General features: G+C 70.8%; 57 protein-coding genes (1 of these 57 running past the window's edge). 29 read left to right on the forward strand and 28 right to left on the reverse strand.

Annotated elements, in window-relative coordinates; genetic code table 11:
• The 3 genes from GTY58_RS05835 to GTY58_RS05845 all read left to right on the forward strand — a co-directional run.
• On the forward strand, positions 1–372 hold the 3' portion of the coding sequence (locus GTY58_RS05835; protein WP_010982523.1) for a HAMP domain-containing protein. It extends 3,903 nt beyond the left edge of the window; 372 of the gene's 4,275 nt are visible here — the last part of the coding sequence; the start codon falls outside the window, past its left edge; it ends in the stop codon at positions 370–372.
• A gap of 229 nt (positions 373–601) precedes the next feature.
• Positions 602–2,965 (forward strand): SpoIIE family protein phosphatase, encoded by a 2,364-nt coding sequence (locus tag GTY58_RS05840; RefSeq protein ID WP_042492768.1) that lies wholly within the window; start codon positions 602–604, stop codon positions 2,963–2,965.
• 136 nt (positions 2,966–3,101) lie between these two features.
• Positions 3,102–3,989, forward strand: a complete 888-nt coding sequence (locus tag GTY58_RS05845) for an RNA polymerase sigma factor SigF (RefSeq protein ID WP_010982525.1) — start codon at positions 3,102–3,104, stop codon at positions 3,987–3,989.
• A gap of 63 nt (positions 3,990–4,052) precedes the next feature.
• Here the strand turns inward: GTY58_RS05845 and GTY58_RS05850 are convergent, their stop codons facing one another.
• Both GTY58_RS05850 and GTY58_RS05855 read right to left on the reverse strand, forming a co-directional pair.
• On the reverse strand, positions 4,053–4,226 hold the full coding sequence (locus tag GTY58_RS05850) for a CsbD family protein (RefSeq protein ID WP_010982526.1): 174 nt from the start codon (positions 4,224–4,226) through the stop codon (positions 4,053–4,055).
• A 105-nt stretch (positions 4,227–4,331) separates the two neighbouring features.
• Positions 4,332–4,664, reverse strand: coding sequence for a hypothetical protein (locus tag GTY58_RS05855; RefSeq protein ID WP_010982527.1), 333 nt, complete (start codon positions 4,662–4,664; stop codon positions 4,332–4,334).
• Positions 4,665–4,777: 113 nt separating this feature from the next.
• On the opposite strand from GTY58_RS05855, the gene GTY58_RS39530 reads away from it, so the two are divergent.
• Positions 4,778–4,924 (forward strand): hypothetical protein, encoded by a 147-nt coding sequence (locus tag GTY58_RS39530; protein ID WP_167544191.1) that lies wholly within the window; start codon positions 4,778–4,780, stop codon positions 4,922–4,924.
• A 24-nt stretch (positions 4,925–4,948) separates the two neighbouring features.
• Here GTY58_RS39530 and GTY58_RS39535 read toward each other — a convergent pair whose 3' ends face one another.
• Entirely contained in the window at positions 4,949–5,125 is a 177-nt protein-coding gene (locus GTY58_RS39535) for a hypothetical protein (RefSeq protein ID WP_107083072.1), read from the reverse strand.
• Between the two features lie 237 nt (positions 5,126–5,362).
• On the opposite strand from GTY58_RS39535, the gene GTY58_RS05860 reads away from it, so the two are divergent.
• Entirely contained in the window at positions 5,363–5,752 is a 390-nt protein-coding gene (locus tag GTY58_RS05860; protein WP_037650237.1) for an STAS domain-containing protein, read from the forward strand.
• A gap of 245 nt (positions 5,753–5,997) precedes the next feature.
• Here GTY58_RS05860 and GTY58_RS05865 read toward each other — a convergent pair whose 3' ends face one another.
• The gene (locus GTY58_RS05865) at positions 5,998–6,429 is read right to left on the reverse strand and encodes a MarR family transcriptional regulator (RefSeq protein WP_037650235.1); all 432 of its coding nucleotides are present in this window, start codon (positions 6,427–6,429) and stop codon (positions 5,998–6,000) included.
• Positions 6,430–6,639: 210 nt separating this feature from the next.
• Here GTY58_RS05865 and GTY58_RS05870 point away from each other — a divergent pair, with 210 nt between their 5' ends.
• From GTY58_RS05870 to GTY58_RS05895, 6 genes are all read left to right on the forward strand, one after another.
• Positions 6,640–7,815, forward strand: a complete 1,176-nt coding sequence (locus GTY58_RS05870) for a PP2C family protein-serine/threonine phosphatase (RefSeq protein WP_107083073.1) — start codon at positions 6,640–6,642, stop codon at positions 7,813–7,815.
• Between the two features lie 207 nt (positions 7,816–8,022).
• Complete coding sequence (locus tag GTY58_RS05875; protein ID WP_037650330.1) at positions 8,023–8,904, forward strand: STAS domain-containing protein; 882 nt, start codon at positions 8,023–8,025, stop codon at positions 8,902–8,904.
• Entirely contained in the window at positions 8,901–9,320 is a 420-nt protein-coding gene (locus GTY58_RS05880; protein ID WP_010982533.1) for an STAS domain-containing protein, read from the forward strand. Before GTY58_RS05875 ends, GTY58_RS05880 begins: the two co-directional genes overlap by 4 nt.
• 47 nt (positions 9,321–9,367) lie before the next feature.
• Positions 9,368–9,763, forward strand: a complete 396-nt coding sequence (locus GTY58_RS05885; RefSeq protein WP_010982534.1) for an anti-sigma regulatory factor — start codon at positions 9,368–9,370, stop codon at positions 9,761–9,763.
• Entirely contained in the window at positions 9,760–10,833 is a 1,074-nt protein-coding gene (locus tag GTY58_RS05890; protein WP_010982535.1) for an ATP-binding SpoIIE family protein phosphatase, read from the forward strand. Before GTY58_RS05885 ends, GTY58_RS05890 begins: the two co-directional genes overlap by 4 nt.
• Positions 10,830–12,572, forward strand: coding sequence for a SpoIIE family protein phosphatase (locus tag GTY58_RS05895; protein WP_010982536.1), 1,743 nt, complete (start codon positions 10,830–10,832; stop codon positions 12,570–12,572). The genes GTY58_RS05890 and GTY58_RS05895 overlap by 4 nt, the downstream gene beginning before the upstream one ends.
• Here the strand turns inward: GTY58_RS05895 and GTY58_RS05900 are convergent.
• Positions 12,563–13,069, reverse strand: a complete 507-nt coding sequence (locus tag GTY58_RS05900) for a MarR family transcriptional regulator (RefSeq protein WP_010982537.1) — start codon at positions 13,067–13,069, stop codon at positions 12,563–12,565. The two genes, GTY58_RS05895 and GTY58_RS05900, sit on opposite strands and share 10 nt — an antisense overlap.
• A 451-nt stretch (positions 13,070–13,520) precedes the next feature.
• Between GTY58_RS05900 and GTY58_RS05905 the strand changes: the two genes are divergently transcribed.
• A complete protein-coding gene (locus tag GTY58_RS05905; protein ID WP_010982538.1) occupies positions 13,521–13,955 on the forward strand; it encodes an ATP-binding protein in 435 nt (144 codons plus the stop codon).
• 138 nt (positions 13,956–14,093) lie between these two features.
• On the opposite strand, the gene GTY58_RS05910 is transcribed toward GTY58_RS05905, so the two are convergent.
• The 4 genes from GTY58_RS05910 to GTY58_RS05925 all read right to left on the reverse strand — a co-directional run bounded on the left by GTY58_RS05910 (position 14,094) and on the right by GTY58_RS05925 (position 15,852).
• The gene (locus GTY58_RS05910; protein ID WP_037650226.1) at positions 14,094–14,459 is read right to left on the reverse strand and encodes a hypothetical protein; all 366 of its coding nucleotides are present in this window, start codon (positions 14,457–14,459) and stop codon (positions 14,094–14,096) included.
• Between the two features lie 191 nt (positions 14,460–14,650).
• On the reverse strand, positions 14,651–15,046 hold the full coding sequence (locus GTY58_RS05915; protein ID WP_010982540.1) for an STAS domain-containing protein: 396 nt from the start codon (positions 15,044–15,046) through the stop codon (positions 14,651–14,653).
• A 250-nt stretch (positions 15,047–15,296) separates the two neighbouring features.
• The gene (locus GTY58_RS05920) at positions 15,297–15,467 is read right to left on the reverse strand and encodes a hypothetical protein (protein WP_154696720.1); all 171 of its coding nucleotides are present in this window, start codon (positions 15,465–15,467) and stop codon (positions 15,297–15,299) included.
• A gap of 64 nt (positions 15,468–15,531) precedes the next feature.
• The gene (locus GTY58_RS05925) at positions 15,532–15,852 is read right to left on the reverse strand and encodes an ATP-binding protein (RefSeq protein WP_237528720.1); all 321 of its coding nucleotides are present in this window, start codon (positions 15,850–15,852) and stop codon (positions 15,532–15,534) included.
• 467 nt (positions 15,853–16,319) lie between these two features.
• Between GTY58_RS05925 and GTY58_RS05930 the strand changes: the two genes are divergently transcribed.
• Positions 16,320–18,245: an AMP-dependent synthetase/ligase gene (locus GTY58_RS05930; protein ID WP_010982542.1), complete on the forward strand. Its 1,926-nt coding sequence runs from the start codon at positions 16,320–16,322 to the stop codon at positions 18,243–18,245.
• 74 nt (positions 18,246–18,319) lie between these two features.
• Here GTY58_RS05930 and GTY58_RS05935 read toward each other — a convergent pair whose 3' ends face one another.
• From GTY58_RS05935 to GTY58_RS05950, 4 genes are all read right to left on the reverse strand, one after another.
• The gene (locus GTY58_RS05935) at positions 18,320–18,994 is read right to left on the reverse strand and encodes a hypothetical protein (RefSeq protein ID WP_037650222.1); all 675 of its coding nucleotides are present in this window, start codon (positions 18,992–18,994) and stop codon (positions 18,320–18,322) included.
• Between the two features lie 310 nt (positions 18,995–19,304).
• Positions 19,305–21,065, reverse strand: a complete 1,761-nt coding sequence (locus GTY58_RS05940) for a membrane protein (RefSeq protein WP_010982544.1) — start codon at positions 21,063–21,065, stop codon at positions 19,305–19,307.
• A gap of 81 nt (positions 21,066–21,146) precedes the next feature.
• Complete coding sequence (locus GTY58_RS05945) at positions 21,147–21,365, reverse strand: hypothetical protein (RefSeq protein WP_037650216.1); 219 nt, start codon at positions 21,363–21,365, stop codon at positions 21,147–21,149.
• A gap of 242 nt (positions 21,366–21,607) precedes the next feature.
• On the reverse strand, positions 21,608–21,823 hold the full coding sequence (locus GTY58_RS05950) for a hypothetical protein (RefSeq protein ID WP_171033253.1): 216 nt from the start codon (positions 21,821–21,823) through the stop codon (positions 21,608–21,610).
• A 231-nt stretch (positions 21,824–22,054) separates the two neighbouring features.
• Between GTY58_RS05950 and GTY58_RS05955 the strand changes: the two genes are divergently transcribed.
• Both GTY58_RS05955 and GTY58_RS05960 read left to right on the forward strand, forming a co-directional pair.
• Positions 22,055–22,450, forward strand: coding sequence for a hypothetical protein (locus GTY58_RS05955; protein WP_010982547.1), 396 nt, complete (start codon positions 22,055–22,057; stop codon positions 22,448–22,450).
• A gap of 205 nt (positions 22,451–22,655) precedes the next feature.
• Positions 22,656–22,952 carry a hypothetical protein gene (locus GTY58_RS05960; RefSeq protein WP_010982548.1) on the forward strand — a complete coding sequence of 99 codons (297 nt, stop codon included), beginning with the start codon at positions 22,656–22,658 and terminating at the stop codon, positions 22,950–22,952.
• Between the two features lie 323 nt (positions 22,953–23,275).
• On the opposite strand, the gene GTY58_RS05965 is transcribed toward GTY58_RS05960, so the two are convergent.
• A complete protein-coding gene (locus tag GTY58_RS05965) occupies positions 23,276–24,106 on the reverse strand; it encodes a M55 family metallopeptidase (RefSeq protein WP_010982549.1) in 831 nt (276 codons plus the stop codon).
• Between the two features lie 160 nt (positions 24,107–24,266).
• Here GTY58_RS05965 and GTY58_RS05970 point away from each other — a divergent pair, with 160 nt between their 5' ends.
• Positions 24,267–25,217, forward strand: a complete 951-nt coding sequence (locus GTY58_RS05970) for a TauD/TfdA family dioxygenase (RefSeq protein ID WP_037650214.1) — start codon at positions 24,267–24,269, stop codon at positions 25,215–25,217.
• A 3-nt stretch (positions 25,218–25,220) separates the two neighbouring features.
• Here GTY58_RS05970 and GTY58_RS05975 read toward each other — a convergent pair whose 3' ends face one another.
• Positions 25,221–25,751 carry a hypothetical protein gene (locus GTY58_RS05975; protein ID WP_010982551.1) on the reverse strand — a complete coding sequence of 177 codons (531 nt, stop codon included), beginning with the start codon at positions 25,749–25,751 and terminating at the stop codon, positions 25,221–25,223.
• Between the two features lie 256 nt (positions 25,752–26,007).
• Between GTY58_RS05975 and GTY58_RS05980 the strand changes: the two genes are divergently transcribed.
• The 3 genes from GTY58_RS05980 (at position 26,008) to GTY58_RS05990 (ending at position 30,106) form a co-directional block, all read left to right on the forward strand.
• Positions 26,008–26,508: a hypothetical protein gene (locus GTY58_RS05980; RefSeq protein ID WP_037650212.1), complete on the forward strand. Its 501-nt coding sequence runs from the start codon at positions 26,008–26,010 to the stop codon at positions 26,506–26,508.
• Positions 26,509–26,852: 344 nt separating this feature from the next.
• Positions 26,853–28,241 carry a glycoside hydrolase family 43 protein gene (locus GTY58_RS05985; RefSeq protein ID WP_037650317.1) on the forward strand — a complete coding sequence of 463 codons (1,389 nt, stop codon included), beginning with the start codon at positions 26,853–26,855 and terminating at the stop codon, positions 28,239–28,241.
• Positions 28,242–28,540: 299 nt separating this feature from the next.
• Positions 28,541–30,106 (forward strand): phospholipid carrier-dependent glycosyltransferase, encoded by a 1,566-nt coding sequence (locus tag GTY58_RS05990; RefSeq protein WP_237529156.1) that lies wholly within the window; start codon positions 28,541–28,543, stop codon positions 30,104–30,106.
• 20 nt (positions 30,107–30,126) lie between these two features.
• Here GTY58_RS05990 and GTY58_RS05995 read toward each other — a convergent pair whose 3' ends face one another.
• The 4 genes from GTY58_RS05995 to GTY58_RS06010 form a co-directional block, all read right to left on the reverse strand.
• Positions 30,127–31,551, reverse strand: coding sequence for a M1 family metallopeptidase (locus GTY58_RS05995; protein WP_037650312.1), 1,425 nt, complete (start codon positions 31,549–31,551; stop codon positions 30,127–30,129).
• Between the two features lie 135 nt (positions 31,552–31,686).
• Entirely contained in the window at positions 31,687–32,058 is a 372-nt protein-coding gene (locus tag GTY58_RS06000) for a DUF6479 family protein (protein ID WP_037650210.1), read from the reverse strand.
• 379 nt (positions 32,059–32,437) lie between these two features.
• Positions 32,438–33,784, reverse strand: a complete 1,347-nt coding sequence (locus tag GTY58_RS06005; RefSeq protein ID WP_010982557.1) for an MFS transporter — start codon at positions 33,782–33,784, stop codon at positions 32,438–32,440.
• 67 nt (positions 33,785–33,851) lie between these two features.
• Positions 33,852–34,463: a LysE/ArgO family amino acid transporter gene (locus GTY58_RS06010; protein WP_010982558.1), complete on the reverse strand. Its 612-nt coding sequence runs from the start codon at positions 34,461–34,463 to the stop codon at positions 33,852–33,854.
• Positions 34,464–34,529: 66 nt separating this feature from the next.
• On the opposite strand from GTY58_RS06010, the gene GTY58_RS06015 reads away from it, so the two are divergent.
• The 3 genes from GTY58_RS06015 to GTY58_RS06025 all read left to right on the forward strand — a co-directional run bounded on the left by GTY58_RS06015 (position 34,530) and on the right by GTY58_RS06025 (position 38,645).
• Positions 34,530–35,486 (forward strand): LysR family transcriptional regulator ArgP, encoded by a 957-nt coding sequence (locus tag GTY58_RS06015; RefSeq protein WP_010982559.1) that lies wholly within the window; start codon positions 34,530–34,532, stop codon positions 35,484–35,486.
• 301 nt (positions 35,487–35,787) lie between these two features.
• A complete protein-coding gene (locus GTY58_RS06020) occupies positions 35,788–38,031 on the forward strand; it encodes a hypothetical protein (protein WP_010982560.1) in 2,244 nt (747 codons plus the stop codon).
• A 101-nt stretch (positions 38,032–38,132) separates the two neighbouring features.
• Positions 38,133–38,645, forward strand: coding sequence for a hypothetical protein (locus GTY58_RS06025; RefSeq protein WP_037650205.1), 513 nt, complete (start codon positions 38,133–38,135; stop codon positions 38,643–38,645).
• Positions 38,646–38,666: 21 nt separating this feature from the next.
• Here the strand turns inward: GTY58_RS06025 and GTY58_RS06030 are convergent, their stop codons facing one another.
• Positions 38,667–39,503, reverse strand: a complete 837-nt coding sequence (locus GTY58_RS06030) for a cache domain-containing protein (protein WP_010982562.1) — start codon at positions 39,501–39,503, stop codon at positions 38,667–38,669.
• Between the two features lie 313 nt (positions 39,504–39,816).
• Between GTY58_RS06030 and GTY58_RS06035 the strand changes: the two genes are divergently transcribed.
• Positions 39,817–41,019: an ABC transporter substrate-binding protein gene (locus GTY58_RS06035; RefSeq protein ID WP_037646140.1), complete on the forward strand. Its 1,203-nt coding sequence runs from the start codon at positions 39,817–39,819 to the stop codon at positions 41,017–41,019.
• A 23-nt stretch (positions 41,020–41,042) separates the two neighbouring features.
• Here GTY58_RS06035 and GTY58_RS06040 read toward each other — a convergent pair whose 3' ends face one another.
• Positions 41,043–42,539 (reverse strand): FGGY-family carbohydrate kinase, encoded by a 1,497-nt coding sequence (locus GTY58_RS06040; RefSeq protein ID WP_010982564.1) that lies wholly within the window; start codon positions 42,537–42,539, stop codon positions 41,043–41,045.
• Positions 42,540–42,708: 169 nt separating this feature from the next.
• Here GTY58_RS06040 and GTY58_RS06045 point away from each other — a divergent pair, with 169 nt between their 5' ends.
• Entirely contained in the window at positions 42,709–43,386 is a 678-nt protein-coding gene (locus GTY58_RS06045; RefSeq protein ID WP_010982565.1) for an AIM24 family protein, read from the forward strand.
• Between the two features lie 65 nt (positions 43,387–43,451).
• On the opposite strand, the gene GTY58_RS06050 is transcribed toward GTY58_RS06045, so the two are convergent.
• The 3 genes from GTY58_RS06050 to GTY58_RS06060 form a co-directional block, all read right to left on the reverse strand.
• Complete coding sequence (locus GTY58_RS06050) at positions 43,452–45,236, reverse strand: M4 family metallopeptidase (protein WP_010982566.1); 1,785 nt, start codon at positions 45,234–45,236, stop codon at positions 43,452–43,454.
• Between the two features lie 328 nt (positions 45,237–45,564).
• Positions 45,565–46,599: a polyprenyl synthetase family protein gene (locus GTY58_RS06055; RefSeq protein WP_010982567.1), complete on the reverse strand. Its 1,035-nt coding sequence runs from the start codon at positions 46,597–46,599 to the stop codon at positions 45,565–45,567.
• Positions 46,596–47,654, reverse strand: coding sequence for a tetratricopeptide repeat protein (locus tag GTY58_RS06060; protein WP_010982568.1), 1,059 nt, complete (start codon positions 47,652–47,654; stop codon positions 46,596–46,598). The genes GTY58_RS06055 and GTY58_RS06060 overlap by 4 nt, the downstream gene beginning before the upstream one ends.
• Positions 47,655–47,982: 328 nt before the next feature.
• Between GTY58_RS06060 and GTY58_RS06065 the strand changes: the two genes are divergently transcribed.
• Positions 47,983–48,609: an alpha-ketoglutarate-dependent dioxygenase AlkB gene (locus GTY58_RS06065; protein WP_010982569.1), complete on the forward strand. Its 627-nt coding sequence runs from the start codon at positions 47,983–47,985 to the stop codon at positions 48,607–48,609.
• A gap of 12 nt (positions 48,610–48,621) precedes the next feature.
• Here the strand turns inward: GTY58_RS06065 and GTY58_RS06070 are convergent, their stop codons facing one another.
• The 3 genes from GTY58_RS06070 to GTY58_RS06080 form a co-directional block, all read right to left on the reverse strand.
• A complete protein-coding gene (locus tag GTY58_RS06070; RefSeq protein ID WP_037646136.1) occupies positions 48,622–49,218 on the reverse strand; it encodes a TetR family transcriptional regulator in 597 nt (198 codons plus the stop codon).
• Entirely contained in the window at positions 49,215–50,717 is a 1,503-nt protein-coding gene (locus GTY58_RS06075; protein WP_037646133.1) for an MFS transporter, read from the reverse strand. Before GTY58_RS06075 ends, GTY58_RS06070 begins: the two co-directional genes overlap by 4 nt.
• Before the next feature lie 117 nt (positions 50,718–50,834).
• A complete protein-coding gene (locus tag GTY58_RS06080) occupies positions 50,835–52,040 on the reverse strand; it encodes an FAD-dependent monooxygenase (RefSeq protein ID WP_010982572.1) in 1,206 nt (401 codons plus the stop codon).
• 153 nt (positions 52,041–52,193) lie between these two features.
• Here GTY58_RS06080 and GTY58_RS06085 point away from each other — a divergent pair, with 153 nt between their 5' ends.
• The 3 genes from GTY58_RS06085 to GTY58_RS06095 all read left to right on the forward strand — a co-directional run bounded on the left by GTY58_RS06085 (position 52,194) and on the right by GTY58_RS06095 (position 54,159).
• The gene (locus GTY58_RS06085; protein ID WP_010982573.1) at positions 52,194–52,661 is read left to right on the forward strand and encodes a hypothetical protein; all 468 of its coding nucleotides are present in this window, start codon (positions 52,194–52,196) and stop codon (positions 52,659–52,661) included.
• A 281-nt stretch (positions 52,662–52,942) separates the two neighbouring features.
• A complete protein-coding gene (locus tag GTY58_RS06090; RefSeq protein ID WP_010982574.1) occupies positions 52,943–53,299 on the forward strand; it encodes a tyrosinase cofactor in 357 nt (118 codons plus the stop codon).
• A gap of 35 nt (positions 53,300–53,334) precedes the next feature.
• Positions 53,335–54,159 (forward strand): tyrosinase family protein, encoded by an 825-nt coding sequence (locus GTY58_RS06095; RefSeq protein ID WP_010982575.1) that lies wholly within the window; start codon positions 53,335–53,337, stop codon positions 54,157–54,159.
• A gap of 141 nt (positions 54,160–54,300) precedes the next feature.
• Here GTY58_RS06095 and GTY58_RS06100 read toward each other — a convergent pair whose 3' ends face one another.
• Positions 54,301–55,011: a ribonuclease H gene (locus tag GTY58_RS06100; RefSeq protein WP_010982576.1), complete on the reverse strand. Its 711-nt coding sequence runs from the start codon at positions 55,009–55,011 to the stop codon at positions 54,301–54,303.
• Positions 55,012–55,219: 208 nt separating this feature from the next.
• Here GTY58_RS06100 and GTY58_RS06105 point away from each other — a divergent pair, with 208 nt between their 5' ends.
• A complete protein-coding gene (locus tag GTY58_RS06105) occupies positions 55,220–55,711 on the forward strand; it encodes a MarR family winged helix-turn-helix transcriptional regulator (protein ID WP_010982577.1) in 492 nt (163 codons plus the stop codon).
• Positions 55,712–55,714: the final 3 nt, after the last annotated feature.

Here is a 55,714-nt window from a genome sequence, read left to right on the forward strand (position 1 = left end):
ACCGGCCGGACCGTCCTCGTCGTCGACGACGACGCCCGCAACCTCTTCGCGCTCAGCGGGATCCTGGAACTCCACGGATTCAAGGTGCTGCACGCGGAGAACGGCAGGAAGGGCGTCGACACCCTGCTCGCTCATCCCGAGATCTGCCTGGTGCTGATGGACGTGATGATGCCCGAGATGGACGGCTACGCGGCGACCACGGAAATCCGGAGCATGTCCCAGTACACCGACCTTCCGGTCGTCGCCGTCACCGCGAAGGCGATGCCCGGCGACCGGGAGAAGGCCCTGCAGTCCGGAGCCAGTGACTACGTCACCAAGCCGGTCGACGCGAACGACCTCATCGCCTGCGTCCGACGCTGGCTGTCCGCCTGAAGCAGCACGGCCTCCGGACCACCCGCACCTCCGGAGGCCGTGCGTCTTCCCCAGCCCGGCGTGTTCTGCCTGCCAGCCGAGGAGCACCAGCACAGTGACCACTCCCCACCAGCCCGGTGAACCCGCCCGGGGCGAGGAGCCGTTCGGCTCCCCCACTCGCCCGCCGGCCTTTGTCGAGTTGCCCCACCAGAGCACGTCACCTTCCGAGCCGAGCGCAACGGCGGACGGGGTGGCGAGTGCCGAGGCGCAGTCCGTCGCCGGCCGGCTCGCGACGACCGTCGAGCGGCTGCGGCGCGAGGTCTGGGCGGCCCAGGCCGCCGCGGACGGACGCGCTCTCCTCGAACTCGCGAAGGGAATCCTGATCGAGCGCCTCGGCTTCGGTCCGACGGAGGCCGCCCGGCATCTGACGGCCCTGGCCGAGCGGGCCGGCGTGCCACCGCTCGAACTCGCGGTCGACGTCATCAATCAGGCGGCCCGCGACCGGCTCTCGGAGATCGCCACGGAGCTCGTCGCCGACTCGGCCGCTCTTCCCGAGCGTGCCGACGCCCGGGACCGTTCGTCCACGGCCGTCCGGTTGCGTGCGGCAGAGAGCGGCGCCCTGGCGGCGGACGACGCGCAGTCCGTCGCCGACTCCCTGCTCCAGCACGCGCTGGCTCCGCTCGGCGCGAGCGCCGTGGCCGTATGGGCGGCACGGGCCGACGGCTCCCTCACGCTCGCGGGCAGCGCGGGATTCTCCAGGGCCGAGTCCGCCCGCTGGTGCTACATCCCGCCGGGCGTGGCGACCGTCGCCAGGCAGGCGCTCACCGAGCGCGGTACGCAGTGGTTCCCCTCGCTGACCGAGGCGGATGTTCCGTCCATCGGCCGCAGTGAATTCCCGGACGGCGGCAGGGTCGCCGTCCCCGCCGGCACCGGCGGTCGTATCCACGGTGTGCTGGAGATCAGCTGGCCCGCTCCCCTGGCACCGCAGCCCCCGCAGATCGTGCGGCAGGTCGAAGCCCTGGCCGAGCTGTGCGCCCACACCCTCGAGACGCAGACCCCGTTGGCCGGTCCCTCCCCGGTCGGAGAGCCGCGCGCCCTGGCGGCCTCCTCGGAACTGGTGCACCTGGCCGAAGGACTGCACGATCCGGCTCTGGTCCTCGTACCGCACGCCGATGACAACGGGTACCTGGTCGACTTCCGCATCGACTACGTCAACGGGCGTTTCCTCGACCCGGCGGGACGCCCGCGCAGCGCCGTGAACGGTGCGCTGTTCCTGGAGGCCTATCCCATGGCCGCCGGGGACAGCGAACTCTTCGAGCAGATCGAGCGGGTGTACGCCACCGGGGAGCCGTTCCGCGCCCAGCGGATGACGCTCACGGCGCTGGTGGAGCAGGTACCGCTGTCCGCCGTCGCCGACATTCACGTCAGTCGGCACGGCAGCAGCCTCATCCTCATCTGGCGCCTCGAGAACGAGGCCGCACGCCTTGCCAGCCTCCTGCAGAACGCCCAGCGGCTGGGACGTATCGGCGGCTTCGAGGAGAACCTGCTCACCGACGAGATCACCTGGAACAGCCAGTTGTACGCGCTCTTCGGGCGGCCCACGTACAGCTCTCCGGTGCCTGTGCAGGAGCTGGCGGCCCATGCCCATCCGGACGACACCGTGGCCATCGGCCGATTCCTGCGGACCATAGTGCACCACCGCCGCCCCGCCTCGGCGGCCTTCCGGCTCCAGCGCCCGGACGGCGTGACCCGGCACATGCGGGTGGTGGCGGAGCCTGTCCTGGACGCGGACAAGCGGCTGCTCGCCGTCCGCGGCGCCTACCAGGACATCTCCGCACAGCACTGGACCGAGGTGGCCCTCGCCGTCACCCGCGACCAGCTCGCGCACACCGAGCAGCAGGCCGCCGAGCGCAATCGGCTGGCTCTCCAGCTGCAGCACGCCATCATGCCCCCGACCCAGGCGCCGCTGGAGATCCCACAGCTCCAGCTCGCGGTCCGGTACCGGCCCGCCGAGACCGATCAACTGGTCGGAGGCGACTGGTACGACGCCGTCGTCCTGCCCTCCAAGCTGGTGCTCCTGTGCGTCGGCGACGTCGCCGGCCACGGAATCGAGGCCGCGACGAGCATGGTCGTCCTGCGCAACGCGCTGCGTGGCCTCGCGGTGACCGGCGCAGGGCCGGCCCAACTGCTGTCCTGGCTCAACATCGTCGCCCACCATCTGACCGGAGCGGTGACGGCCACGGCCGTGTGCGGTCTGTACGATCCGTCCCGCCGCGTCCTGCGCTGGGCGCGGGCGGGTCACCTCCCGCCCGTCGTGGTCCGCGGCCCGGAGGCCACCCCGCTGCCTCTCGTACGAGGGATGCTGCTCGGTGCGGTGGCGGAGGCCACGTACGAGGAGGAGGAAGTGTCCCTGGAGCCCGGCGACACCCTGCTGATGTACACCGACGGCCTGATCGAGCGGCGCGACGTGTCCGTGGAAGAGGCGCTGGCCCAGCTGCTCATCACCGCCCGGGCACAGACGCCGAGCCTGTCCCATCAGCTGGACCGGCTGCTCACCTACAGCAGGTCGGACACGGACGACGACACATGCATCGTGGGCATCCGCGTGTCGTGACCCGTCGGCGCGCACCGGTCCGAGGTGCCCTCCTGGGCGCGTCCGGCCTGGCCGTGTGTTTGTGGCGTGAAGATCGAGAAGAGGGGTACACGGGGCTGGCCCCCGTCCGTTTCCCGAGTCAAAAAGGGTGGATCGAATGACAGCCGTGGCCGCACCCGCCGCGACCCGCACCACTGGGCAGCACCCGACCGCACCGGCACACGAGGTCGAACTCGACGCCATCGCCGACCCGTTGGCGGTGAGCCCGAAGGACGCGCGCGAGCTCTCTCGCCACTTCTTCGCCCGCCTGTCCGTGCTCGAGGAGGGCACTCAGGACTACCAGTACGTGCGCAACACCCTCATAGAGATGAACCTGACGCTCGTCAGGTACGCGGCCTCGCGCTTCCGCAGCCGAGGCTCCGGTGAGATGGAAGACATCGTTCAGGTCGGAACGATCGGCCTGATCAAGGCCATCGACCGGTTCGAGCTGTCGCGGGAGGTCGAGTTCGCGTCCTTCGCCGTCCCCTACATCGTGGGCGAGATCAAGCGCTTCTTCCGGGACACCAGCTGGGCCGTCCATGTGCCGCGGCGCCTCCAGGAGGCACGGGTGGAGCTGGCCCAGGCCACCGACGAACTCAGCCGGCGCACCGGCCGCACTCCGACGGTACGGGAACTGGCGGAGCTCATGTCCCTGACCGAGGAGGAGGTCATCGAGGCGCGCAAGGCGGCGAACGCCTACCGGAGCTCCTCCCTGGACGCGTCCCTCTCCGGCGACGGGTCCGCCGACAACGAGTCGGTCCTCGCCGACTTCATCGGGCGGGAGGAAACGGCGCTGGAGCTGATCGAGGACATGCACTCCCTCGCGCCCCTCGTCGCTCAGCTCGACGAACGTGACCGGCGGATCCTGCATCTGCGGTTCGTCGACGAACTCACCCAGGCGCAGATCGGGGAACGGCTGGGCATCTCCCAGATGCACGTCTCACGCCTGATCAACAAGATCATCACCACGCTGCGTGCGGGACTGCTCAGCGAGTGCACGGGCTGACCCCGAGCACGGCCGTGGGGCCGCGGTCCGGTGGACCGCGGCCCCACTGCGTTGCCCGGGTCGTCAGTGCTTGAAGACGTCCTTCGTCTTCTCCTTCGCCTGGCGGGCGTCACCCTTCGACTTCTCCGCCTGTCCCTCGGCGGCCATCCGCTCGTTGCCCACGGCACGGCCGGCCGCCGCCTTGGCCTTGCCCTTGGCCTGTTCCATCTTTGCCTTGGCCTTCTGATCGCCAGCCACAGATCTTCACTCCAAGCCGCCATCGACAATGCGTTGTCGCTTCAACGAGTGACCCCCTGCGCCACATCCAAACCCGGCATTCGCCGCCATTTCCGGGCGTTCTCCCTAATGGCCGTCGAGCTGATCGCGGTGCGCGGGATCACCGAGGTGCTTGCCCTCGTCGAACTCGGGCGATCCCTTGATCTCGGCCTTGGTCCGCGCCACCACGATCTTCTTCTCCTCGTGGTCGACGCCGGTGATGCCGGCGGCCGGCAGCATCACCTTCCTGCCGAAGATCCACACTCCGGTGTCGACGAGAACGTACTGGGAGTCGACCAGACGGGACTGTTTGTCGACCTTGCCGACGCGCCCGTCGGCGGCCTCGACCCGGTATCCCGCCAGATCCGCGTCCGGAGTGTGGCCGGCGGTCGGAACGAAGGACGAGATGTTGTCACTCACGCGTACTCCTCGGGTTGGTTTCTCATCGGGCGTGCACCGGACCGGCTGACCGGTCCGAAGCCGGGTAGACGGACGAGGAAAACGTCCGTTCCGACATCCTCAGGAGACAAGACATGCCCGGAATCGTGGACCGGATCAAGCAGTTCGCCAGGAGCCCCCAGGGCCGGCGCACCGTCGCCGAGGCGCGCCGTGCCGCGGCCGATCCCCGTCGACGCGCTCAGGCTCAGCGCCTGCTGGGGAAGTTCCGCGGACGGCGCTGACCTCTCCGTCGGGCAGGTTTCCTGTCAGCGTCTGCGGCTCCGGCTCGCCCAGCCGGAGCCGATGCCCGCGACATGGAGGGACAGCAGGGCCAGCCCGATCAGCATGAAATTGGTGGAGGTGAAGACGTCGTTCGTCGCGATGTCGGCCGCATTGATGAGGAAGGCGATGAAGAACAGTACTGCTGCAACGATGCCGAGCATGGCATCTCCTCTCGTCGGTGGCACCCGTATGCCCCCGACAGGAGGGAGTACGCGGTGCACCGCGAAGCAGCCGGTGACTTCCGCCGACACGTGTGGCGGGCCGTTTGGCGGGTAATCGGGCCGTGCTCGCTGCGGGTCGGCGCCCAGTACCGCGAGAGGTTGATCACGCGGGCCGGGCGTCCCGCCGGGCATCGGCGCCTGACCTCAGGGTAGGCGAGCCATGTCAGCCAGTGCTTGATGGAGGAAATTGTGTCGACGGAACAAGCCCCCCTGTCCATTGATGTGACGCTCCCCCGGGAGGACGTCGCACTTGTCACCGTCAAGGGGTTCTTGGACGTCGACACGGGGACCGAGCTCCACCACCATCTCGCCAACCAGATGCATCACGGTCGGCGACATCTGCTGCTGGACCTCTCCGCGGTTCCCTTCATGGATTCGTCCGGCATCAACATCATCCTCAAGGCCTACAAGGAGACGCGCCGCGTCGAGGGCAGCGTGCGCCTCATCGATCCCGCTCCGGCGGTGCAGCGGATCCTCGACCTCACCGGCGTGAGTCTGACGGTTCCGTCCGCCAAGAGCCTCGACGAAGCCCTCGCCGAGACGGGCGATGCGACGGACCGGCAGTAGCGGGGGCCGCCCCCGGCCGGCGCGCGGGTTCCACCTGACCCACCCCGGCCACCCGGTCCGCCCGGTGAGCGGGCCGCGTCGGGGACAATAGTTGCCGTTTGACAACTGTAGTCGTGAGGCAACAAAGTGTGAGGCGTCTCAGGCGCGGGAGGATCCGAGATGTGGCGGGCGACAGCGGCCGACCGTACCGAGCGACCAAGGCATGAGCGCCGCGCCTCGACGCGCACCGCCGGCCGGGGCGGTCCTCACGCCGTGCGGGCGTCCGCTCCCTCGTGCTCCTGGATCTGCGCCGCCGCGGTGGCGCAGAAGGCTTCGAGCCCTTGCAGGAGTGCCGTTCGCTTGGCGGCGGGCATCCGTGCCAGCACGGACTCCAGGGCACTCTCGCGGCGTGACCGCACCTCGGCCAGGAACGAGCTGCCCCGATGGCTCAGATACAGGCACAGCTCACGGCGGCTGGTCGCGCTCACCGCGCGCTCCACGAACCCCACCGCCTGGAGCCGGTCGCAGAGTCTGCTGGTCGACGGCGGGCTGGAGCCGAGTGCGTCGGCAAGGGTGCGCAGATTGATGCCCTCGTTGTGCTCGAGAATGAAGAGCACACGCAGCTGGGAGGCGGAAACAGGCGCTGTCGAGGCGCGCCCCCACAGGATTTCCAGCAGTTCGGCCGCCTCTGAGGTCACACGCGCCACCTCAGTGGGGTGCGGGCGCGTGCTGGAGGACGTCACCGTCTCACTCTCCCAGGGTGCTCGGGGGCTGTCAGCTCGCCGGGGCGACAGCTCGCAACCAACCATAGACACCGGCACCGGCGCATGGGCGATGGCCTCCCCTGGAACGTGGGTGCGAAATCGTACTAGTCGAAGAATGGCGTATCCGACATCGTGAACAGATTCGTGGCAGTCGAACGGGCTCTGCGCACCGCGGCTCCCCACCAGTTGCTGGACGCGCTCCGCGAGGTGCTGCGCAACCGGTACGCGGCCGAGTCCGTCGAGTTCCTCCTGGCCGACTACGGGGTCACGGTCCTGCAGCCCCTCTCCCCCGAGGTCTCCGCCACTGGCCCCGTCCCGCTGCACGACAGCCGGGCCGGCCGGGCCTTCGGTGCCCAGGAGCCCTTCCTGGAGGAGCCGGCCGACGGCCTGGCCCGCGTGCATCTGCCGGTGACGGTACGGGGCGACCGGCTCGGCGTCCTCACCGTCACGCTGCCCTCCGAGGACGTGAAGGACTCGCTGCCCGAGCTCCGCGAGATCGCCGAGGTCCTGGGCCACGCGGTGATCGTGGCCGAGCGGGACACCGACGTGTACGTACAGGCACGGCGCAAGGACCGGCTCACGCTGGCGGCCGAGATGCAGTGGCAGCTGCTCCCCGGCCGTTCCTGCTCCCGGCCGGAGTACGCGCTCGGTGCCCAGCTCGAGCCCGCGTACGCGATCTTCGGTGACAACTTCGACTGGTCCGCCGACCCCGACCGCCTGATGCTCTACATCACCAACGGCATGGGCGAGGGCATCGAGGCCTCCCTGCTGACCAGTCTGGGCATCAACGCGCTGCGCAACGCACGGCGGGCGGGGATCCCCATCGAGGATCAGGCGGCCCTCGCCGATCAAGCCGTCTACGCCCAGTACCGCGGCACGTCATATCTGGCCGTGCTCCTGGTCGAGTTCGAGCTGTCCACCGGCCGCATGAAGGTGGTCGACGCGGGCTCGCCCCGCATGCTGCGGCTGCGCGGCAGAAGCGTCGAAGCGGTGGATTTCGAGGCCCAGTTGCCGCTGGGCATGTTCGAGGAGACCGACTACGTCGCGCAGGAGTTCCACGTCGAACCGGGTGACCGTCTCGTCTTCGTGAGCGACGGTGTGCACGGCGTCGCCGCGCCGGGGGGTGAGACGTACGGGGAGAAGGCGTTGACCAGGGCCATCACCGCCACGAGGCTGCTTTCGGCGGCGGAGGTGCCCCACGCGGTCCTCAGAGAGCTGTCCGGCCACCGCGGCGGCCCGTCGCCCGCGGACGACGCACTCGTCGTATGCCTGGACTGGTACGGCCGCCGAGGGGCCTCCCCGGCTCCCGAAGGTGATTGACCCGAACTCGTCATCCAAAGTGGCATGCGCGGGACGCGGTTGGGCAGGTTTCCGCGTCGTCGGACGATCTCCGGGGTATCGGTTGTCGCTCACGATCCGGCCATGACTACAGTTGCCGTGCGACAAGAAACCGCCTTTCCCCGGCGAGCCCCACAGCCAGGAAACCTTACATACGAAGGAGACACATACGTGACGGATCAGGAGCCGGTGGCACACCACGAGGCGCCGACACAGGCGCTCGGGGACTTTCTGCGACGCCGCCGCGAGCAGATCGCCCAGCGCTGGGCCGACGAGGCACTGTTCCGCACGGTCTTCACGGTGTCCCGCGACGAGGCCGTGGAAGCGGCCGGGGCCGTGGTGGAGGCACTCGCCGCGGTGGCGTTCTCGGAGCGGATCGAGAACCTGGGAGCCACCGGCTTCGCCGCCGTGCGGGAACAGCTCGGACGCATGGCGGCCGCGCGCTCCCGGGCAGGCGCCTCGGCCGACCAGATCGCCGACGACGTGTCGGCGCTGCGCCCCTCGATCACGGAACTCCTGAACGCCGACCTGTCCGAGGCGCCGGACGAGGACGCCCGCGAGCTGCTGATCACTCTCACCGTCCTCCTGGGCACCCTGCGACTCGTCGTCCTGGAGACGGTGCTGACCGCCGGCGAGGAACTCATCGAACGGCAGCGTCTCCAACTGCTCGAAGTGGCCACGCCCGTCATCAAACTGTGGACCGGCATCGTCGCCGTGCCCCTCATCGGCACCCTCGACAGCGCCCGCAGCCAGGTGGTGATGGAGAGCCTCCTGGACGCCGTCGTCGCGCAGCAGGCCCGGTTCGCCATTCTGGACATCACCGGCGTACCGACCGTCGACTCCTTGGTGGCACAGCACCTGATGAAGACGGTGGCAGCGGCGCGCCTCATGGGGGCCGAGTGCATCGTCTCGGGCATCCGGCCGGCGATCGCGCAGACCATCGTGCACCTCGGGATCGACCTGGGCACCGTTGTGACCCGTGCGAGCCTCGCGGACGCACTCGGTTACGCCCTGCACCGGCAGGGCGCCGTGATCGTCGATCAGGCGTCGGCCGGTGGGATCCAGCAGTGATCGGCGACCCCCTCGGCCGACCAGGCATCCATGTACCCGTACTCAAACTCGGCAATGTCCTTCTCGTCACCCTCCAGGGCGACCTGCACGACCACGCCGCGGAACAGTTGCAGCAGGACATCGGCGAGGCCGTCGCGAGCAGCGCCGTGACGGGCGTCGTCATCGACGTCTCCGGCGTGGAGATCGTCGACTCCTTCCTCGGCAGGGTGTTCGCGGAGATCGCCGCGACCGCCCGGCTGCTGGCCGCGCAGACCATCGTGGCCGGTATGCGGCCCGCGGTCGCCATCACCCTGGTCGAGCTGGGCCTGACCCTGCCCGGACTGCGGACGGCGCTCGACGCCGAGCAGGCCATGCGGCTGCTGACCGGGACACCACCGCACCTGCCGCACGTTCCAGGCCGCCGGGAGAGCGCGTGACGGAGACTTCGGGCCGCGTCGCCGCCTGCCTGCCGATCCGCTCGGACATGGATCTCGCATGGGTGCGGCAGCATGTGCGGCAGGCGGCCGCCGAGCTCGGTTTCGGCCTGGTGGATCAGACCAAACTGGTCACCGCGGCCAGCGAGCTCGCCCGCAACACACTCATCCACGGCGGAGGGGGGCAGGTCCAGTGCACTCCCCTCGAGATCGGCCGGTCCCGGGGGCTTCGCCTCACCTTCAGCGACGAAGGACCGGGAATCGCCGACATCGAGCAGGCGCTGGGCGACGGCTACACCTCGGGCGGCGGGCTCGGGCTGGGGCTCGGCGGTGCCCGGCGGCTGGTGCACGAGTTCTCCATCGACAGCCGTCCGGGAGAGGGGACTTCGGTCACCGTCATCTGCTGGTCCGCGGGTGCGCCGCACACGCGAGAGGAGACGCGATGACACGCGTCCGAGAAGTGCCCGTGCACGACTCGACCCGCGTCCGGGACGTCCGGGTGGCCGCCGAGGCTACGGCCCGGCAGGCGGGGCTCGATGAGGACCGCACCGCCGCAGCCGCGCTCGTGGCCACCGAACTCGCCACCAACCTGCTCAAGCACGCGGGCGGCGGCCGGATACTGATCGACTCCGTGGACGCGTACCTCGGGCCCCCGACGGCGTCACCCGACCCTGTCGTACAGATCGTGGCCATCGACCACGGCCCCGGGATCACCGATCTGCCCGCCGCGCTGGGAGACGGCTTCTCCACCGCCTCGTCGCTGGGCGCGGGACTGGGCACATGCCGGCGGGTCGCCGACGCGTTCGACCTGCACAGCTCGCCGGGCCGGGGCACCGTCGCCCTGGCCCGGATCCATGGCGCGGCCAAGAGCCGGGCCGAACGCCACGAGCGGCGCGCCGACGCTCCGGTCCGGGCCGGCGGGATCAACATCCCTCTCGCGGGCGCCGATGTGTCGGGCGACGCCTGGGCCTGCGTACGCGCCGCCGATCGCGTCACTCTGCTCCTGGCCGACGGCCTGGGCCACGGCCCCGGTGCGGCCCACGCCTCGGACGCTGCCGTGGAGCAGCTGCACCGCTCCGCACACCTGTCTCCGCCGGAGCTGCTCGCGCAGCTGCACACCGCCCTCCGTGACACCCGGGGTGCCGCCGTCGCGGTCGCCCAACTCGACCTGGCCGCCGGGAGTCTGTCCTTCTCCGGCATCGGGAACGTCGGCGCCCGGCTGCGCTCCGGCGACAGCTGGAAGCCGCTCCTGTCCCACCCCGGGATCGTCGGCGCACACCGTCCGGCGCGGATGCCCCATCACCGGGTGCCGTGGACGGACGACAGCCTCCTCGTTCTGCACAGTGACGGCCTGCCCAGCCGGTGGACCCCTCCGCCCGCCGTCCCGCTCGGCGCCCTGGACCCCGCGGTGACGGCCGCCGCGATCGTCCGCGACGCCAGCAGTTCCGCCCGGCCCGTACGCGACGACACCGCGGTGGCGGTGCTGTCCTCCACGCCACCGGACCCACGACCATGACCCACACCTGGTACATCAGCACCGTCACCGACGCGGCCGGTGCCCGGATCGCCGTCGCGCGCCTCGCGGCCGCCCACGGCGTCCCCGTCCTCGACCGCACCCGCCTGGTCACCGCGCTGACCGCGCAGCTGCGGCAGTGCCTCACCAAGGGCGGCGCCTGGCGACTCGTCCTGGAGACCGTCGCCCCGGCGGCCGGCCAGGAGCACGGCCGGCTCGACGTCACCCTGTGTCCGGGCCGGGACGGCACCGCAGCCGAGCGGCCGGCCTGGCACGCGGCCGTCGACTTCACCGAACCGGGCGACCTCGACGCGGTCGCCCGGGTGGCGGCCGACCCCGCGACCCTGGCCGACGCGCTCTTCGGCGCGGACGAAGACACCGCACGGGTCATGGAGAAGCTCACCGAACAGGAAGCGCTGGTCGCCTTCCACCGTGAGGAGCTGCACCAGACGAACCAGGGCGTCCTCGCCCTGCACGCCGAACTCGACGCGGCCGGCGAGGCCCAGCGCGAACTTTTCGCCGCCGAACGGGAGGCGCGTCAGGAGGCGGAGAAGGCGCGCCACAGGCTGACCTTTCTGGCCGACGCCAGCGCGGCCCTGACCTCCTCTCTCAACCATGAGGAGATCCTGCGCCGGCTCCCGGAACTCCTGACCCCGGCCTATGCCGAGAGCGTCGATGTGTGGCTGTTCGCGGACGAGGACAAGCAGCGACAGAGTCCCCGCCCCGCGGCGGCCGTCACCGCCGCGCGTACCGGCCGCCCCCAGTACGCCGCCGAGCACCCCGGTGGCCTGCCCGGTGTGGACGACGTACCCCCGTCCGCCCTGCGCCCCGACCGGCCCCTGCTCTGCATCCCGCTGCCCATTCGCCGGGCGCCCCTGGGCGTGATGACGCTCACGCCACCGGGCGAGCGGTGGGACCCGGACGACGCCGTGATGCTTCTCGAACTGGCCCGCAGAGCGGGCATCGCGATCGACAACGCGCAGCGCTTCGAGCACAGCCGCGACATCGCCGAAACACTGCAACGCGCCCTGCTGACCGACTTGCCCACGACGCCCGGACTACACCTGGCCGCCCGCTATCTTCCGGCCACGCACGGACTGAACATCGGCGGCGACTGGTACGACGCCTTCCGGCAGCCGGACGGGAGTCTGATCACCGTCATCGGCGACGTCACCGGGCACGGTCTGCACGCCGCCGTGATGATGAGCCAGCTGCGCACCGCGCTGCGTGCCTACGCCGTCGACGGAGGCAGCCCGGGCCAGCTCCTCACGCGGCTGCACCTGTTCCTCCACCATCTGCAGCCGGACCTGTACGCGACGGCGGTCATCGCCCGTTTCCGCCCCGACGAGCCGACGGTCACCTGGGCCGCCGCCGGTCATCCCCCACCGGTGCTGCGCCTGCCCGACGGGCGCGTACGCACGCTGGACGCCAAGCCGGGCGCGATGCTGGGCATCCCGCTGGGCCAGGACATCGGCGACCACACCGTACGGATGCCGCCCGGCTCGACGCTCGCCCTGTACACAGACGGGCTCGTCGAGCGGCGCGCTCACGGGATAGACCCGGGTATCGGGCGTCTGGCCACGGCGCTCTCGGCCCTGCGCGGCCCGGACCTGGACGAGGACCTGGACGCCTCCGCCGACCGGATCCTCGACCCACTGCTGTGCGACTCGGAGCGCGACGACGACATATGCCTTCTGCTCTGTCACATCGACAGCGAGCCGGTGCCGGCGCTTCACTCCTGAGCGCGCCGGTGCCTGTCCCCGCCCGCCCCGGGACGGGCACGGGCTTCGTGGAAGGCGTGCAGACCGTGCTCCAGCGACGTCCGCTGCGCCGGGGGCATGGCGGCGAGCACGGTCGCAAGGCTCCGTGACCTCCGCTCCGCGACCTCCAGGAGGACCCGCCGTCCGTGCGGGGTGACCCGCAACTGCAGCTCGCGCCGGTTGCGGGGATGCGACATCCGCTCCAGCAGGCCCGCGGCCTCGAGCCGGTCGCAGAGCCGGCTGGCCGCGGGCAGTGCGATCCCGAGGGTGTCGGCCAGTGCCGTGAGATTGAGTTCCGACCGGTGCCACACGGCTCGGAGGGCTTTCAGCTGGTAGGCGGACAGGCGCGGGCTGACGGCCTCGGCGGCCGCGGTCCACAGGGTCACGAGGTTCTCCACCGCGTCCGCGACCTGCCGGGCCACCGCCTCGGGGCGACGGCCCGCATCAGCTGCGTCACTCGGCTCCCTCTCATCCCGCACGGTTCATCACGTGCTCCCCCGGCCCGTGCGCGGGTCCGTCGGTCCCTGGTCGAAGCCGCCTCGACCAGGCCCGGGCGTCGCCCGCGTCCCGGCCCCCGGCCGGGGTCCGGCGAGCCACAGGCCACAGCGGTATGTCACACACAGTTCTCTTTCTCCGGGTGGCGCCTACACGGTTGTCCTGATGCGCGGCCTACCCGAGGAGCCGGATAGTACGCAGGCTGCGAGCAGCTTCTTCATGGGATCGCCGCACAATACGCGGGGGCTTTGCATGTATCGCCTCCGTCGTTTCGGGAACTCATCAGCCACAGAGGAAACCCATAGGAGACCGAACGCCGATGCGGATGCGTGGTAGTCAGCGGCCGGGCAGTGGCCGCACACGGAGATGTGAAAGCCGAGGACAGAATGGACCACGGTGATCCGTCGGCACGACAGCCCCCGGAGGACAGGCGAGATGTCAACCAAGCCGCGTCGGGAAAGCCCCTTGCCCACTGAAGACGTCAGGAGCCTCACCGCCGCCTTCGACGGCGACCTGCGGAACGTGACCGACGCCCGGCTCGCCGCGGAAGGCTTTCTGCGGACTCTGGCGCGGGCTTCACCCCCGACGAGCCCCGAGTGCGAGCACGATGTCCTGCTGGTGGTGAACGAGTTGGCCGCCAACGCCGTCCAGTACGCGCCCGGCCCCTTCACACTGCGTATGCGCACGACCTTCGACGGGGTCCATGTCACGCTGCGGGACACCAGCACGACACGACCGGCGCCGCGCCCCTTCCATCCCAGCCGGGGCGGTGGCGGAATCGGCTGGCACCTCGTGCAGTCGCTGTGCACGCAGGTGAGCGTGGTCGTGCATCCCGAGGGGAAGGACATCCACGTCTTCCTGCCCTGGTGAGGCGGGCCGGCGGCCGGGATTCCCGGCCCCGTTTCCGCCATCGCCCGGGAAAGTCCCACGGAAGTTCGTCCCCCCGTCGACGCACTCATGTCCTCGCGAATGCGGGTGGGTTGGGGCGGCTCCCACCGCGGGGACGACTCACTCGGTCCGGTCTCGAGGAAGCTCTCGGTAATACGCGCCGACGCTGCCCAGGTACTCCGGGTCCAGCGTCTCGCTGTCGGTGCGGAAGAGCGGAGCCGCTTTCACTTCCTCCTTCGTGCACGCCAGAGTGATCTGCCGCGCCTGGGTGTCGATGCCCGTGATCACGCCCACGGGGATCAGAACGCTCTTGCCGAACACCCACACCCCGGTGTCGACGACCAGGTGCCGCATGCCCACGTCATCGGCCTGCCGGTCCACCTGCCCGATCGTCCCGTCGGTCGCCTCGACTGTGAACCCTGTCAGGTCCTGTCCCTCCATGTGGCCGGTTGCCGGCTCGTAGAACCACGGTCCGTCGATGCTCACGCCGTTTCCTTCCCTGCCGAGGAGCCGTGCCGCGAGGCCGGGCGAGCGTGCGGTGCGCGCCGGCCACCGCTCACCTCCGCGCGGGCGGAGAGGGCGGCCTCGCCACGACAGGACTCCGTTGCGAACGTCCTGCACATATCCCGGATCGCCGTCCGCACACCCTCCGTCGCGCGATCGGTGCGTCCGCCCGCTCAGCCCGTGCCGGGCCGCTGTTCGTCGGCTTCACCGGCGTCGTCGGCGACGCACGGCGCGGTGAGGTGGTCGAGCGTGCCCGTGATCTCCAGGAGGCGCTCCAGGCAGGCAGGGCGCTCGTCCAGGTACAGGCTGACGCCCGCCGCGTCCGTACGACGACGGACCATGAGGAGGGCGGACAGGCCCATGGAGTCGACGGAGCTCAGTTCCGCGAAGTCCAGCCGCAGGGCGGACAGCGGCGGGCCGGTCTCGCGCCGCTCGGCGAGCAACAGTTCCGTGGCGCGCACGAATGCGTGGCACGACTCGTAGTCCAGGTCACCGGCGACGCGCACCACGGCCACCGTGGAGTCCGCGTCGGCCGTAGTGGTGAAGTACGGGGAGGAAGAGGTGGTCATACGGGCTTTCCGGGGCCGGGGATCTTCAGTGCTGCCGAGCGGGTCCGCAGGGCGCCGAGCGCCCGGCCGAGGATACGCCGGGCCCCGGGGGAAGTCCTCGAGCAGCCCCGTGAAGATGGCCAGAGCCGGGCGCAGGGAGCCGGCGGGGACACCCCGGGCGGTGAGGATGTCCGCTCCCGGGCGACGGTGAGGCGGACTGCGGCGCGCGTTCCGGCCCGCTCCGGCCCGACCCTGGTCTGCACGGGAGCGATCAGGTCGAGCAGCACCATCTCGACGTCGGCACCGCCGCGCAGGCGGCGCGGACCACGGCGGAGACGGCGGATTCGTCGCCCGCGTACACCGCCGACGACAACTGGTCGCGGTTCTCCTCCGGTTCGGCGGCGTCGAGGGCGGGAGCGGGAAGCGCGGGAGCGGCGGTCATGCCAGATGATTCGGGCGGCGCTGAGCGGGGCAACGTCGAGCGGCCACTGCCGTGCGACCGCCGGCTACCAGGAAGCGGACTCGCCGCGGGCCGGCTGCGGGAGCTCGATCTCCGCGGTGACCTGTTTGCCGGGCGAACCGGGCTGCACGATGACGGACCGGCTGACCGCGCGCACGATCTCCAGCCCGTGCCCGCCGATCCGGCACGCGTCCCGCGGCCGGGGAGTCGGCATCTTGCTCGACGTGTCCCAGACGGCCACGCGTACCGCACGGCCGTCCGCGGACAGCTCCACCTGCAACCCACAGGGGCCTGGGGCGTGCCGTATCGCGTTGGTGACCAGTTCACTGACGACCAGCTGGATGTCACCGACGAGTCGGTCCGGCAAGGGGGTGCCATCGGCCTCTTGGACCTCGGACAGGAAATTCGACGACGCGGTGCGCCCCTCCACTGCGGTCGCGGTGCCGCCTTCCCACGTGACGCGGCAACGTGGCGTGGCATGCCTGCCCGGAGCCTGTTCTTTCGATACTTGCTGCCAGAGCGAGATGACCATGGGGTGATTCGCCTTACACGGTAGGTTTTGCTGCCTTCTAGGTAGATCGTTACCTCTTCCGCCTACCCTCGGCACCCCGGAGTATGGCCACTCATCCCTCGGGTCACTCGTCCGCCGCGTAGCCGGACAGCCGTATAAGCCGTGGTCACGAATCATGTTCGAAATATCGAACACTCGCTGCCGGACGGGTGAGCCGTCTACTTGTCGATTCACGACACAACCCGCGCCGACGTGAGCTACATTCGAGCACCGTCGATCTCTGGGGAGGGCGACATCGCAAGGAGAAATCGGGGGCGGCCGTCATGCACAACTTCGGGCTCCCTCCGTCGGCCACGCCGGTCATGACGGGAGGGCTCGCCGACAGCGTCTTCGAGACGGCGCTCGGCAATCCCGGACTGCCGCAGATCGCCCGGCGCTCCCACGACTCCCCGGGCACCTGGACCCAGGTGAGCGCGGCCCAGTTGCGCGACGAGGTCGTCGACCTGGCCAGGGGACTCATCGCGTCCGGGATCCGCCCGGGCAACCGAGTGGCCATCATGTCGCGCACCCGTTACGAGTGGACCGTGCTCAGCTGCGCGCTGTGGTCACTGGGCGCCGAGATCGTGCCCCTCTATCCGAACTCGTCGCACGAACAGGTCGCCTGGATCCTCAAGGACGCCGACTGCGTCGGGGTGCTCGTCGAGGACGAACAGGGCGTCATGACGGTCGGGTCGGTGTGCGCGGGGCTGCCCCGGCTGCGACACGTCTGGCAGCTGGACTCCGGCTCCCTGGACGAACTGGTCGAGCGGGGCCGGCCGGTGCCGGCCGCGACGGTCGACTCGCTGCGCCGGATCGTGCTGCCCGACTCCACCGCCGTCATCGCCTACACCTCCGGTACGAGCGGACACCCCAGGGGGTGCGCGCTGAGCCATCGCAGTCTGGCCAGCACCTGCGACACGCTGCTGGACGGATGGCGGCACACCGCGGCCTCGCCCGGCGAGCAGCCGGCCGTCCTCGCCTTCCTCCCCTTCTCCCATGTGTACGGCCTCATGGTCCAGGGCCTGTGCCTGCGGGGCGGCCTGCTGATGGGGCACGAGCCCGATCTGCGCGCGGAGTCCCTGGCCGCCGCGTTCCGGTCCTTCCGCCCCACCTATCTGTACGCCGTGCCCTCCGTCTTCGAGAAGATCTACAAGAGCTTCCTCACGGCGGCCGAGCGCACGGGCCGGGGCACGTTGTTCGAGCGGGCCGCGCGGACGGCCCAGGACTACGCCGAAGCCGCCGAACAGCAGCGGCTGGGGACGGGGCCGGGGCCGGGCTTCGACCTGAAGCTCCAACACGCCTTGTACGAAAGGGCTGTGTACCGCAAACTCCGCGACTCGCTGGGCGGCAGGATCTGCGGAGCCGTCTCGGGCGGCTCACCCCTCAACCGCGAACTCACCCTCTTCTACGCGGGAATCGGGATCATGGTCCACGACGGCTACGGCCTGACCGAGACCAGCGGGGGCATCACCGCCCAGCCCGTGGGCCGGGAGAAGTTCGGAACCGTGGGGCGGCCTCTGCCCGGCACGGACATCCAGGTCGCCGAGGACGGCGAGATCCTGGTCCGCGGGCCATCGGTGTTCCAGGGCTACGTCAACGACATCCCGGGCACCCGGGCGTCCCTGCGCGACGGCTGGCTCGCGACCGGCGACCTCGGCCGCCTCGACTCCGAGGGCTATCTGTCGATCACGGGCCGTAAGAAGGACACCATCGTCACGAGCAGCGGCAAGAGCGTCGCGCCGTCGGTCCTCGAAGAGCGACTTCGGGTGCATCCGCTGATCCACCAGGCCGTGATCGTCGGCGAGAACCGGCCCTGTGTGGGCGCCTTGATCACCCTGGACCCCGACTATCTGCCGCACTGGCGCACGATGGTGGCCGCCCAGGCCGACGCGCCGAGCCGGGAGGCACGCGAGCAGAACGCGGTGCTGCAGGAGGTCACGCGGGCCGTCGCCGCGGCCAACAGCTTCGTCTCGCGCTCCGAATCCATCCGCGTCTTCCGCATCCTCCCGGAGCCCTTCGACCCAGCCAACGGATTGCTCACGCCCTCCATGAAGCTGCGCAGGGACGTGATCGTGCGCCGGTACGCCACCGAGATCGACGCCATGTACCAGTCGTCGGCGCGGACGAGAGTGAAGTCCCTCTCGGACGAACCCGTGAGCTGGGAAGAGCACGAAGAGAACGAGGACGACGTGTTCCGGCGGGTCCGGTAGCGGCACGGCACGCATACGTGGCCGCCGCCCCCCTCCTTCCCGGGTCGGGGAGCGGCGGCCACGGGCCGGGTCCGTCAGTGGCCGGGCCAGCCGTCCAGGTGGCGATGGACGGTGACGGTGGGCCGCTCGTCCCCCTTGGGCGCGCCCGCCACCGCGTCGTGCAGCACGGTGTTCACCTCGCCGGCCAGCGCGTCGGCCCGCGCCTTGACCTCGGTGGCCGGGAGCGTCGAACGGGTCAGGTCGTCCAGTCGCCGGTGGATGTCGGCGAGCTGTCGCTGGGCCTGCGCGTCCAGGCTGAAGGGGCGCGGGGTGGAGACGACGAACTGGTAGGCGCCGGCCAGGGTCTGGCAGCCGTCGCAGTGCTTGTTGACGGCGTCGCCCCGGTTGACCGCGTTGAGATGGGTCTGGTCGCCGGACATGGTGACGATCTGGAAGGACAGGGCCACCGAGCGGCAGCGGTCGTCGACCGAGCAGCCCACGCCGACGGCATTCGCCTGGTTGCGGACCGTGGCGGCGTTGACCGTGCCGAGCTGGCGCACGGTGAAGGAGTCCTTGGTCTGGCTGTGGTGGCGGAAGTCGGCGCGGCTGAACGTCTGGTCGGCGGCGACCGCGGAGTGCTGTGGCACCCCCGTGGCGGCCTGCGCGGGCACGGCGGTCGCCATCCCGGCGGCCCCCGCGGCGAACAGGCCCACGCGGACGGCGCGTTGACTGAAGACGGAGCTGGTACGAGGCTTTCGATGGTGGTTCACGTGGATCTCCTGCTGGAGTGACTTCGGCGGACGGATCGCCGCCGAGCCCGGGGTGCACGGCACCCGCGAGTGGGCGGACGGGACCGGACGGCGCGCCCCGGAACGGGGGCCGGTCCACGGTGCCCGGGCCGGCCGCGCGCCGTTCGGCGCGGCGCCGCGCGTGCTCGGCCCGGGCCGGGATCAGGAAATGGCCGGGCTGGGCGACTCGACCGGCGACGGACTGGAACTGACCGGGGCGGACGGACTGTCGGCCGGGGACGAGACGGGCGCCGACGGCGAGCCGGGATCGGCGGGCACGGTGGCCGGCGGCTCACCGCTCGCGGCCGGGCTGCCGGTCGGCTTCCCGACGGTCTCCTCGGACGCGGTCCCCGACGCGCTGGGCCGCGGGCTCCTGGAGTCCGACGGGCTCGCCGAGGCGGACGGGTCTGCCGAACCGCCCGGCGTGGCCGCGCCGGCCGGAGCCGTGGTGGACGCCGCGGACGGGGGTGTTGTCGTCCGGGCCGGGTGTGGTCGCGTGCCGGGCCGGTGGTGCGGAGGTGGACACGCCGGGCTGGAGGATCGGCGCGATCGGGGGCCGCTTCGGCAGCGGTTCGGGAGTCATACCGGACACCCAGGCGTAGGCGAGCCCGGACAGGGCGGCCAGGCTCAGGGCGCACAGGGCGACGCGCAGCCGGGGCCGCCCGGCCGTGGACTTCACGGCGCCCCGCCACAGGCGTCCGCCGAGTTTCACGGACAGATAGACCACGCCGGCCATCGGGCACAGCAGCATCACGCAGCCGACGACGCCGACCAGCCCGGCGGCGATCTCGCCGTGGGCGAAGGCGCCGCCGGTACCGAGCAGTTGCTCGGTCAGCGAGCGGGTCATCGTGGCAACGATCCGGGGCAGGTTCCACAGCGCGTAGCCGAGTTCGCCGAGCAGCAGCGGAACCATGGTCAGCACCCAGGTGGCGACGATGGTCCGGGCCGAACGCTTGAGTGCCGCGACCTCCTTGCGGGCCTTGCGGCCGGTCCTGCCGGGTACCAGGCTGAGGAGGATCGGCTTGATCTTCCCGTAGAGATCGGGGACTCCGGCGAGATCGCCGAGGATGTAGTAGCCGTCGAGCCGTACGGCAGGCATCAGCTGTTCGAGGATCTCGAAGTGCCCCAGGTACACGGCGGCCAGAAAGAAGGCCTGGCCGCTGAGGGCGTAGGCGCCGGCCATGGCCAGCATGAAGACGACGTTGAAGTAGACCCCGCCCAGGTCGGTGCGCAGTCGGCCGACCCGCCCGATCCGGTAGACGTCGGTGACGTCCGTGTACATGGAAGGCCAGATCAGGAAGAGGCCGCAGCCGATGCACCCGGGGCGGGCGCCGCCGTAGCGGCAGGCCGAGGCGTGACCGAACTCGTGGAACACCAGGGAGGCCACGGTCAGCACGAAGACGACCAGCAGCAGGACCGGCTGGTCCAGCACCTCCAGCACGGGCGTGATCGCGCCGAAGAACGCGAACAGCCAGACGTCCAGGACGGCGATCCCCGCCAGGACGGCCAGAACGACCACCGGGCGGTGCAGCCACGCCAGGGCGCCGGCGATCGTGGCCACCCGGCGTTCGTTGAAGATGACCCGGTGGCCCTTGAGCGCCAGCAGCAGGTCGGACCGGGGCGCGGATATGTCTTCCTCCTCCCGCCCCTCGGGGACCGTCACGCCCAGCGGGTCCAGCTTCTGCTCGATCAGATAGCGGACGTTGTCCGCACTGACCTCACGCCCGAAACGGCCGCTCACCCGGTGGGCGATCGTCTCGATGTCGCGGCTGCCGTCGACCGACGACGCGACCAGATGCAGCAGCCGCGACAGCTGCACCACCTGCCCGTCCCCCCGGCGGGCGATGTACTTGGGCTCGGTGAAGCCCGATCCCTGGTACTCGCCGTGCAGCTTGAGGCCCGCGCTCAGCCGCGGCACCACCGGCCTCTCCAGGCCGGCCACGGGCAGGCCGCCCGTCGCGACCTGCTCGTACGTCACCGCCATGCCCCCCGGCCCCGGAACCGGCGTCCCGGTGTCGTACGGCGATGCGGTCTTGTCCCCCAGCAGCGTCATGTGCGCTTCCCTCCCCCCGATGCGGACCGCGCCTGCCCTTGCCCCGCGCGGTCCGCCGAACGTGCCCTCGTCGTACGGGAGTTACTGAGTGATGTTGATCGACTGGGCGGCCTGCGACTGAGCCACCGACCACGACGAGTGGTCATTGAGCGCGGCCGACTCGTTGTGCGCGGAGACGTTGGCGACGTGCTTGGTGACGTTCACCGTCTTGCCGAAGCTGAACTTCAGCCGTCCCAGGGCCTCACGGCCCGGCAGCAGCTCCGCGGACTCGGCTTCCAGCTCACTGGCGTCCATGCTCATGGCGTGTCCTTTCACATTGACCATCGTTGACAGAGGCGGTCGGGCGCGCGGGTGGCGGGCCCGACAGCTGATTGCGGTAGAGGCAGCCGGGAGAGTGACACATCGTCAGACCGATGCGAGCGAACTCGGGACTGCCCGGGAGGTGGGGCACCACCGCGGCGGGGCGGAGGTGTGGTGATGCGTCGCCGCGGTGGTGCCGGGTGCCGTACGATCCCAGGACCCTGGAGCCGTACGGCACCGGATCAGTGGGCGATGTTGATGGACTGGGCGGCGCCCGAGTCCGCCACCGACCACGACGAGTGGTTGTTGAGCGCGGCCGACTCGTTGTGCGCGGAGACGTTGGCGACGTGCTTGGTGACGTTCACCGTCTTGCCGAAGCTGAACTTCAGCCGGCCGAGCGCCTCACGGCCCGGCAGCAGCTCCGCGGACTCGGCTTCCAGCTCACGAGGATCCATCATGATCAATTCCCCCTCAGGAATCGAGAAGTGTTCCCGTCGGACACGGTCAGGTCCCCCCGGATCATGTCCAACTCCGTCGGACGTGCTGTCCAACGAGATTGGACACTAGGGGCCGGGTCAGCCGTGACGCAAGCGGTTCGGGGCAACTCCTTCCGAGAGTCACCCGACACGCCCCTAGAATGATCCGACGCGGAAGAGTTCCGCCCGGCGGCGAGCAGGAAGTGACCATCGGTGGCCAACGCACTGCAGCAGATCATCCGTGACAGGCTGGACAGCGAGCGCTGGTCCTACGGCGAGGTCGCCCGCCGCGGCAACATCCCGCGTTCCACCGTCCATCACCTGGCCACCACCGACCACATGGCGCGGATGCCCCAGCCGGCCACCCTCGAAGGCCTCGCGCTGGGCCTCGGGCTGCCCCTGGGGGCCATCCGCCAGGCCGCCGCGGAGGCCTGTGGCATCCACCTCTACGCCGCCGGAGCCGAGCCCCCGAGAGCGGCCGGCGGCACCTCCGCCGACCCTGACGTGGAGGTGCTCATCGCCAGCCTCCAGCGGCTCTCGTCCGACGACCGCCGCCATGTCGCCGCCCTCGTCGAGTCACTGCTCAACCGCGCCCCCGGCACGTCCTGACACCCGCACCCGTCCGCACACGACGCCCCGCCGTGCCCCGAGCCCCGCAGCCGCGGGCGGAAGGTGTCGCGGGCGCGCGCCCCCGGCGGACCAGCACGGCAGCACCCGGACTCACCGCCTCCCCTCCTACCACTCCCCCAAAAAGAAGTCACTCCCGCCCATACAGGCATGATCCGCAGCTAGTCTCTCCTCCTGCCTGGGGCCCGTGAGCCGCACGCCCCGGGTCATCTGGGGGGAACAATTGCTCTTCGTACACGGCGGCCCCACCACCGCCATCGTCAAAGGACCGACGGGAGAGTCCGTCGTCCTGCTCTCCGGCGAGTTGCCCGCAAATCTCACGGACGCGTCCATAGGCGAACTGCTCGACCTCGCCGCGGCCGTGCTCACCGAGGGAGAACTCGCCCTCTTCGAACAGTGCCTGACCACGCTCCGCCGCGGCGAGGGCCCCACTCCCCAGCGCATCGAGGTCAACGGCGCCGTCATGACGGTCTACCGGGACTGACACCCGTCGCATCCGACGAGACGTGCCGCCTTGCGTCGTACACAAGTCCAGCGGTCGACACGCTGGTCAGAACCCCCTGCGCAGGTGCACGATCATCATCGACCCACCTGCTCGCCAGGCGTGTCGCTCCCGCTTGCCCTCCGGAAGAAAGTCGGCGATGGCAACGACCGCGACCCCACGCACGCCCGCTACCGACCGGACCGCCCCATGACTGCGGCCCGCGTCCCCGGCCTGATCCTGCCGCTCGCTTTTCTCTGCGTGCTCGTGATCGGAGTCTTCTGGTACTGGCGACATCGCGGAGACTGACGGCTGCGGCGCGATGTTCAGCAGTAGGGCGGTTGATTGCCCAGCGACGCCGCCACCCGCATCCATACGCCGAAGAGCCGGTACAGCGCGGGGAGTTCGCCGTGTGCCTCCGCTGTTCGGCTGTCCGGGGTGGTGACTCCTGGGATGCCCAGCAGGGTGGAGGCGACGGATGCCGACTGCCAACGGACGGTGAGGGTACGCGGGTTCGCGGGCACCAAGGGTGCTTCCGGTACCGCGGAGAGAGCGGCGGTGACCGCTTCCTCGATGGCCTGGCGCGCCTCCGCGGCCGGGCGGAGTTCCGCGGCGAAGCGATCATGTGCGTACTTCACGGGGACGGTGGTGATCGAGTCGTCCCACGCGGTGGCCTCCGCGCAGGCGGCGTCGTCTCCGGTGAGTGCCACCAGCGGCACGCCGAGCGTCGCCGCGGTGGCCTGGGCGAGCCCGATCTCGCCCACGGGCCGGCCGTCCAGCCACATGTCCTCGATCTCGTGCCCCATGAAGCTGTGGCTCAGCACGCCGAGCGCACCGGCCCGCGCGTGGTAGCCGACACAGATCATGGCGTCGTGTTCGCGGGTGAGGCCTTCGAGCATGCCCATCTGCTTGGGCCTGCCGCGGATGAGGCGGGCCGCCGGGTGCAGGGCCTCGGGCAGCAGATTGCGCATGGGGCCGTGCGCGTCATTGACGACGATGTCGGTGGCACCGGCCGCGACCGCGCCACGGACGGCGGCGTTGACGTCCTCGGCCATCATCGAGCGCCCCCGCTCGTAGTCCCGCCCGCCGGGCTGGACGTCGTCGGCGCCGACGAGTCCGGTGATGCCTTCCATGTCCGCACTGATGTGGATCCGCACGTCGCGCGCTCCTCAAGGTTGATCATTCGGAGACGCCGGGCGCCCGGCGTGCGGTTCCCTCGGGCGAACGCCGGCCGCGATCAGCGCGTGGGCTGTCGTACGGAGGGCACAGCGGCGATGATGACCCCGGGGAGTCCGGACGTACGACAACGGAGACCGCATGACGACGGGCAGGGACGCACGGGTCGAAGTGAAGCCCGTCGCGGGACACATCGGCGCCGAGATCAGGGGAGTCGACCTGGCAGGGCCCATGGACGACTCGGTGGTCGCCGAGATCCGGGCGGCGGTGCTGCGCTGGAAGGTGGTGTTCTTCCGGGAACAGCGGCTGGATCACACCTCCCATGTCGCGTTCGCGCGGCGGTTCGGCGAGCCGGTCTCCCTCAGGTCGCGCGGCAGTGCGTCGCCCCCGGACTTCCCCGAGGTCGAGACGACGGCCGACCGGCTGGAACTGGGTGAGCGGTACGGCATGGACCACGCCGAGTGGCTGCGGCGGCGCCGCCATTCGCTGCTGCGGGGCTGGCACTGCGACCACGGTGCCCGGATCGACCCGCCGGCCGCCACCGTCCTGCGTGCCGAGACCGTGCCGCCCTACGGCGGTGACACGACCTGGTCCAATCTGGCGGCCGCCTACGCCGGTCTCTCGAAGCCGGTACGCGACTTCGTCGACGGCCTGCGCGCCGAGCACCGGCTGGGGGTCGGGTATCAGGCGCGGCCCGGCGACGACGCGTACGTACGGCATCTGCTGGACCATCAGACCGCGTCGGAGCATCCACTCGTACGGGTGCACCCGGAGACCGGCGAGCGCGTGCTGTTCGTCAACGGCTACTACGTGGAGCAGATCCAGGACGTGTCCCGTACGGAGAGCCGCGCGCTCCTCGACATGCTGCTGGGCGAGGCGACCCGGCCCGAGTACACCGTGCGGTTCCGCTGGGAGCCGGGGAGCGTCGCCTTCTGGGACAACCGGGCCACCATCCATCTGGCCCCGAGCGACACGGCCCACCTCGACCACCCCCGGGTCATGCACCGCGTGATGCTCGCCGGTGACATCCCGGTCGGTGTGGACGGCAAACCGTCGGCACCGATCGCCGGCACCGAGCCGGAGCGCTGGTGAGGCTCAGCCGGGTCCCTGTTCCGCTTCTTCGCGCAGGAAATTGCTGACCTGGCCGACCAGGCTCTCCACGGCGCCCTCGCACCGTACGCCCGACTCTGCCGAGCCCACGGGCAGGGACATGTCGCCCGACCACAGGTACCGGCCGGTCCACTCGTCGTCCGCCTTGAGGTGGATCTGGATGTCCACCCGGGTCAGCGAGGTGTCCGCGCCGGCGGCGTACAGGACAGCGGTGGCGCGGCGCAGCGGGTAGAGGTCGAACCCCTCGATGAACTGCGAGTTGCGCCAGTCGAGGAACGCGCTCACGCCGTCGGGGCCGGTGCGGATGTCGAGCTGGCCGTCTTCGAAGTGGATGTCGACGGGTTCGCTCGCGCGGTTCTCGACGGTCACCCGGAAGCGGAAGTAGGTCAGCCCTTCGGCAGCGTCGTCACGGCCCCGCGGAGGCTCCGCTTCCTCCAAGCCGTGGACGCGGACGCGCAGGCCGGCGTACTCGTCCTCGTACTCCTGCCAGTCGCCGATCACGTTGGGCTCGCGCACGGTTCACCTCTCCACTTCAGCGGATGCTTCCTATCCGCGCGCGCAACAAGGTGTCAAATGAACCGAACATGTCGTGGTCGGTGAATTCACCCCGCTTGATCAGCGATCAAGCCGTGCGCAGCCACGATCCCCGCCAGGGGGTGAAGGCGGCGTTTGGGGACGTGTTGCACATCACGCTCACCGGTGCCGCTCGTCACCGCCCGTGAACCACGGGGCGCCGCCCGCCGGACCGGCGGTGGCTGGCAGAATTCCGGGCATGGCCCCGATCACACCCGCGCGTGCCCTGCTGCTGCTCGTCTGTGGGCTGGTCTGCCTCCTCACCGCCTCCGGAGCTCTCATCGGCGCGCTCTTCGGTGGCGCGAAGGCCGCCCTCGTCGCGGCCGCCTGCGCGGGCGTGGCCGGTCTGCTCGCCACGCTCCTCGTGCGCCGGCGTGCGCTGGCCCACTTCGCCGCGGCGCAGCGGGAGGCCGGGGTCCGCGGATACGCCGAGGGAATCGCGCACGGCGTCCTCCTGCACGTGACCGCCTACGAAGCCGCCGTGTTTCCGCATACGGGACCCACGGGGGTGACACCCGAGGAGCGTGCCGCACGCCGTACCGTCGCCTACCGGATGGCCGCGCTGGAGGAGGTGCCCAGGCTCGTCCGGGAGGCCGCCGCCGACGCGCTCGCCGTTCTCGACGAGGCCGACCGCGCGCGTGCCGAGGAAGCGGTCGCGCAACTCGCTTCCGTCGTACGCCGGCAGTACGCCCGCCCCTGATCCGGGCGGTACGCCCCCGGTATTCGTCCGGGATTTCTCGGCAGCCTTGCCGACTCCTTCCCTTTCCTTCGCTATTCGCGCGCTTCATGCGTCCGGCGGGTCGAACAATTCGACCCGCCGAACGGGATTGCATTCGACTGGCCGAACGCCTGTAATGCCAGGTCGGCAGCGCATCCTGTGAATGGCCTCGAATTGCCGACAGGCTATTGACGCAAGGGAATTGCGCGCCGCACACTCGCGCTCGATCGTGCACCCCATGGGACGGGTCGTACGGCGAAAGACACGGCGTGGGCCAGATTCGCCCGGATCGAGGAGAGCCGCAAGTGACCGTAGAAGACAGAGGCATACCGTCCGACCCGCCGGCGCCGTCGCGGCGCGGGATACTGCGGGCCCTGCTCGCGCTGCCCGCCACGGCGCTCGTGTGGGGCGAAATGCCGGGGGCGGTGGGTTCGGCGGCCGCGGCGGCGCCGTCGAAGGGGTATGCCACGCGGTACACCATCGTGCCGTTCCTCAACAGCGACGACGGCGTCGTGAACGTCTATCAGTCCGACGACGCCACCGACTTCCGGCTGCTCAAGGCCACCGCGTACACCCCGCCGAGCAACCGGATCCGCGACGCCAGTGTCTTCAAGCACACCAACGGCTACTACTACCTCACCTACACCACGCACACCTGGCAGGACGTCAGCACCACCATCGGGTTCGCGCGCAGCTCCGACCGGGTGAACTGGACCTTCCTGTACGACCACACCGTCCCCCTCACGAACCTGTCCCGCGCGTGGGCGCCCGAGTGGTTCGTCGACAGCGACGGCAGCGTGAACGTCATCGTGTCCTGCTCGGCCACCGACAACGAGTGGATCTTCACCCCGTATCTGCTCAAGGCCACCAACACCGGGCTCACCTCGTGGTCCGCGCCCGTGGCCCTGTCCGGCATCGGCGCCAACCACATCGACACGTACATCGTGAAGATCGGCTCCACCTATCACGCCTTCACCAAGAACGAGACGGCCAAGTACATCGAGTACGCCACCGCCACCAGCCTCACGGGCCCGTACACGATCAGCAGGACCGGCGACTGGGCGGGCTGGGGCAGCTATCGCGAGGGCCCCTCGGTGGTGCGGCTCGACAACGGCGGGTGGCGGATCTTCTTCGACGGCTACGGCGACGGCACCTACTACTTCAGCGACAGCTACGACACCTTCGCCACCTGGACCGCGCCGAAGGCACTGGCCGGCATCTCGGGCACCGCACGTCACTTCACCGTCGTCAAGGAGACGGTCTCCGGCGGTGTCAGCCTCTCCACCGGCGTCAGCCGCTCCTTCCAGTCCGTCAACTACCCGACCCGCTACTGGCAGGAGCAGTCCTCCCTGCTCAACCTGCCCGTGGTGAGCTCCGCCGCCAGCAGCGCGGAGAAGGCGGCGTCGGCGTTCACGGTCGTGGCGGGCCTCGCCGACGCCGGCGGGTACTCCTTCCGGGACGCGGCCGGAAACTATCTGCGCCACTACGACTACCGTGCCCGCTTCGACGCCGACGACGGAACGCCGACGTTCGCCAAGGACGCCACGTACGTCGCGCGAACGGGCACGGCCGCCGGCTCCGTCCGCTTCGAGTCGTACAACTACCCGGGCTACTATCTGCGCCACTACAACTACCAGCTGCGCGTGGACCCCACGGACGGCACCGACCAGTTCCGCCAGGACAGCTCCTTCAACCCGGTCACCGCCTGGGCCTGAGCCCTCTTCCGGCCAGGCGGTCGCCGCCCGCCCGGCCTCGAAGGTGACCTTCGTCGCCGGCGCGAGCCGGCGATGCGACGTGCGGGCGTTGAGCAAGCTCGTGCCGTACGGACGTAGCAAAGGACATGCCTGCATTCATGGCCGACAGCGGCGAGCACACGGCGGTCCGGGATCCGATCGGCCCGGTCCCGCCGGCGAGCGGGGAGGACGATTCCCGGAGGCCGGCGGGCCTTGGCCGGCGGCTGCGGCGGTACCGGCGGTGGCTGCTGGTGTGCGCGGTGGCCGCGTTGCTGGCCCAGATGGCGGTCGCGATGATCACCACGGCGGTGGAACAGACGCCCACCATCGACGAGCCGGTGTACGCGGGCACGGCCGTGGTCTACGTGCAACAGCACAGCCTGCGTTACAACCCCGAGCACCCGCCGCTCGGCAAGCTCATCATCGCGACCGGGATGGCGGTCGCCCGGCCCCATCTCGCGCCGGGGTTCGTGGGCGACCAGGGCGAGCTGGGACGGCATCTGCTGTACGAGTCCGGCAACGACCCCTGGCGGGTCATGTTCTGGGCGCGGCTGCCGGTGATCGTCGTGACGCTGCTCCTCGGTCTCGTGGTCTTCGCGTTCGCGCGTGATCTCGTCGGCGCCGTGGGCGGGCTGGCGGCGCTCGCGCTGTACGCGTTCTCGCCCGATGTCGTCGCGCACGGGTCGCTGGCCACGCTCGACGTGCCCGCCGCCGGGTTCGTGCTGACGGCGGCCTGGCTGGTGTGGCGGGCGCGGCGCCGGCCGCTGCCGTATCTGCCGCTCGCCGGGCTGGCGACGGGCGCCGCCCTGGCGACGAAGATGAGCACCCTGCCGGTGGTTCCGGTGCTGATGTGTCTTGCCGGGTGGTCGTTCTGGTGCGCCCGGCGGACCGACGGCCCCGAGCCACGGGAGCGGGCGCGGCTCGCGGGCCGGGCCGCGGCGGTGGCCGCCGGTGTGGCGCTGGTCGCGGTGGTGGTCGTGTGGGCCACCTATCTCGTCGTCGATCCACGGCTGCGGTGGACCGCGTCCGGGCATGTGCCGACGGTGCACGGCCTGCGTGGGCTGCTCGTCGAGTGGCTGCCGTTCCCGGAGGCGTACCGGGACGGGATGCGCGTCCAGTTCGGCTTCGAGAACGCGACCTGGCACGGCTTCCTGTTCGGCCGGCTCTACTCCGGCTCCCTGTGGTACTACCTGCCCGCCGCGCTGATCGTGAAGACGCCGCTGGGCATGCTGGGCCTGTGGCTGGCGGGCGTCGGCGTCATGGCGGCGGTGCCGCGGCTGCGGGCGGCGGCGGGGTACGTGGTCCTTCCGCCCGCCGTCCTGCTGGCCGCGGCCATGACCGGCTCACGTGATCTCGGCGTGCGCTACGCCCTGTTCATGCCGGTGTTCCTCGCGGTCGCCGCCGCCTGCGTACTCGCCCTGCGGCGGTGGTGGGCACATCTCGCGGTGGCGGTGCTGGTCGGGTTCGTCGCCGTCAGTTCGGTGCGGACGTTTCCCTTGTATCTGCCGTACTCCAACGAGGCGTTCGGCGGGCCCGCCGAGACCCATCTGCGGCTGCACGACTCGAACGTCGACTGGGGCCAGGACCTCGGGCGGCTGGCCGACCGGCTGCGGCAGCGGTATCCCGGCGAGAAGGTCTGGCTCGTGTACAAGGGCAGCGGTGTGCCCGCCGCGTACGGCATCACCGCCTCCGACCCGCGCAAGGTGGCGCCCGGCCGGGTGCACGGGCTGCTCGTCGTGTCGGACTCGTCGATCGCCAAGGCCGAGGGCCGGTTCGCGCGGCTGATCGACAGCAGCGAGGCGATCGACGAGGTCGGACACTCCATCACGGTCTTCCGCCGGAAGTAGGACGAGCGGCGGTCCCCGCGTCAGGGAGAGGACGGCTTGCCCGCCGTACCGATCCACGTGTGGAACAACTGGTCGAGGTCCTTGCCGGAGAGCCGCTCCGCCAACCGGGTGAACTCGGCCGTCGTTCCGTGGCCGCCCCGGTGGTCGGTGGCCCAGGTGCGCAGGACGCGGAAGAAGGTCTTGTCGCCGACCGCCGTGCGGAGCTTCTGCAGGGCCATGGCGCCACGGGCGTAGACGGGAGTTTCGAAGATATGGGCTCCGCTGCCGGGGTCGGCGGGCGGGAACGCCCACAGGTCGTCGCCCGCCGGGGACGCGTACAGGGCGTCGAAGATCTGCTGAGCGGTCCTGCCGCCGTGCTGTTCGGCGTAGAGCCACTCGGCGTATGTCGCGAAACCCTCGTTGAGCCAGATGTCCCGCCAGCGGGTCAGTGTGACGGAGTCGCCGAACCACTGGTGGGCGCTTTCGTGGACGAGGGTGCTCAGATCGGGGGCGCTGTCGTACACCGGGCGGGTCTGGGTCTCCAGCGCGTAGCCGACGTTCGGGGCACGGTCGACGACGGCACCGGCGGCCTTGTAGGGGTACGGGCCGAAAACGCCGCTCTCCCAGGCGAGCACGGAGGGCAGCTTCTTGAGCACCGGTGTTGCCGCGGTCGCCTCGCGCGGGTCGACGGCGTTGTAGACCTTCAGGCCGTCCGGGGTCGTGTACCGCTCGACCTTGAACGTGCCGACCGTCGCGGTGGCCAGATAGGCGGCCATCGGCTCGGACTGACGCCAGCGGAAGGTCGTACGGCCGTGGGCGGTCCGCTGTCCCAGAAGGACGCCGTTGGAGACGGCGGTGCGCCCCTTGGGCACCGTGATGGTGATGTCGTACGACGCCTTGTCGCTGGGGTGGTTGTTCGCGGGGAACCAGGTCATCGCGCCCTGGGGCTCCCCCGCGACGAACGCGCCGTCGTCGGTGGGGATCCAGCCGTCGAGCGAGCCGTCGGGGTCGGTGACCGGTTTGGGCTTGCCCTGGTAGGTGACGGTGACGCGGAATTCCTGCCGGCGGTGCAGGGCGTGGCGCGGGGTGACGACGAGTTCCTGGCCGTCGCGCCGGAAGGCGGCCTTGGTGTGGTCGACCGTGATGCCGGTGACCTTCAGGCCCGAGAGGTCGAGGTCGAGACGGGTGAGGCGCTGGGTGGCCCGGGCGGTGATGACCGCCTTTCCGTCGAGGTGGCCGGTGCTCGGGTCGTAGCCGAGGCTCAGGCCGTAGTGGCGCACGTCGTAGCCGCCGTTGCCCGCGAGGGGGAAGTACGGGTCTCCTGCTCCGGACGAGCCCACGGTGCCGGCCGCCGCCGGGCCCGCGGCCGCCAGCAGCGCCGCGAGCGCCACGGGGACGGTCGCCACCACGGCTTCCCGACGAAGGACGGTTGCACGTCTGACGGCCTGTCGGCGGGCTGGCCTCACGTTCGCTCCCACGAGTTGACGATGATCACTCGCGAAAGCTTATGGGCCCGCTCGTCCCCGGAATTACCTCGATCCGGTCAAATTATGTCGTGTCTAGTCGCGTCTATGGGTTTGACCGTCTCCTCCGGCCCGGGGTCAGGTGTGGCCCAGCCCCCCGCTGCCGAACGAGCCGCTGGAGCCGGGATCCCAGCGCCGTCGATTCTGGTCCTCTCGCCGTTTGCTTCCTGCGTGGTGCAGCTCGTACGGCATGAGCCGTTCACTCTCGACCGCCGCGTGCGGCACTTCGTCGGGTTCCCGCATCTCACGCATTTCGTGTACTGCACCGGATTCGGGGAGCTTGGGCTGCTCGTCCGAGCGAGGCCGGTCCGATTCCGTACGGCGCACCGATATGCCGAGCCGGACGGCCCAGATCAGTCCGCCGGCGATCACCAGACCGCCAACAAAAGCGGCAAACACGTTGAGTACATCACTCGACGCGGCCAGTAGTTCATAGCTCGCCGTGTTCATATGCACTCAATACCCGTAAATAAATGCCGATAAGCAAAAACATCCGCGAGATTCATTTATGAGGTTCGGTGGGCGATACCGGGCCGGTGCCACCCCACGGGCCCGTCGGCGGCCCGCGTCCGGGTGCGACGCGGTGGACGAACGGGGTGTGTACGTCCGTCCCGCGAGCGAACGCAGCGGGGTCACTCGGATGCGGACGCGCGGAGGCTTCACAGTGTTCATGAAGCCACCCTGCGTCACGGGGGCCCGGCGGGCCAGGCCTCTCCTGGGAGCAGGACCACCGGTCCTGGTACCGGTACAACCAGGCTCCGCGACGTCACTCGGGCCGGTCCGCGTCCGCCGGCCTGGCCGGCGGACGGTACGGCGCCAGACCCTGTCGTCAGATCCGGTAGGTGCGCAGGGCCGGTGTGGCGAAGGCCAGGGCCAGGGTGGCGACGACGACCAGGAGTCCACCGCCCGCGACGGCCGCGCGCGCCCCGAAGACCGAGCCCGCGGTGCCGTGCAGAACGTCGGCGAGGCGTGGGCCGCCCGCGACCACGACGGTGAACACGCCCTGCATGCGGCCGCGCATCTCGTCGGTGACCGCCGACAGCAGGATGGCACCGCGGAAGACCATCGAGACCATGTCGGCGACTCCGGCGGCGGCGAGGAAGGCCACCGCGATCCAGAGGTTCGTACTCAGGCCGAAGCCGGTGACCGCGGCGCCCCAGGCGACGACGGCCGCGATCACCATGAGGCCGTGCCTGCGGGCGCGCGAGAACGTGCCCGACATCAGGCCGCCGGCCACGGCACCGATGGGGATCGCCGCGAACAGCAGGCCGAGCGCGAGGCCCTCCCCGTAGGGCGCGTACGTCTGCGCGGCGAGCTGCGGGAACAGGGCCCGGGGCATGCCGAGGACCATCGCGATGATGTCGGCGAGGAAGGAGAGCAGCAGGACCTTGTGCAGCGAGATGTAGCGGAAGCCCTCGGCTATCGCCCGCCAGCCGGCGCGGCCGGACGCCGGGGTCGTCAGGGGCGGCAGCGCGGGGAGCCGTACGACCGCCCACACCGTGGCGCACAGGGCCAGGGCGTCGAGCAGATAGAGCTCGGACAGGCCGATGACGGGGATGAGGGCGCCGGCCAGGAGCGGTCCTGCCACCAGGCCCGTCTGCATGACGGTGGAGCCGAGGGCGTTCGCCGCGGGCAGTTCGTCCGCGGGGACCAGCCGGGCGATGGAGGCGGTGCGGGCCGGGGAGTTGAGGCCGAAGAAGGCCTGCTGGAGGGCGAGCAGCGCCATCAGGACGAACACCGAGTCGACCCCGGTGACGGCCTGGGTCCAGAACAGCAGGGAGGTGACGGCTATGCCGGAGTTGGTGATCAGGAGCAGCTTGCGGCGGTCCATGCTGTCGGCGATCGCGCCGCCCCACAGGGCGAAGACGACGAGCGGGAGGAGGCCGGCGAGGCTGGCGTAGCCCACCCATGCCGACGAGCCGGTGATGTCGTAGATCTGCTTGGGCACGGCGACGGCGGTGAGCTGGCTGCCGACGGAGGTGACGATGGTCGAGGACCACAGGCGGCGGTAGGCGGGGCGCCGCAGCGGCCTGGTGTCCATCGCCCAGCGGCGCCAGCCCGGGCGGGCCCCTCGCGCCGGTGCCGGGGGCACGCTGGGCGCCGCGGTGTCTGGGCCGGTGCTGTCGTCGGTGCTGCTCTCACTCGTGTCCACGGAGTTCCTGGTTGCTCGATACATCCTTCTGGTGTCAGGGTTCACTATCGCCCACCCGCACCGGGCCGACATCGGGCGGGTGGACGGGAGTTCAGACGCCGGCGATCAGGGTGGCGCCCATCGTGAGCATCGTCGCGGCCACCAGGGCGTCCAGCACCCGCCATGCCGACGGGCGCGCCAGGAAGCGGCCGAGCAGCCGTGAGCCGAAGCCGAGGGCGGCGAACCAGCACAGGCTCGCGAGGGCCGCGCCGAGACCGAAGGTCCAGCGCAGTGAGCCGCGGTCGGCCGCGATCGAGCCGAGGAGGAAGACGGTGTCGAGGTAGACGTGCGGGTTGAGCCAGGTGAGGGCCAGGCAGGTGAGTACGGCGCGTCTGCGGGAGCCCTCCGGCGCGCCCTCCGCCCGCAGGCCCGCCGGACGGAACACCCGGCGCGCCGCCAGGGCGCCGTAGACCAGCAGGAACGCGCCGCCGACCAGCGCGACCGCCGTCAGCGCCCGGGGCCAGGCCACCACGACCGCGCCCACACCGCCGACGCCGAGCGCGATGAGCAACGCGTCGGACAGGGCGCAGATCCCCACCACCGCGAGCACGGCGTCGCGGCGGATGCCCTGGCGCAGGACGAAGGCGTTCTGGGCGCCGATGGCGACGATGAGGGAGAGGCCGGTGCCGAATCCGGCGGCGGCGGTGGTCAGGGCGTTGGTCATGACCTCGACGCTAGAAAAAGCACCGCCGACAGTACAGCTAAAGATTCTTACGTATCATTAGCGCTCGTGATGGCGGAGCTCCCTCTCGACCTGGTACGCACCCTGCTCGCCGTGGTGGACGAGGGCACGTTCGACGCCGCCGCGAGCGCCCTGCATGTGACTCCTTCGGCGGTCAGCCAACGGGTCAAGGCTCTGGAGCGGCGCACGGGGCGGGTGCTGCTGATGCGGACGAAGCCGGTACGTCCGACCGAGTCGGGCGAGGCCGTCGTGCGGTTCGCGCGCCGGCTGGCCCGCCTCGAACTCGACGCCCGCGCCGAACTCGGCATGACCGGTTCCGAGGAGCCGACCCGGCTGTCGATCGCGGTGAACTCCGATTCACTGGCCACGTGGTTCCTCCCGGCGCTGGCCCGCGTGCCCGAGGAACTGCGGCTGTCCTACGAACTGCGCCGCGAGGACCAGGACCACACGGCCGCGCTGCTGCGCGAGGGCCTGGTGATGGCCGCGGTGACCTCGTCGCCGGACCCGGTGACCGGCTGCTCCGTACAAAGTCTCGGGCGGATGCGGTACATGGCGGTGGCCGGCCCGGGCTTCGCCGCGCGGTGGCTCGGTGACCGGCCGGACGTGCCGCTGCGGCAGGTGCTCGCAGACGCGCCCGTGGTGTGCTTCGACCGGCGCGACGACCTTCAGGACGGCTTTGTACGGGGGCTTCGGCGTGGTCGGGGCGGCGCGAGCGCGCTGCGGCACTTCGTGCCGACGTCGGAGGGATTTGTCGACGCGGTCGCCGCCGGGATGGGCTGGGGCATGGTGCCGCAGGTGCAGGCAGAGCCGCTCCTGCGGGCGGGGCGGCTCGTGCACCTCGCCACGGACCGGCCCATCGACGTACCGCTGTACTGGCAGCAGTGGAAGCTCGACTCCCCCGCGCTGTCGGCCGTGGCGGAGGCGGTGGCTTCCGCGGCCGCCGCGGCCCTCGACGGCGGGAGCCAATGGCCGCACGTCACCTCCGCCGTCACCGGCCGGGGATGAACGCCCGCGCAGTCCCGCGAGCACCGCACCAACACCGCCCGACTGCCGTGCGCGGAGGCGGACTTCGGCACCGGGCCACCGCGGGTGGAAACTCCTGAGTCCTCGGTGAATTCCGGAATCCACCGTGCCTGGGTGAAACGAATTCCGGCGTATTTCTTCGGCACCTTCGAAACGATCGTTGACGCAACCGTGGTGCGGTGCAAACGTCGCACCAGTCCTCCCGGCCGGCCGGGACCCGGGGCGACGCCAGGCGGGCGTCGCCCACAAACGGCGAACTCAGGCGAACGGAGGACCTCTCGCGATGTCAACAGCCAGCGGAGACCCGACAACAGGGACGGCCGACTTCTTTGCGGCGCCCCTGGCGGATGCCTCGCTCCCCGAGGAGTGGGAGAGCGGCCAACAGGCGGTCACCGAGCAGGCCACCAATCCGGCGAGCGGCACCGACGAGATGTCGGCGCCCGAAGAGCAGGTCACAAGGACATCCGCGACACCACTGCCCGGCGCACCGAACGGCGCCGCCGCGCTCCCCTACCGTCCCACCCGCGGCCGCTACCGCAGCAGCGGCGGCGGCTTCCACCTGGAGTTGCGGGTCGACGTCGACAGCACGGCGGGCGGCCCGAAGGTCCTCAACAGGATCAGCGGGGACTTCTTCAGCACCAGCGGCGCCACGACGACGTACTACGGGTCGTTGGTCGTGCACGCGCCCACCGTCACCCGGTCCGCCACCCAGGTGGTCATCAGCGGCCTGGGCACCTACACCTGGCAGGCCGGCGCCCCGATCGTCCGGGTGACCATTCCGCGGCGCCGGATCAACCAGCCGCAGGGCACCGCCACCGTGCAGTTCCTCACCACCTCCAACCAGCCCGGCGCCGGCTACACCTGCGGGTACGTCTCCCCGTACTTCCGCACCGTCCAGTGGGAGCAGGACTCGGTCACCGGCAGGATTCCGTTCCTCTCCTACGACACCGGGTCGCTCCCGCAGCCGCCGAACAGTCCCGCCCGGGCGCTCACCGTGCCCCGCGCGTACGCCGAGGCCGGTATCGAGCTGCTCATGTCCGGCACCGCCAACACCATCGCCGACAGCCCGGGCGGCTGGACCAACACCGAACTGCACGGCGCCATGCAGACCAACTTCAGCCTGTGGCGCGACGCCCCGCAGTGGAAGGTGTGGCTGCTGGTAGCCGGCAGCTACGAAGGCATGGCGGGGGTGCGCGGCATCATGTTCGACGCCGCCGACTCCTTCCAGCGGCAGGGCTGCGCGGTCTTCTACGACCTGATCAAGGGCACCGACGCCGAGTCGCAGCGCGCCCAGCTGCGCACGTACGTCCATGAACTCGGCCACTCCTTCAACCTGCTGCACTCCTGGCAGAAGAACCTGGCGCAGCCGCCGGCGCCGCTCGGTCCGCAGAACGGCTTCGGCGATCTGTCCTGGATGAACTACCCGCAGAACTACCTGCCGCCGACGGGCACCGGCGGGGCGGCCGCGTACTGGGGCGCCTTCCCGTTCCAGTTCACGGACAACGAGCTGGTCCACCTGCGGCACGGCTTCTACCGCGACGTCGTCATGGGGGCCAACGCCTTCGGTATCGGTGCCGCCGACATCGAACCGGAACTGTTCGACGAGCCCCTCGCCGACGAGTCCGGGCTGCGCCTGGACCTGCGGGTCACCAAGAGCGGCTTCGCGTTCGGCGAACCCGTCGTCGTGGAGCTGAAGCTGGACACGACGGACCTGCGCGGCCGCTCCACCCACGACCACCTCCACCCGGACGACGAACTCGTCCACATCGCCATCCGGCAGCCCTCCGGGCGTACCGTGCTCTACCGGCCGCTGCTGCGCCGCTGCGTCGACCAGGACGCGACCGTACGTCTGGACACCGACCGGCCGGCGATCTACAGCAGCGCCTACATCGGCTACGGCCGCGACGGGCACTACTTCCAGCAGCCCGGCACCTATCAGCTGCGCGCCTCCTATCTGGCGTCCGACGGCTCCCGGATCGTCTCGCCGGTGCTGCGTCTCCACGTCCGGCACCCCGTCAGCCAGAGCGACATCGAGCTCGCCGAGCTGATGATGGGTGAGGAACAGGGCACGATCCTCGCCCTGCGCGGCTCCGACTCGCCGTCGCTACAAGCCGGCAACGACGCCCTCCAGGAGGTCATCGAGCGGCACGCCAACCACCCGTTCGCCGTGTACGCGCGGCTCGCCAAGGGGCTCAACTTCGAGCACGAGTTCAAGAGCCTGAGCCCCGACAAGGCCGGCCTGAACGTGCGTCCCCCGGACACCAAGTCCGGGATCGAGCAGCTCAGTCAGGTCGTGAAGGTCTCCGAGCAGGGCAAGGGGGTCGACAACCTGACCCTCAACCTGGCCACGCGGCGACTGGCCCGTGCCTACGCCCGCCAGGGCGATCTGGAAGAGGCCGGCTCCACCCTCGACCGACTGGTCCGGCACTTCGACACCCCGGCGTTCAAGCCGTACGTCGTGGACGCGGTCCGCAGTCAGGCGGACTCCACGAAGGCCCGGCTGCTGGCCGAGTTCGGCGACAGCTGAGCCGCGGGACGAAGGCCGCGCACGGGCGCGCGACGCCCGTGCGCGGCCTCTGTGGCAGCATCGCGTACAGGCCCCGGACCGGGGCGGGGAAGGAGCCGGACGTGCTCGATCTCGTCCTGTACGGGCCCCAGGGGCCGCAGCCGCTCGGCGGTTCCGCGCCGGTCCGGGCGAAGGTGCGGAACTCGGGTGAACGTGCTGTGTGGATCGCCGGGGTGCTCGACGGGTCCGAGGACGGCATCCGCTTTCCGCACTATCTCCCCGCCGTCACCCTCGCCGACGGCGGACGCACCGTCGCCCGGCCCGGCCCGGCCGAGGACCCGCTCGTCGGGCCGTTGCGGGTGGGCCATCTGCTTCGGCTGGCGCCCGGGGAGTCGTTCGATCCCACGGCCGGTGCCGGGTGCCTGCCGCTGACGACCTTCGCCGCGTTCGCCCCCCAAGCCCCCGGCCGCTACCGGTACACGCTCACCCTCTCCACCGAGGCGGGGCGTCCCGAGGAGTGGCTGGGCGGTTTCGGTCTGCCGTCCGGGGCCGAGCGGGAGGAATTGCTGGACCTGATCGCGCGGGTCCCCCGGATCACCGTGTCGGCCGCTCCGCTGATCCTGGAGTTCCGCTGAGCACCGGCACTTCGAGGTCGTTCACCGCTCGGCCATGACGAGGACGAGGGGGACGCCGTCGCAGGGCATCAGGTGCAGGCCGTCGAAGTGTTCCGGCCGGGCCTGGGTGAGGACGGCGGCGAAGTCGGGGCCCTTGGTGAGGGAGCCGGCCAGGTGTGCGGGGTCGGCGGAGGCGGCGACCCGGCCGCGCGCGTTGACCAGGTGCGCCGGGCCCGGCAGCCGTTGCAGCAGGGGCATCACGGCCGTCTCGAAGTGCCGCAGATACACATCCGCCGCGGCCACCCCCGCGAACCGCCCCTCCACCTGCACCGGCGCGGACAGGGTGAGGCTGTACTCCTCGGAACACAGATAGTCCACATACGGCCCGGCCACCGCCCGGCGCCCGGTGTCACGGGGCAGCGCGAACCAGTCCCAGTGCGTGTAATCCGAGTACGCCGACTGCCGCGGGTCCAGGTCGAGCAGCAACGGCCGCAGCGCCCCGTCCGCACCGGTCTGCCACCACTCCAGCCACGTCGGCACATCGCCCAGCAGCCCCGGCGCGGCCACGAACCCCACCCCCGAGACCAGCTCCTGCCGCGCCAGCCGCAGATGAAGCCCCGGCCGCAGCCCGGCCAGATCCACGGTCGCCGGCCGACGACCCAGCCCGGCCACTTGCGCCAGCAACGCCGCCGTGTCCGCCCGCGTCTCCTCGACGGCCTCGAACACCGCCTCCAGCGCGGAACGCACCTGCGCCGCCACCCGCGCCTGCGGCGACACATCCAGCGTCGCCGTTGCCGGGCGGCCGCTTCCCGCGGGCGCGGGCACCGGATGCGCCGCGAGGCAGAACGAAAGGCCGGGCTGTGGAATCGAGTGGGGCATGACCGCGACCGTATACGCAGAATTCCCTCTTCCGCATCTTGACTGTCCGTCAACTCCTCTTCAACACAGCGCAGTTGCTACACATGCCGACGCTCCGTAAGGTGTGGATCACCCGGGACGCCGGAGGACGCCACCCGCCCTCCAGGCGGCCTTGATGCTGGGTGCGGCCCGCCTGAACCCTCCAGCAGATCCGGAGATCTCGCCCGAGGACGCCACTGTGATCCGTGGCGCCCCAACAGAATCCGGTATTCCGTCCCCTTCAGCCCCTTCCTTTCACCTCTCCCCCCCACACCCACACACCGTGGAGATTTCCTTGCGTTTGCACAGATCCTTCAAAGCCGCGGCCGCGGCCGGCGCCCTGCTGCTCGTCAGCGGCTGCGGATTGTTCACGGAGTCGGACGCCTCGTCCTCGGCGTACGGTCTCAACCCGCCGGATCTCAAGGCGCAGTCGAAGCTCGGCAAGACCGAGGGCCAGGTCAACCTCATCGCCTGGGCCGGCTACGTCGAGGACGGCTCCAACGACCCCAAGGCCGACTGGGTCAGCAGTTTCGAGCAGCGGACCGGCTGCCAGGTCAAGTCCAAGGTCGCGGCCAGCTCGGACGAGATGGTCAAGCTGATGAAGACGGGCAACTACGACGCGGTCTCCGCGTCGGGCGACGCCTCCCTGCGTCTCATCGCCTCCGGCGACGCGGCTCCGGTCAACACCGACCTCGTGCCCAACTACCAGGACGTCTTCTTCGGTCTGAAGAAGCAGGCCTGGAACTCGTTCGACGGGCAGCCGTACGGGATCCCGCACGGACGCGGCGCCAATCTCCTGATGTACAACACGCAGCAGGTGAAGCCCGCCCCGACCTCGTGGTCGGCGGTCTTCGACGACGCGTCGCCCCACAAGGGGCACGTCACGGCGTACGACTCGCCGATCTACATAGCGGACGCGGCCCTGTATCTGCGCGAGACCCAGCCGGGCCTCAACATCGAGAATCCCTATGCGCTCGACCAGGACCAGTTCGACGCCGCCGTGGCCCTGCTGAAGGACCAGAACGCGAACGTCGGCGAGTACTGGAGTGACTACCTCAAGGAGGTCTCCGCCTTCAAGAGCGGCGACTCCACGGTCGGCACCACCTGGCAGGTGATCGCCAACCTCGCCGCCGACGAAGGCGCCAAGGTCAAGGCCGTCCTGCCCATCGAAGGCGCCACCGGCTGGTCCGACACCTGGATGATCTCCGCCAAGGCGAAGCACCCCAACTGTGCCTACAAATGGATGAACTGGATCATCTCTCCGAAGGTCAACGCCGAGGTCGCCGAGTACTACGGCGAGGCGCCGTCGAACATCAAGGCGTGCGACGAGATCAGCGACGACGCGTTCTGCGACACGTACCACGCGACGGACGAGGGCTACTGGAAGGACATCGCGTTCTGGACGACGCCGATCGAGCAGTGCCTCGACGGGCGGACGGAAGTGAAATGCGTGCCTTACGCCAAGTGGGTCCAGGCCTGGACCGAGATCAAGGGCTGAGCGGCAAACGCGCGGGCACGCGCTCAGGAAGCGGCGATGTCGCGCTGCTGCCGGGCGAGCGCGTGCCCGATGTCCCGGGTCGCCGGATACAGGCGCAGATACAGGTCGTACAGGTCGTCGTAGCGGGGCCGTAGCCGGGCGTCGGGGGCGACCTGCTCCCGTACCGGATTCCAGGCGTCGATGTCCGCGTCGCCGACCGCCTGCGCGGCCAGGAACGCGGCGCCGTAGCTCGCTCCGAGCGTGACGGTCCTGATCTCCTGTTCCAGGCCGGTGACGTCGGAGACGATCCGGGTCCACAGTCCGCCGCGGGTTCCGCCGCCGACGGCGACGACCCGGTGGACGTCCGCGCCGGCCGCCCGCATCGCCTCGGCGTTGTGCCGGACGCCGAACGCGGTCGCCTCCAGCGCGGCCCGGTACAGATCGCCGCGCGTGTGCTCCACCGTCAGCCCGGCGATCACGCCGCGGGCGTCCGGGTCGGCGACCGGGGTCCGCTCCCCCGCGAAGTACGGCAGCATGAGCAGCCCCTTCGCGCCGGGCCCCGCGGCCTCCGCCTCGGCGAGGAGCGCGCTGTGCTCGGGGCCGCCGAACAACTCCCGCAGCCAGTCGGTGATCACACCGGAGGTCGCCATGCCGCCCGCGAGGTTGCGCGTGCCGGGCAACGCGCCGACGGTGCTCCAGAGTTGCGGGACCAGCAGGCGTTCGGTCACCGTGTTGATCAGGAACATGGTGCTGCCGTACATGAGCATGAGGTCCCCGGTGCACTGGGCTCCCACGCTCAGCGCCTCCGACCAGGCGTCGATCGTGCCGGTGACGACGGGGACGCCCGCGGGCAGTCCGGTGGTGGCGGCCGCCTCGGCGGTGAGGTGGCCGGCGATGTCCCCCGGCCAGCCGAGCCGCGGCAGTTCGATCCAGGGCGCGATGTGCCGGGCCCAGGGCGCGTACCACTCCTGGGCGACGGAGTCGTAGAGCGGGACGGACTGGCTCGCGGAGTGGTGGTCGAGCACGTACGCCCCGGTGAGCCGGCGCACGAGATACGAACTCGGCATGTACAGCCGGCGGGCGCGGGCGATGACGTCGGGTGCGTGCTCCGCCAGCCAGGCGATCTTGGGACCGACGGCCTGGGTGGAGAGCAGGGACCCGCAGCGTTCCAGGACGGCCTCCCGCCCCAACTCGGCTTCCAGCCGGGCGATCTGCTCCGTCGCACGGGTGTCGACGCCGTACAGGATCGCCGGGTGCAACGGCGTGTCGGCCTCGTCGGTGAGGGCGACACAGGGGCCCATGCCGCTGACGCCGACCGCGGTCACCTCGCTGCCCCGGCCGGTCAGCTCACGGGCGAGGGAGGCGAACTCGTCCCACCACACGCGGGCGTCCAGCTCCACGTGCCCGGGTCGTGGACGGCTGACGGTGTGCGGTCGTACGGCGGTGGCGAGCACCGTTCCGTCCTGGTCGACGAGGACACCCTTGCTGCTGGACGTGCCGATGTCGACTCCGAGCACCGTCCCACGCTCACGCTTGCGCACACCCGGAGCGTAGGCGATCCGCGGCCGGTTCGCCGTGCGGCTTGTCGATGCCCGGCAGCCGCGGGGTGAACACCGGGCCCTCGACCGAAGGGCTCGTGCGCGGAGTTGTTGCCGTTTCCGTACGCCTCCGATCTTGGCGGAGGCGTTTCCTCCGGGACAGGATGCCCGTATGAAGGGTGACCTGTTTTCCAGTGACCACATGGTGGAGCCCGCCGTCGCGCCGGGCATGACCGTGCAGAACGCCAAGTCCATCAAGTACGCCGTGAACGGCGACATGCTCGCGCGGCAGGGGGCGATGATCGCCTATCGCGGGAACCTGCAGTTCGAGCGCAAGGGCCAGGGCGTGGGCGGCATGCTCAAGCGGGCGGTCACCGGCGAGGGGCTGCCGCTCATGACCGTGCGCGGGCAGGGCGAGGCCTGGTTCGCGCACGAGGCGCAGAACTGCTTCGTCGTGGGCATCGAGCCGGGTGACGTGTTCACCGTCAACGGCCGCAATGTCCTGTGCTTCGACTCGACGCTGACGTACGAGATCAAGACGGTGAAGGGCGCGGGGATCAGCGGCGGCGGGCTGTTCAACAGTGTCTTCACCGGGCACGGCAAGCTGGGGCTGATCTGCGAGGGCAACCCCCTGGTGATACCCGTGTCGCAGCAGCAGCCCGTGTACGTGGACACCGACGCGGTGGTGGGCTGGACCGCCCATCTGCACACCTCGCTGCACCGTTCGCAGTCCATCGGGTCGATGCTGCGCGGCGGTTCGGGCGAGGCGGTGCAGCTGAAGCTGGAGGGCGACGGGTACGTCGTCGTACGGCCCAGTGAGGCGACGCCGCAGAAGGTGCAGCAGCACTGACCGGCCGACCGGAAGGGGCCCCGCCGTACGGCGGGGCCCCTGGTGCGTCAGCCTCCGGTGGAGCGTCAGCGTCCGGTGGACGGGGTGTTGGCGGAGGTCACGTTGACCCCGGCCCAGGCCTTGTCGACCGTCTGGTACTCGATGCTGTCGGCGCCGTACATGTCGGTGGCGGCCTTCAGCGTCGCGTTGCGCGCGTCGTGGAAGTCCGTCGTGGAGACCATGTAGCGGGTCAGCGCCCGGTAGAAGATCGCGAGGGCCTTGGCCCGGCCGATGCCGGTGACCGTCGAGCCGTCGGAGGTGGGCGAGTTGTACTTCACCCCGCCGATCGTCTTCCTGCCGCTTCCCTCGGCCAGCAGGTAGAAGGCGTGCGAGGAGACACCGGAGCCGGCGTGGACCTCGGTGTCGTACGTCTCGGGCGACCAGTAGTCGATGGTCCCCTCGAGCTTGTCGCGCGAGGGCTCGTCGAGACGGCGCAGGAACTTCTGGTCCAGGCCGAGCTTCTCGCCGACGAGGTAGTCACCCGCGTCCTTGGAGTTGTTGGTCGCGAACTCCATCCCCGTGCCGAAGATGTCCGCGAGCGACTCGTTCAGCGAGCCCGGCTCACCGAACTGGTTGCCGTCCCGGTCCACGCGGGTGGGTTCGAGGGCGGCGGTGGCGTCGACAACACCGTGGGTCAGCTCGTGGCCGGTGACGTCCAGGACGACCAGCGGCTTCTTGAAGAGGTCGCCGTCCCCGTCCCCGTACAGCATGCAGCCGCAGGCGGAGTCCCAGAAAGCGTTGCCGACCTTGGTGCCGAAGTGAACCATCGCGCGGGCGCCGGTGCTGTTGTTCTTGATGCCCTTGCGCCCGAACGTCTTCTTGTAGAAGTCCAGGGTCTTGGTGACGCCGTACTGGGCGTCGACCGCGGCGCTCTGGCGGCTACTGGTCTTGCCGGTGCCCCACTTGTTGTTCTTGTCGGTGAACTTCTTGCCGCGCGAGAAGGCTTCGAGGTACTGCCCCTTGGCGTCCCGGGTCTCGGTGCCCCAGCGGGTGGAGTCCTTGAGGAGGAAGCTCGTGCGGGCGGTCTGGGTGGTGCTCAGCCCCACCTTGCCGACGAAGAGGGAGGTACCGGTGCCGGAGGCCTTGCGCGGGTAGCTCGCGGCCCCGGAGATGCCCGTCAGAAGCGAGGAGCCGGTGAGCGCGGAGTCGGCGGTGCCGGTCGCGGGGTTCGCCGTCTCGCCCCGCTCGCGCAGGGTCTGGGCCAGCGAGGGCGAGATGAACTCGTCGCTGTCGGGGGTGTTGCTGCGGATGCGGCCGGTGACGGCGTCGACGACGACCGTGCGGGAGCCGGTGGCCTCCGTGGTCTTGCTGTCGGTCACCCGCACCTGGTAGGCGAGGGCGGAGCCGCCGTCCCGCGCGTCCACGACGAGTGCGGCCTCGGTGGCGTCGCCCTGGGCGGCCGCGGCGGCCTTCTGCTCGGCCTGCGCGGGCGTCAGCTTCGCCTGGCCGGCGGCGGCCGGCTTGACCGTGTGGTCGGCGGCGCGGGTCACACCGAGGTACGTCGAGCGCTTGGTGAGGTGGACGACCAGGTCACCGCCGAGGACCGGCAGGCCCTGGTGGGTGCGCACGAAACGGACGTGCTGCTTGCCGTCCGGGTCGGTCAGGACGTCCTTCGCCTCCAGGGTGTCCCCCCGGGAGACGCCGGTGGCGGACGCGTGGGCGAACGCTGCCGCCCGGGCCGCGTCCACCGGCGAGGAGGCCGCAGCCGCGGCGAGGGCGGGCGCGTCGGCGACAGCCGGGACCGCCGGGAGCGTGGCCGCCGTCGTCACGGCGATGGCGATGGCCACGCCACGTATGTGGGGTCTACGCACTGATTTCCTTCGAACATGGGCGGCCGGGAACGCCAACCACCCGCACACACAGCGCTGTTGGGCGCTGCGGGGGCTGGTCGGGCCCCGGTGCAAAACCCTCACCGATTCACCATGTACATGTAAAGGAGAAAGATCCCTTTTACTAGCTTCGAGGTGATCTCTTTACAAATGTTCACCTGTGAGTGATGAACCGGTGACCAACTGTGCGTTGCCTGTACAGATGTGCGAGACCACGAAGAGGTTGCGTCCCGGGCCGCCCGGACCAGTGGATGTGACCGAAGTCGCAGCGCCTCCGGCCCCTTACGGCCGGACCGGAGGCGAGCCGGCGTCAGATCGTGCGCCGGCTGAGGGCGGAGAGCAGGGTGCGCAGGTCGGCGGCGGGACGCGGGGCCGGCTGGACGGAGGCCAGGAGTCCGTGCGCCACGGTGAGATGACGGCGGGCCTCCCGCAGCGCGGCCGAGCGCCCGCCCGCCTGTTCCACAACGGCCGCCGCCCGCACCACCGCGGTGTCGTCGCGGGCCGTGAGGAGACCCTCGAGCGCGGAGCCGGAGGGGGTGGCCAGCGCGGCGAGAACCGGAAAGGTCTTCTTCCCCTGACGCAGATCGCCGTGGACGGGTTTGCCGGTGACCGCGGGATCACCCCAGATGCCCAGCAGATCGTCGACGATCTGGAACGCCACTCCGAGATGACGTCCCGTCCGGTCCAGCACGGCGGCCGTCTCCTCCGGCGCACCCGCGAGGTGGGCGCCCAGCGCGAGAGCGCAGCCGAGCAGCGATCCCGTCTTGTGCTCGGCCATCGCCTCGTACTCGGCGACGCTCACCGCCTCGGGCCCGGTCCAGGGCCGGTGGGCGAACAGCAGGTCGTCGGCCTGCCCCCGCACCAGGTCACCGAGGGCCGCGCTCAGCCGGTGCGCGGCTCCGGGCGCGGACGCGGTGGTCAGCGTCTGCACGGCCAGGGCGAACAGGGCGTCGCCCGCCAGGACGGCGGGGCCCGTGCCGTACGCCTTCCACAGCGCCGGGCGGCCTCGGCGCATCGCGTCGCCGTCCATGATGTCGTCGTGCAACAGCGAGAAGGTGTGCACGAGTTCGACCGCCACGGCGGCCGGTACGCCGGCTTCCGCCGGCCCTCCGGCGGCCTCCGCCCCCAGCACGGCGAGCGCCTGCCGTACGCCCTTGCCCTGACTGTGCGCGGCCGGGGCGCCGCCCGCCGCGCCACGGCCCAGCGCGTAGTCGGCCATCTCCCGCATCCATGGATGCATCCCGCCGACGGCCTCGGCCAGGGCCGGGGCGACCAGTTCACGGCAGCGGTGCAATATGGCGGGCGCTTCGGGACCGGCCTTCAGGGCCGTCGTCAGGGTGGTCATCGGCCGGCCTCCCGACCGGCCGACGACCGCGGCGCGAGACCGAGTTCCTCGCGCGCCCCACGGATGAGCTCCCGGCCGTGCCGCAGGCCGATGCCGTCCAGCACGCCGACGAGTTCGTCCAGCTCGGCACCGGTCTCGGCACGGTCGCGGCCCAGGCGGGCCAGGGACTTGACCAGGCCGAGGCGGGCCAGGGCCCGGCCGCGTGGCTCGCTCATCCCGTCGAACTCGGCGAGCGCCTGCGCGTAGACCTCCCGGGCCTCCGCGTAACGCCCGGCGCGGTAGAGGACGTTGCCGCGCATCTTGTGGTTGTAGGCCAGCGCGCTGACGAGGTTCATCTCCCGGCAGGAGACCTCGGCCTCACCGAGCAGGGCCAGCGCGCGCTCGGGGTCCCGGTCGCGCACGGAGACGATGTCGGCGAGACCGCGCAGGGCCCAGGCGTGACCGCGGCGGTCCTCGGCGCCCGCGGCGATCGCGGCCGCCTCCTCGAACATGGCGTACGCGGTGTCGTACGAGCCGGTGTTGCGGTGTATCTGGGCGATGCCCTCCAGGGCCCAGACGGTGTGGCGCGCCTCGCCGCGTTTCCTGGCCTCGGCGAGGAGCTGCTCGTGCAGGGTGGTGACGGCCTCGTAATCGCCCTGGATCCGACCGGTTTCCGCCATTCCCGCGAGCGAATAGCCACGTACGACGACATCGCCCGCGTGCTTGCCGAGTTCGGCGGCCAGTCGCAGCAGCCGCCAGGCCAGAGGCAGGGCGCCCCGCTGGCGGGCCAGGGTGCCGCCACTCCACAGCGCCCACGCCATCGCGCCGGTGTCGCCGGCCTCGCGGGCGGTGCGGTAGCTCGCCTTCCAGGCCCGCTCCGCGTCCGCGACCTGGCCGAGCCGGCGGTGCGCCTCGGCCACCGCCAGACCGGAGCGGGCCGCCTCGCCCCGCGCCCCGGCGCGCTCCGCGGCGCGCAGCTGTTCGGTGCCCGCGGCCAGGACGTCGGTCAGCGAGGAGTTCACCGAGAGGGTGGTCAGAGCGCCCTGGTACTCCGGGGCGAAGGCCTTGCCGTACATGAGTGCCTTTCGATCTGCCGCCGGCCGGGGCGTATGGCCTCGGCCGTCGGGTGCTGGCTGTCACGGGGTGGGCGGCGCCCTGGCGGACCAGCTATGCACTCCAGGCATACACGTCACGTATACACACCATGTATACACAGAGCGTATAGCACACCGGACATCCACCCGGGAAACCTGGGTCCATGGATCCGCCGGGCTGCTCGCCCGTCGCCGATCAAGACGTCAGCCGGGCCCCCAAGGTTGCTTCACGGCAAACGAGTTGGCTCGCACGCGCACATCACTCGTCACGATTAGAACAGATCTTCGAATATCGAGGTACGCTGCACCTATGTCCACGCACCTCCAGGGATCGCTCTTCGACCAGACCGACGAACTCGGGCTCGGCCCGCTGGACGGCCTGCGACGGACCGTCCTGGGTGCCGGGGCCTGGATCGATCTGCTGCCGGGCTGGCTCAGCGGCGCCGACGCCCTGTTCGAACGGCTCGCCGCCGACGTGCCGTGGCGGGCGGAGCGACGGAAGATGTACGACCAGACGGTCGACGTGCCCCGGCTGCTCGCGTACTACCGGGCGGGCGACACGCTGCCGCACCCCGTCCTCGCCGAGGCTCGCGACGCACTGTCCGCGCACTACGTGGCCGAGCTCGGCGAACCGTTCACCACGGCCGGGCTCTGCTACTACCGCGACGGCCGCGACAGCGTGGCCTGGCACGGCGACCGGATCGGCCGGGGCGCCCGCGAGGACACGATGGTCGCGATCCTCTCCGTGGGCGCGCCCCGCGATCTGGCCCTGCGTCCGCGCGGCGGCGGCGACGTCCTGCGGCGCCCGCTCGGACACGGCGACCTGATCGTGATGGGCGGCTCCTGCCAGCGGACGTGGGAACACGCCATCCCCAAGAGCACCCGGGCGGCCGGGCCCCGGATCAGCATCCAGTTCCGGCCGAGCGGCGTGAACTGAGCGGCCTCGGTGTCAGGGCGTGAGGTGCATCTGCACGGCCGGGGCGTAGCGGTCGACGATGTCGTCGATGGCGGCGGCACGCAGATGGGTGCCGCGGGCGATGCCGAACATGACACCGAGGCCGAGCAGCGCGCTCACCGCGAGTTCGGCACGCAGACCGGCGTCGGGGCCGGCCAGTCGCTCGGCGAGGCGGTCGCCGACCTGGGCGCGGAAGTTGGCGCGCAGGATGTCGCCCTGTTCGCCCTGGAGGGGTGCGAAGACGATGCGCAGGACGGGGTCGGCGCCCCGCTCGGTCTGGCCGACCAGCACATGCCGGACCATGTGCCGGCCGAGGTCGTCGAGGGGCGCGTCCAGCAGGTCCGGGACATCGGCCTCGAAGGACATCACGCGGGCGAAGAGCGCGTCCTTGTTGCCGAAGTACTTCAGTATCAGCGGCGGGCTGACCCCGGCCCGGTCCGCGACCGCCTTGAGGGTGATGTCCGCGTGGGCGTGGCGGGCCAGCAGATGGCGGGCCGCGCGGAGGATGGCCGCCTTGGTCGCCTCGGCGTCACGGCGCGCCGGGGCGGCGGCCGGCGGGGTGGCGGCGGAGGGAGTGGTCATGGTGCTCATGCTCCTTCCAGCGCCTCGTCGTGGGACGGCCGGGTACGGCCGCGGGCCCGTCGCGTGCCGTGGGAGTCGGGGTCCCCGGGGATGACGAGGGCGGCGGCGCAGGCCATCACTGCGACCGTACCCGCCATCGCGAACGCCAGCAGATAGCCGTGCAGGGTGGGTACCGGGGCGCCTCCCACCAGGCTGGTGTGGTGGACCAGGACGGCGGCGACCGCCGCGCTGCACACGGCTTGGCCGATGGTGCGCATCAGGACGTTGACGCCGTTGGCGGAGGCGGTCTGTCCGGCGGGCACGGCACGCAGGATCAGGGTGGGCAGGGCCGAGTAGGCGAGGGTCGTGCCGACCGCGATGACCGTGGCGCCCACGATGATCATCCACAGGTCGCGGCTGTCCGCGATGCGCACGGCGTAGCCGACGGCGATGACCGCGGCCCCGAGTGCCAGCGTCACGCGCGGGCCGCGGGCGGCCGAGATGCGCGCCGAGACCGGCGAGAACAGCAGCATGATGACGCCGCCGGGCAGCAGGCACAGACCGGTCTGCACGATGGACAGCCCGAGTCCGTAGCCGGTGGCCTTGGGCGCCTGCACCAGCTGCGCCGTGACCAGCGAGTTGCCGTAGAAGGCGAATCCGGTCAGCAGCGCGGCCACGTGCGGCAGGGCGACCCGGGGGCGGGAGGCCAGCTTCAGGTCCACCAGGGGCCGCGGGGCCCGCCACTGCTGGAACCACCACAGCGTCAGTACGAGTACGCAGGCCACGAGCAGGCCGACGATCCGCGGACTGGTCCAGCCCCACTGCCCGCCCTGCGACACACCGAGGAGCAGGCAGACCAGGCCCGCGGCCAGCCCCAGCGCACCCAGCGTGTCGAAGCGGCCCGGCTGCCGGACGGGCGACTCGCGCACCGCCCACCACGCCAGTGCCAGTCCGCCGGCGCCGAGCCCGGTGGTCGCCCAGAACATGACGTGCCAGTCGGCGTACTGCACGATCATCGCGGCGATCGGCAGACCGAGCGCGGCGCCGATGCCCACGGTGGAACTCATCAGGGCCACCGCGGAACCCGTGCGCTCGGGCGGGAGTTCGTCGCGCAGGATGCTGATCGACAGCGGTACGACGGCGGCCGCCGCGCCCTGGAGGGCCCGCGCGGCGATGAGCACGCGGATGTCGGAGGTGACGGCGCACAGCAGCGAGCCCAGGGTCATCAGCGCGAGGGCGGCGAGCAGAACCCGCCGCTTGCCGTACATGTCGCCGGCCCGGCCGAGCACCGGGGTCAGCACCGCGCCGGAGAGCAGGGTGGCGGTGACCATCCAGGAGACGGCGCCCGCGGAAGCGCCGGTCAGGCGCGGCAGGTCGGGCAGCAGCGGCACCACGACCGTCTGCATGACGGCCATGAGGATTCCGCCGAACGCCAGGACGGGGACCGTCAGCCGGTCGCGGACACCCGGCCGTCCGGCCGGTCCGTCGGGGGTCGCGGACCGGTCGGACGGGGTGGATATCGGGACCATGGTCACTCCAGGGGCGGCAGCCGACGTGAAGAAGGGAGGTGAATAGGAATTCACCTTAGCCGGGTGAATGGTCATTCACCCAGAATTCTCCGTCGGACGCGGCCGCCGGCGGCCGGCCTACCGGCCCGTGCGCGCCTGGACGGTACGCGCCAGTCGCGGCCCCAGCCAGCGCTTGAGCCTGCGCAGCGCCTCCAGTTGTCCGGCCGCCCGGTCGATCCGGTAGTAGAGCTGCGGAGGCACGTACGGCAGCAGCGGGGAATGGCGCTGGCCGAGCAGGGCGAACATCTGCGGGGGCGGAAGGCGGATGTAGCGCGGGAGGTTCTCGTACCACTGGGCGCTGAGCCGGGCCGCGCTCTGGATGTGCAGGAGCGCGGACTTGCGTTCCCGCTCGTAGGCGGCGAGCGCGCCCGGCAGGTCGCGGTGCGCGCTCAGGGCTTCGGCGAGGGCGATGGCGTCCTCCAGGGCGAGGGTGGTGCCCGCGCCGATGGAGTAGTGGGTGGTGTGGGCGGCGTCGCCGATCAGGACGAGGTTGTCGCGATGCCAGGTGCGGTTGGTGAGGGTGCGGAAGTTCAGCCACTGGGCGGCACCGTCGCTCTGCGCCCGGCCGATCAGCTCGTGCCCGTCGAGGACGTCGGCGAAGAGCTTCTCCAGCAGGGCGAGACCGTCGGCCTCGCTGGCCCGGTCGAGGCCGAGCCCGGTCCAGGTTTCCGGGGAGCACTCGATGACGCAGGTGCTGTGGCCGTCGCTGAATCCATAGCCGTAGCACCAGATCCAGCCGTGTTCGCTCTCCACAAAGGCGAAGGTGAACGAGTCGAAGACCTTGGTGGTGCCGAGCCAGATGTAGCGGTTGCGGCCGAGCACGGTCTCGCTGCCGAAGTGGTCGGCGTAGCGGCCGCGCAGCACGCTGTTGACCCCGTCGCCGGCGACGACCAGATCGGCCTCGGGCAGTGGGTCGTCGGCGCCGATCTCATGCTCGTACTCGATGCGGACGCCCAGGGACCGGGCCCGGTCGGCCAGTACGTCGAGGAATCTGCGGCGGCCGATGCCGAAGCCCTCGTCGCCGTGGTGGACCGTGGTGCGGTTCCGGACGTGGGCGACTCCGTCGCTCCAGCGGACGGAGTTCTCGCTGACGGCGAGCGCCGACTCGGGGTCACTCCCGCGGAGTTTGTCGAGCAGGCCGCTCCAGTAGGTCACGCCCCAGCCGTAGGTCGATCCGGCGGGGTTCCGCTCGTGGACGGTGATGTCGTGGGACGGGTCCTGGCGCTTCATCAGGATCGAGAAGTACAGGCTTGCGGGTCCGCCGCCGACGCACGCGATCTTCACGCGCACTCCCCTATGTTACGCAAAGCGGTCAATTGACCACGAAGGGTAGCAGCGCCATCGTGCAGACCGACCGTCCCGGCCTCTTCCGCCGCGCGGCGGGCGGGGGCGGTCGTACGATCGCGGCCCGTCCCGCCGCAGACGACAGGAGCCCCTGTGACGCATCCGCCCGCCGGCCCGGTCCTGGCCGCACTCGTCTCCCGGGCGACCGGGGGCCGCTACTGGCGACTGGACCGGCCGGGCGCCGGTCTCGACGCCGAGGCGATGCACATCCCGCCGGGTGCGGCGGCCGAGCCGCCCGGTGACCGCTCGCGGGACGTCCTCGTGATCGCCCTCGACGGGGGCGGCCGGCTCCGGACACCGGGCGGATGGCTGGAGTTGGCACCCCCGGCCGCCGTGTGGCTGCCCCCCGCCGCTGGATACCGGCTGCACGCGGGGGAGGCGGGGCTGCACTGCGTGACCGTACGCCCGCGCCGTCCGGCCGCTCCCCCGGCCCTGCCGACGACGGGGGCGACCGGAGAGCCCGCATGCCTGCTGCACCAGGTCTGCGCCGAGTGCGGACGTATGGCCACGGAGAGCGACGCCCGCTACTGCAATCGCTGCGGGAACCCCCTGGAGCGGTGAGGGCAGGCGCCAGTTCGCGCCAGTCTGCGCACGTGAGCCGCACCACTCGCCCCGCATCGACGGCAAAAGATCACCGCGATGGCGCCGATCCGGGGTGGAACTTCCCCCTCCGCCGCCGGGTGGGCCACCCGGGGCGGCAAGATCATCTTCGTTCAATCCTGTATGACATGTAGGTAATTGTCCGGATCGTAGCCAACCGGTTTTCGTCGATTTCTCCGGCTCCCGACCGGGCGGATAGGCATGCCGAGTCGTCAACACACCTCGACTCAGAAGGACTTCGCATGCCCGAACTCACCCGCCGTCATGCCCTCGGGGCCGCCGCCGCCCTGGCGGCCGTGGCCGGCACTCAGGCCCTTGCCGCTCCGTCCGCGTCCGCGGCCGGGCACCACGGGGGTCCCCAGCCGTTCGACGAGGTCTATCAGGGGCGCCGAATAGAGGGCCGCGCGACCGGGGGCGGTCATCACCACGGCTCCGGGTACGGCGTGTTCATCGACGGGATGGAACTGCACGTGATGCAGAACGTCGACGGCAGCTGGATCAGCGTCGTCAGCCACTACGACCCCGTGGCCACCCCGCGCGCCGCCGCCCGCGCCGCGGTCGTGGAGCTTCAGGGCGCGCCGCTCGTCCCCTTCAACTGACCGTCCCGCACGTAGAGTTCTGGAGTCACCCGCACATGACCGTACGCAAGAACCAGGCGACCCTGACGGCCGACGAGAAGCGGCGCTTCGTCGACGCGCTCGTGGCGCTCAAGCGCAGTGGCCGCTACGACGAGTTCGTCACGACCCACAACGCCTTCATCATGGGCGACACCGACAGCGGCGAACGCACGGGCCATCGTTCGCCTTCCTTCCTGCCCTGGCACCGCAGATTTTTGATCGAGTTCGAGCAGGCGCTCCAGGCGGTCGACCCGTCGGTCGCGCTGCCGTACTGGGACTGGAGCACCGACCGCACGGCGCGTGCCTCCCTGTGGGCGCCCGACTTCCTCGGCGGCAGCGGACGCAGCCTGGACGGCCGGGTGATGGACGGGCCGTTCGCGGCGTCCACCGGCAACTGGCCGGTCAACGTGCGGGTCGACAGCCGTACGTATCTGCGGCGCACGCTCGGCGGCGGCGGGCGCGAGCTGCCGACCCGGGCGGAGGTCGACTCCGTGCTCGCGATGTCCACGTACGACATGGCCCCGTGGAACAGCGCGTCGGACGGGTTCCGCAACCATCTCGAGGGCTGGCGCGGTGTGAACCTGCACAACCGCGTCCACGTCTGGGTCGGCGGCCAGATGGCCACCGGGGTCTCCCCCAACGACCCGGTCTTCTGGCTCCACCACGCCTACATCGACAGGCTCTGGGCCCAGTGGCAGAGCCGCCACCCGGGCTCCGGTTATGTGCCGACGGGCGGCACGCCGAACGTCGTCGACCTGAACGAGACCATGAAGCCGTGGAACGACGTACGCCCCGCGGACCTGCTGGACCACACCGCGCACTACACGTTCGACACCGTCTGACGGCCGAGGCGCTCGAGGTCCCGGCGGCCACTCGTGGGAGGCCGCCGGGGTCGTGATCCAGGGCCGGCGGATCAGGCGGGCGGGAAAAGCCGCACGGCCTGTCAGCCCCCGCGTCCTTGGGCATGCTCCGCCGGGGAGGTCCTAGACGTCGTCGGCGGTACGGCACTCCGGGTGGCCCCAGCCCTGCGCGTTCTTGGCGATGGGCTCGCCCGCCGCGTAGGGGCGGCCGCAGACACAGCGGCCGGGGAACTTCGCCTTGATCGTGCGCGTGCTCGTCTTGGCGGTGCGCGCGGAGGCACGCTTCTTGGCGGGAGCGCCGCGACCCGCGGAGCCGGCCGCGACGGTGTCGGGCGACTTCGGCGGCTCCGGGGAGCCGTACTCGCTGCCCGCCGGTTCCTGGACGATCGCCGCCTGGCTGGCGGCACGGTCGGCGAAGTCGTTGAGCCGGTCGCCGTCGACCTGGTGCGCGGGGACGTAACGGAACTCGACGGAGCGTCCGTCGAGCAGTTCGTCGATGCGGGCGACCAGTTCCTGGTTGGCGACCGGCTTCCCCGCGGCCGTCTTCCAGCCCTTGCGCTTCCAGCCGGGCAGCCAGGTCGTGACGGCCTTCATCGCGTACTGGGAGTCCATCCGGATCTCCAGCGGGACGTCCGGATCCATCGCGCTCAACAAGCGCTCCAGCGCGGTGAGTTCGGCCACGTTGTTCGTGGCCGTGCCGAGCGCCCCGGCCGCCCAGCGGGTCGGGGTCTCCTCGCCGTCGGCGACGACCCAGGCCCATCCGGCCGGTCCGGGGTTTCCCTTCGACGCCCCGTCACAGGCGGCCACCACACGTTCAGACATGCCCCCGATCATGCCACGCTCCGCCGGGCGCTCCGGGCCCGGGTCCGACGCCGCCGACGCCCTCCAGGAGGGGCTGGCCCCCAGCACGATCACCGTGCGTCGGGACGTGGACGAAGGTCGCGCCGCACGGGGTGGTCCACCTGGAGGGGCGGAGGTTTCGGCCAGACCTTGCCTGGTTCGACGGTGTTCACGCACGCTACGGGGACCTAGCGTCACGATCATGAAACCGTTGACCGGCAGCACCACCGACCAGGCACCGGCCGATCCGGCCGCCACCGACGACGTGTTGGCCACCCAGCCCATCGGCTACTGGAGCGGTCTGGCCCACACGGCGGTCACCCGGCAGCTGCGGGACGCCATGGCCAGGATCGACGTCACACAGCCGCAGTACTGGGTGCTCAACCGCGTGCACGGCGGGCCCGCGGCGCCGGGCCGGGAGGAGGTGGTCACCCAGCTGACGCCCCTCGCGGACGGGCCGCACGAGATCGCGCGGGTCGTCGACCAGCTGCTTCACCGGGGCTGGCTTCGGATCGACGCCGGACAGCGCCTGCGTCTCACCGACACCGGGGAGGCTGCCAGGAAGCGGCTGCGTGAGCTGGTGACCGAGCTGCGCGCGGTGGTCCACGAGGGCATCAGCGACGAGGAGTACGTGACCGCGCTCAAGGTGCTGCGCACGATGATCGCCAACGTCGAGGGCGATGCGGGCTGCTAGGCC

Origin of the sequence: Streptomyces sp. SID5469 (assembly GCF_009862865.1) — a bacterium.
Lineage (GTDB): Bacteria > Actinomycetota > Actinomycetes > Streptomycetales > Streptomycetaceae > Streptomyces > Streptomyces avermitilis.

What these genes read in the sequence shown, in the direction of transcription:
- GTY58_RS05845 (WP_010982525.1), top strand. Translation starts at nt 3,102, where the DNA reads ATGACAGCCGTGGCCGCACCCGCCGCGACCCGCACCACTGGGCAGCAC.
- GTY58_RS39530 (WP_167544191.1), top strand. Translation starts at nt 4,778, where the DNA reads ATGCCCGGAATCGTGGACCGGATCAAGCAGTTCGCCAGGAGCCCCCAG.
- GTY58_RS39535 (WP_107083072.1), bottom strand. Translation starts at nt 5,125, where the DNA reads ATGCTCGGCATCGTTGCAGCAGTACTGTTCTTCATCGCCTTCCTCATC.
- GTY58_RS05860 (WP_037650237.1), top strand. Translation starts at nt 5,363, where the DNA reads ATGGAGGAAATTGTGTCGACGGAACAAGCCCCCCTGTCCATTGATGTG.
- GTY58_RS05885 (WP_010982534.1), top strand. Translation starts at nt 9,368, where the DNA reads ATGGATCTCGCATGGGTGCGGCAGCATGTGCGGCAGGCGGCCGCCGAG.
- GTY58_RS05890 (WP_010982535.1), top strand. Translation starts at nt 9,760, where the DNA reads ATGACACGCGTCCGAGAAGTGCCCGTGCACGACTCGACCCGCGTCCGG.
- GTY58_RS05895 (WP_010982536.1), top strand. Translation starts at nt 10,830, where the DNA reads ATGACCCACACCTGGTACATCAGCACCGTCACCGACGCGGCCGGTGCC.
- GTY58_RS05905 (WP_010982538.1), top strand. Translation starts at nt 13,521, where the DNA reads ATGTCAACCAAGCCGCGTCGGGAAAGCCCCTTGCCCACTGAAGACGTC.
- GTY58_RS05915 (WP_010982540.1), bottom strand. Translation starts at nt 15,046, where the DNA reads ATGACCACCTCTTCCTCCCCGTACTTCACCACTACGGCCGACGCGGAC.
- GTY58_RS05920 (WP_154696720.1), bottom strand. Translation starts at nt 15,467, where the DNA reads ATGACCGCCGCTCCCGCGCTTCCCGCTCCCGCCCTCGACGCCGCCGAA.
- GTY58_RS05930 (WP_010982542.1), top strand. Translation starts at nt 16,320, where the DNA reads ATGCACAACTTCGGGCTCCCTCCGTCGGCCACGCCGGTCATGACGGGA.
- GTY58_RS05940 (WP_010982544.1), bottom strand. Translation starts at nt 21,065, where the DNA reads ATGACGCTGCTGGGGGACAAGACCGCATCGCCGTACGACACCGGGACG.
- GTY58_RS05945 (WP_037650216.1), bottom strand. Translation starts at nt 21,365, where the DNA reads ATGAGCATGGACGCCAGTGAGCTGGAAGCCGAGTCCGCGGAGCTGCTG.
- GTY58_RS05950 (WP_171033253.1), bottom strand. Translation starts at nt 21,823, where the DNA reads ATGATGGATCCTCGTGAGCTGGAAGCCGAGTCCGCGGAGCTGCTGCCG.
- GTY58_RS05970 (WP_037650214.1), top strand. Translation starts at nt 24,267, where the DNA reads ATGACGACGGGCAGGGACGCACGGGTCGAAGTGAAGCCCGTCGCGGGA.
- GTY58_RS05980 (WP_037650212.1), top strand. Translation starts at nt 26,008, where the DNA reads ATGGCCCCGATCACACCCGCGCGTGCCCTGCTGCTGCTCGTCTGTGGG.
- GTY58_RS05990 (WP_237529156.1), top strand. Translation starts at nt 28,541, where the DNA reads ATGGCGGTCGCGATGATCACCACGGCGGTGGAACAGACGCCCACCATC.
- GTY58_RS06000 (WP_037650210.1), bottom strand. Translation starts at nt 32,058, where the DNA reads ATGAACACGGCGAGCTATGAACTACTGGCCGCGTCGAGTGATGTACTC.
- GTY58_RS06005 (WP_010982557.1), bottom strand. Translation starts at nt 33,784, where the DNA reads ATGTATCGAGCAACCAGGAACTCCGTGGACACGAGTGAGAGCAGCACC.
- GTY58_RS06010 (WP_010982558.1), bottom strand. Translation starts at nt 34,463, where the DNA reads ATGACCAACGCCCTGACCACCGCCGCCGCCGGATTCGGCACCGGCCTC.
- GTY58_RS06020 (WP_010982560.1), top strand. Translation starts at nt 35,788, where the DNA reads ATGTCAACAGCCAGCGGAGACCCGACAACAGGGACGGCCGACTTCTTT.
- GTY58_RS06030 (WP_010982562.1), bottom strand. Translation starts at nt 39,503, where the DNA reads ATGCCCCACTCGATTCCACAGCCCGGCCTTTCGTTCTGCCTCGCGGCG.
- GTY58_RS06045 (WP_010982565.1), top strand. Translation starts at nt 42,709, where the DNA reads ATGAAGGGTGACCTGTTTTCCAGTGACCACATGGTGGAGCCCGCCGTC.
- GTY58_RS06055 (WP_010982567.1), bottom strand. Translation starts at nt 46,599, where the DNA reads ATGACCACCCTGACGACGGCCCTGAAGGCCGGTCCCGAAGCGCCCGCC.
- GTY58_RS06060 (WP_010982568.1), bottom strand. Translation starts at nt 47,654, where the DNA reads ATGTACGGCAAGGCCTTCGCCCCGGAGTACCAGGGCGCTCTGACCACC.
- GTY58_RS06065 (WP_010982569.1), top strand. Translation starts at nt 47,983, where the DNA reads ATGTCCACGCACCTCCAGGGATCGCTCTTCGACCAGACCGACGAACTC.
- GTY58_RS06070 (WP_037646136.1), bottom strand. Translation starts at nt 49,218, where the DNA reads ATGAGCACCATGACCACTCCCTCCGCCGCCACCCCGCCGGCCGCCGCC.
- GTY58_RS06075 (WP_037646133.1), bottom strand. Translation starts at nt 50,717, where the DNA reads ATGGTCCCGATATCCACCCCGTCCGACCGGTCCGCGACCCCCGACGGA.
- GTY58_RS06090 (WP_010982574.1), top strand. Translation starts at nt 52,943, where the DNA reads ATGCCCGAACTCACCCGCCGTCATGCCCTCGGGGCCGCCGCCGCCCTG.
- GTY58_RS06095 (WP_010982575.1), top strand. Translation starts at nt 53,335, where the DNA reads ATGACCGTACGCAAGAACCAGGCGACCCTGACGGCCGACGAGAAGCGG.
- GTY58_RS06100 (WP_010982576.1), bottom strand. Translation starts at nt 55,011, where the DNA reads ATGATCGGGGGCATGTCTGAACGTGTGGTGGCCGCCTGTGACGGGGCG.
- GTY58_RS06105 (WP_010982577.1), top strand. Translation starts at nt 55,220, where the DNA reads ATGAAACCGTTGACCGGCAGCACCACCGACCAGGCACCGGCCGATCCG.